This window comes from Enterobacter sp. MALB-1, assembly GCF_041021625.1.
GTDB classification, from domain to species: Bacteria; Pseudomonadota; Gammaproteobacteria; order Enterobacterales; family Enterobacteriaceae; genus Enterobacter; species Enterobacter oligotrophicus.
In genome coordinates, this window is sequence record NZ_JBDPJL010000001.1 from 2,691,206 (window position 1) to 2,745,712 (window position 54,507).

Consider the following 54,507-nt stretch of genomic DNA (forward strand, 5'->3'; position numbering starts at 1 on the left):
CGTTTGCCCGCGCTGTTCCGGTACGGGTACAGTGCGTGACAACGAATCGCTGTCCCTCTCTATTCTGCGTCTGATTGAAGAAGAAGCGCTGAAAGAGAACACCAAAGAAGTTCACGCCATTGTTCCGGTGCCGATTGCCTCCTACCTGCTGAACGAAAAACGTGCCGCGGTAAGCGCCATTGAAGCACGTCAGGGTGGCGTTCGCTGCATCATCGTGCCAAACGATCAGATGGAAACCCCGCACTATCACGTTCTGCGTGTTCGTAAGGGTGAAGAGACCTCGACGCTCAGCTACCTGCTGCCGAAGCTGCATGAAGAAGAGATGGCGCTGCCATCGGATGAAGAACCTGCCGAGCGCAAACTGCCTGAGCAGCCTGCCTTAGCCACCTTCATTATGCCGGAAGCACCGCCGGAAGCCGCGCTGGAAAAACCAGCCGCGAAACCTGCTGTGCAAAAACCTGCGCCAGCGGTGGCGAAAGCACAGCCGGAGCAACCAGGCCTTCTGAGCCGCCTCTTCGGTGCGCTGAAGAAAATGTTTGCAGGCGAAGAAGTTCAGCCGGAACAACCGAAAGAAGCACCGAAAGAAGCGAAGCCTGAACGCCAGCAGGATCGTCGTAAACGTCAGAACAACCGCCGCGATCGTAACGAGCGCCGCGATAACCGTTCAGACAACAACGAAGGCCGCGAGCAGCGTGAAGAGAACCGTCGCAACCGTCGCGAGAAACAACAGCAGAACGTTGAAGACCGCGAAATTCGCCAGCAGGCGGCGGGTGACGAGCCTGAGAAAACCAAACAGCGTGACGAGCAGCAGCCTCGCCGTGAGCGCAATCGTCGCCGTAACGACGATAAACGCCAGGCGCAGCAGGAAGTTAAAAACCTGAACCGCGAAGAGCCTGTGGAACAGCAAGAGGCTGAACAGGAAGAACGTACTCAGGTGATGCCGCGCCGTAAACAGCGCCAGCTGTCGCAGAAAGTGCGTATTGGTGCACAGCAAACGGAAGAGACGGCCGTTGTCGCGACTGAAACGACCGAAAGCGCACCGGGCACACAAGTGGCGAAAGTTGACCTGCCAGCCGTAGTTGAAAGCAACGTCGAACAGGATGATAACGCTGAAAACCGTGATAATGCTGGTATGCCGCGTCGCTCCCGTCGTTCTCCGCGTCACCTGCGCGTCAGCGGCCAGCGCCGTCGTCGTTACCGTGACGAGCGTTACCCGACTCAGTCTCCAATGCCGTTAGCCGTGGCATGCGCGTCACCAGAAATGGCCTCCGGTAAAGTGTGGCTCCGCTACCCGGTTGCTCGCCCGGAACAGATTGTTGAAGAACAACCTGTAACCGAAGAGGTGATTGCACCAGTGGCTGCGGTTGAAGAGGTCGTGCCTGAAGCAGCTACTGTGGTTGAACCGCTGGCTGTAGAATCTGAAGCCCCGCACGCGGTTGAAGTGGAAACCACCCACCCGGAAGTGATTGCTGCGCCAGTTGATGCTGCACCACAGTTTATCGCCGAAGAAGACACCGTGGTGGCTGAAGAGGTTGCAGAAGAAGTTGAACCTGCAACTGCTGAAGAACCTGCTGAAGTCGTTATTGAAACTGTCGCTGAAGACGTGGTTCAGGAAGTAGAAATTGACGTTGAACCTGTTCGCGAAACCGTGGAAGTGGAAGCACAAGCACCAGAAGTGAAACCGGAGCCGGTTGCCACTGCTGCAGCCCCACACGTTGCCACTGCGCCGATGACGCGCGCACCTGCACCTGACTATGTGCCGGAAGCGCCACGCCATAGCGACTGGGTTCGTCCTGCATTCCATTTTGACGGTAAAGGTGCCGCCGGTGGTCACAGTGCAACGCACCAGGCTACTGCGCCAGCTACCCGTCCACAGTCTGTTGAGTAAATCTCATTAAGACGAAAAGCCGACCTTCGGGTCGGCTTTTTTATGGCGTCTGTTCAGGGGAAATCAGCTAAAAAAAATGCCCAATCCAGACGGATTGGGCAGTCAAAACATGCCCAGTTTCAAGACATGTTCTAAGAGGTCAAGACATTATTTGTTCAGCTGGAACAGAGACATACCCTGCATATCGCTGAACGCTTTATAAGAGGCCTGCAACGCTGCCTGCTGCATGGAATAAGAGGAAATCACAGAGTTCCAGTCCACATCCACGAGGTTGCTCATCTGCTGAGTTTGCCCCAGCGCACGATCATCGCCCAGAGAGTCAAGTTTGCTCAGCTCATCCAGCTTAGTCCCCAGATCCGCACGAACGGTAAGCACGTTATTGAGTGAGTTACTCAGCCCACGGTTCGCTTTATCCATGCTGGCGGTAAACTCATCCGCTTTTGTCTGATCGCCTTCTATCGGCGTATTCAGCGCGGCAATTGCCGTATCAAGGATCTTAAACAGGTTTGTTTCCGGCGTACTGCCATCCGGCTCAGGTTTCGCGTTGCTGGTAAAGCTGTCGAAAACTTCACTGCCTGTATGGCTGATTTGCATCGAACGTGCAGAATCCACCTGCTGGGTAATCGGCGTCGTACCGCCCTGATAATCACCCGAAGTCTGATCAAAAGACGCGGCTTCCGTTTTATAACCGGCAAAAATATAGCGTCCATTTCCGTCGGTGCTGTTCGCCAGGTTCATCAGCTGATCGCGGATACCCTGCAGGTTGGTTGCCAGCGATGCACGGTCGTCATCACTCATCGTGCCATTACCCGCGTTGACGATCTTTTCCTGAGCACTGATGATCGCTGTGGTGACCTGTTTAAGGACATCCTCTTCCAGCGAGACTTTCTGCGTGGCAAAGGTACGGGCAAGTGCATACTGGCTGTTCTGCGTTTGCGCCTGAGACAAAACTACGGCCTGAGAGGCAGCAATCGGGTCATCAGACGGGCGATTGACTCGCTTGCCGGTAGACATCTGTTCGCCATAGCTGAGCCACAGACTCTGGGAGTTTGTCACCCCACGCATGCTCTGCTCATACATCATTTGTGTACTAATACGCATTTTTAACCTCAGCCTTAGCGAATGTTGATTAACGCATCAAAGAGCGTGCTGGCAGTCTGAAGAACCTGCGCATTCGCCAGGTAATACTGCTGATAACGTTGCAGGTTGCCATACTCTTCATCCAGGTTAACCCCGGAGATAGATTGCTGCTGCTTAGTGAGCTGAGTTACCACATTGCCCTGGGTTTCACTGCTGGTTTTCAGCGATGCCGTGGTGCTGCCCACGGTACTGACCAGTGCGGCGTAAGCATCGTTAAAGGTTTTGCTGTTACCCACCACTTTGGCATTCTGCAGATCCAGCAGTTTTTGCCCGTTGGTGTTGTCACTCTCACCGCTGTCAGCGGCGGAAGCCATCGCCAGCTTTGATTCATCGGAAATAGTCAGTTCCATATTAACGATGACGTCATTGACTGGTTTTACGAGGAAACTGTCTTTCTGATTGGCTGTACCGCTGACATTCACATTCAGGCCATCAAACGCCAGATTGCCGCTGGCATCCGGTGTCACCGTAAAGCTGGTTTTGTCTGACAGGCGCGTCACCGTCCAGTCGGTGCCGTTATATTCGACTTTATAGTTAGTTGCCTGCACGGCAGAGCTATCAGAAACCGTTGCCGTCAACGACGCGCCACCGGTGTTTTTGCTGTTGCTCAGTACTGCCGGTGAACCGAAGTCGAACAGTTTTCCGCCCGCCTGACCGTTCGCATCGAAACCGGCTTCATGCTGGGTATTCATGGCATCAGCAAAAGCCAGTGCCATCTGATTCAGGGTATTGCGCGCCTGGTCAAGATCCTGAGAGCGGAACGTCAGCAGCCCGCCCAGCGAGCCGGTGGTGATCTGCTTTTCAGGAATTTCAGTGTTGCCTGACGCGGCATCAACATAGGCAATTGTGGTACGTGACGGGTCAGCGCTGGACTGCACTGCAGCCAACTGGCTTGCCGTACTGCCCTGCACCAGAGAGTAACCATTCGCGAAGGAGATGTTATAGGTGCCGCTGTCCTGCACGGTCACTTCCACACCGACAATCTGGTTAAGCTGGCTGACCAGCTGATCGCGCTGGTCGAGCAGTTCGTTTGGTGATGCCCCCGCCCCCACACCGGTAAGACGAGAAATCTGATCGTTCAGGTTCGCAATTTGCTTCGCATACCCGTTGATCTGATCAACGCTGCTGGTGATAGAAATATTCACCTGCTTATCCTGGTCACGAAGATACTGATCGTTCGTTTTGAACTGATTGACCAGCCCATCGGCTTTGCCCAGCACCGTCTGACGTGCAGCCGGATCTTCCGCGTTGCTGACCAGCGTTTGCAGGCTTTTAAAGAAATCCTGCAGGGTGGTGGAGAGCGAGTTGGTAGTATCAGAGAGGACGTCATCAATTTTTGACATCTGCTGATAACGCGTCGTCAGGCCGCTGCTTTGCGTCTCTGCAGCACGAAGCTGATTGGTAATGAAAGCATCATACTCACGCTGTACACCGGAAACATAAACCCCGTTGCCAACCCAGCCACCGCCTGTCAGCGTACTGTTAGCCGCCCCAAGGATGGTGTTCTGGCGGGTATAACCTGCCACGTTATAGCTTGAAATATTATTACTGACGGTATTGAGTGCCGCCTGTGCAGCACTGAGGCCACTCATGGCGCTGTTAATCAAACTGGACATGGGGGTTCCTTTTATACTTTCAGACACGAGTCCTGATGAAGGTTATCGGCAGCCGCTACCGGGACTTGAGAACTTTCAGAACAGATTTTCAATATCTGTGCTATAGGCTTTGCTGACTTTCTCACTCATCGATTTCAGTTGCTGAATCATGCTGGTGAGCTTACGCGCATAGTTCGGATCGGTGGCGTAACCTGCGTTCTGCAATGCCTGAGCGCCCTGCTCTGGTGTCGCCGCCTGCGTGACGGCGGTATAACGCGGATTGCGGCTCAACAGGCCCACATAATCCGACAGCGCTTCAAGATAAGAGCTGTAGACGCGGAATTTCGCTTTGACCTTCACCGCTGCACCGTTTTCGTACTCGGTGGTGGTGATCTCCGTCGTTGGCCCTTTCCAGCTGGAGGTGGCTTTTACGCCAAAGATATTAAAGCTCGGCTCACCGTTCTCTTTACGGATTTGCCGTTGTCCCCAGCCAGATTCCAGCGCGGCTTGCGCCAGAATAAGGTGATGCGGTACGCCGCTCTGCTCACTGGCAAGACGGGCAGGCAGAGAGAGCTGTGCCAGGAAGTCTTTGCTGTCGCCGGAGAGCGGCTCATCGTTGGTCGCGGCCGGCTTCGGTATCGCTTTGCGTACCATCTGCGTCAGCGCCTGATTCTGATAACTGGTCACCGTTTCCAGGTCGAACTTCATCGGCACCTGTTGTGGCTGATCCTCTGGCTGAATACCCTGCGCGGCTGCGGTCTGTTTCACAATCATGTCAGCCAGACCTAAGCCTTTACCGGCTGTCATCTGCTGCGCAATCTGCTGGTCGTACATGCTGGTGTAGAGGCGCGTCGAGTCGCTGCTGAACATCCCGTCTTTCGGCAGGGTTTCACGCATGCTTTTCAGCATCATCTGCACGAACATCCCCTCCACCTGGCGGGCGACCGGGCGGATATTCGCCGCCGGGTCTTTGCCTGCTTTGGTTTTCAGCTCGTTAAGCGACTGGGCATCCCAGGCGGCACTGGTCAGCAGTTTGCTATCGGTCAGCATCAGATGATTTCCAGTTTGGCACGCAGGCAACCTGCACTTTGCATTGACTGCAGAATGGACATTAGATCCATCGGCGTTGCCCCCAGAGCGTTCAGGGCACGCACCACGCTGTTCAGGTTGGCGCTGGAACGCACGCTCTGCAGCGAACCGCCGCTCTGGCGCAAATCAATCTGCGTTTGCGGCGTCACTACCGTCTGGCCGCCACCAAACGGCGTGTCTGGCTGGCTGACGTTAGCAGAACGGTTCACCGTCACCGAGAGGTTGCCCTGCGCCACGGCACAGCTGTCCAGCGACACTTCGCGGTTCATCACCACCGACCCGGTGCGCGAGTTGATAATGACTTTGGCATCCTGAAGCGGCACGTTCACTTCCATATTCTGGATATCCGCCAGCATACGCACCTGGTTACTGCTGCCCGTGGAGGTACGGATCTGCACGGTACGCGCATCCAGCGCCGTGGCGCTACCGTAGCCACGGCTGCGGTTGATGGTGTCGGCAATTTGCTGCGCCATGGTGAAGTCTTCATTATTCAGCTGCAGGTTGATGGTATTCCCGGAGCCGAACTGCGTCGGCAATTCACGTTCGATGATCGCACCGTTTGTGATACGCCCGCCGTTCAGCTGGTTCACCTGAACACTGCTGCCACCCGCCGATGCACCCGCACCGCCCACCAGAATGTTACCCTGCGCCAGCGCATAGACCTGGCTGTCGACGCCCTTCAGAGGCGTCATCAGCAGCGTACCGCCGCGCAGGCTTTTGGCATTACCCATAGACGAAACTACAACATCAATGGTTTGCCCCTGACGAGCGAACGCCGGGAAGGAGGCAGTGACCATCACCGCAGCTACGTTTTTCAGCTGCATGTTTGTCCCGGCCGGCACGGTGATGCCAAGCTGGGAGAGCATGTTGTTTAAACTTTGCGTGGTAAAGGGCGTCTGGGTGGTCTGGTCACCCGTACCGTCCAGCCCCACCACCAGACCGTAGCCGATCAGGGAGTTTTCGCGTACACCCTGAACGCTGGTCAGGTCACGAATACGGTCAGCCTGGGCGAAGGTTGCCACCAGCGCCAGCGCCACGGCGAAGATCGATTTAAACATGGGTCACCTCGCTTACATCGGCGATAAGTTAAGGAAGAAGCGTTGCAGCCAGCCCATATTTTGCGCTTCATTGATGTAGCCGTTGCCGACATACTCGATGCGCGCATCCGCCACCTGGGTAGACGGAACGGTGTTGGTGCCGCTGATGGTGCGAGGGTTAACCACACCGGAGAAGCGAATGAACTCAGTGCCCTGGTTAATGGCAATCTGTTTTTCACCCACAACGTGTAAGTTGCCGTTAACCAGAACCTGGTCAACCGTTACCGTCAGCGTACCGCTGAAGGTATTGCTGGCATTCGCGCCACCTTTACCGTTAAAGGTATTGCCGCCAGAGGCATCCACATCCGCACGCGCATTGCCGAACAGGCCCTGCAGATAACGTGGCACGGTGTCGAAGCCAAAATTCGTTTTGCCATCGCGGCTGGCATTCGCCGACGAGCTTTTGCTCGCACTGACGTTTTCCTGCAGCACAATGGTCAACGTGTCGCCGACGTTACGCGGGCGACGGTCTTCAAACAGCGGCTGATAACCGTAGTTAATCGGCTGGGCTGTCTGGAAAATAGAGCCATTCACCACCGGCGCGGGGCCGGGAACGGGTTGGGCGGTCGTCGCACCCTCGACCAATGGTTTAGACGGTATCCAGGCACACCCGCTAAGGGTCACAGCCAGAACAGTCAGTATCGGATAACGAAACGCCGCGTTTTTTTGCATTGCCTTCATCTTCGAAAACAGGGAGCCGGTGCGGCGTTGACCGCACCGGGCTACACCTTAGAGTTGCGTCAGTTTCTGCAGCATCTGGTCGGTCGTCGACACTGCTTTACTGTTAATTTCATACGCGCGCTGAACCTGGATCATATTCACCAGCTCTTCCGCCACGTTAACGTTCGAGGTTTCGACATAACCCTGGTACAGCAGACCCGCGCCATTCAGCCCAGGCGTACTTTCATTTGGCGTACCGGAGGACTGAGTTTCGGTGTAGAGGTTCTCACCAATGCTTTCCAGACCGGTATCGTTCATGAAGGTAGTCAGGTTGAGCTGCCCAACCTGAACAGGCGCAGCCTGTCCTTGCTGGGTCACACTCACGATGCCGTCACGCCCGATGGTAATGCTCAGGGCATTCGCCGGAATGGTGATCGCAGGCTGAACCTGGAAGCCGCCCGCCGTCACCAGTTGGCCGTTCTGATCCACCTGGAAAGAGCCGTCGCGGGTATAGGCAGAGGTGCCGTCAGGCAGTTGCACCTGGAAGAACCCCTGCCCTTTAATGGCAACATCTTTACTGTTGTTGGTCTGAGACAGGTTGCCCTGACTGTGCAGACGCTCGGTTGCGACCGGGCGAACACCCGTACCGATCTGTAAACCGGACGGCAGCGTGGTTTGCTCAGAAGATTGCGCACCCGGCTGACGAATCGTTTGATAAAGCAAATCTTCGAAAACAGCACGCTGACGCTTAAAACCATTGGTGCTTACGTTCGCCAGGTTGTTGGCAATCACATCCATGTTGGTTTGCTGTGCGTCCAGGCCGGTTTTCGCGATCCATAAAGAACTGATCATAAGGAGTCCTGTTAACTCATAGCCAGTAGTTGGTTAGCTTTGCTCGCGTTCTCATCCACGCTGCTGATAACCTTCATCTGCATTTCAAAACGGCGGGCACTGGCGATCATGTCGGTCATGGCTTCCACCGGTTTGACGTTACTGCCTTCCAGCACGCCAGACATCACACGAATGCTCGGATCGGCCTGTAACGTGGCACCACGTGTCGCCTGTGCGGCCTGGGTCAGGCGGAACATGCCATCATCACCACGCTGCACTTCCCTGCCTTCCGCTTTGACCAGTTTCAGACGCCCGACAGGTGCCACGGTATTGACCGGATCGCCCGGATTCAACGCCGAAATGGTCCCGTCCGCAGCGATAGTCAGCTCTGATCCTTCAGGTACGGTGATCGGCCCTGCTTCGCCGATCACCGGATGCCCCTGAATCGTCAACTGACCGTTCGCATCCACCTGGATATTACCGTTACGGGTATACCCTTCGCGGCCGTCTGCGGTTTGCACCGCCAGCCAACCGTCCTGCTGGAGGGCAACGTCCAGCGGACGCGAGGTATAATCCATCTGGCCGGGCGTCATGTCGGCACCCGGCGTGGAGGCGGTGACCAGCGTGCGCGTTGGCAGCGAAAGTCCTTCCACCGGCACCGCACGCAGCGCGTTGAGCTGCGCACGAAAACCTGGCGTTGAGGCGTTCGCCAGGTTGCTGGCGGTAACAGCCTGCTGATTGAGCGTTTGGCTTGCCGCGCCCATCGCCGTATATATTGCGTGATCCATTGCGCTTTCCCGTCAGCCGCTTAACGCAGGTTAACCAGCGTGTTGAGGATCTGATCCTGAGTTTTGATGGTCTGCGCGTTCGACTGATAGTTACGTTGCGCCACGATCATGTTCACCAGTTCTTTACTCAGATCAACGTTAGAGGCTTCAAGCGCACCGTTGGTCAGCGTACCGAAGTTACCGGTCCCCGCCGTACCCAGCAGCGCAACGCCGGAAGACTGCGTGGCAGACCAGACGTTATCGCCTTCAGATTTCAGGCCTTCGTTGTTGGCGAAGTTTGCCAGCACGATTTGGCCCAGAACCTGTGTCTGTTCGTTGGAGTAGTTACCCACAACAGTACCGTCGTCGTTGATCTGGTAGCTCACCAGATCGCCCGGCTTGTAGCCGTTCTGGGTGGTGTTCACCACGCTGTTCGTGCCGGTGTTCTGCTGCATGGAGTTCTGGAAGCTCAGGGAGAATGTCGCAGGGGTTGCACCGCTGACGGATTCCGTGGTGATGTTGATAGCCGGCGTAGCGTTCGGGGTTCCGCTCAGTACAACACCCGCCGCATCGTAGTTATACACACCATCAAGGTTACCGTTTTCATCAAAGCTCATCTGTGCCGCTTTGGTCACCGGGCCGTTCGCAACGCTACCGTCCTGGGTGTAGAGATCCCATTTGTTGTCTGCTGTTTTGACATAGTAGACATACATGTTATGGGCGTTACCCTGGCTGTCGAATACCGTTACGGTACCTTTTTTATTGTAGGTATCCTGGTTCGTCGCATCGAAAGCCGCAGTCTGGATATCATCCGTGGAGTTCAGGTTAATCTGCTGCGTTGCGGTGGTGGTCGACTTCGCCGCCATCAGGGTGTTAGGGATGGTGATCGCCTGAGGGTTCGCACCGGTCTGTACGGTAGGTGGTGTCCCCGCCACCGGATAACCGGTTAACTGCATCCCCTGCATGTTGACCAGCGTACGGTTCTCGTCCAGCTTGAACTGACCGTTACGGCTGTAGAACACGGAACCGTTGGAATCAACCATACGGAAGAACCCGTTCTGGCTAATGGCAACGTCCAGGCCACGACCGGTGTTGGTTGTGGTGCCGTCGGTGAAATCCTGAGTGATACCTGCGACTTTAACGCCCAGGCCTACTTTGGAACCGGCAAACATGTCTGCAAAAGACGCCGTACCGGATTTAAAACCATAGGTCGCGGAGTTGGCGATGTTGTTGCCAATGACATCCAGGTTGGTGGCTGCAGCATTCAGGCCGCTGACCGCTTGAGAAAAGGCCATGACTTACTCCTGATAAGTGTTAAGGCTTAGATAATCTGCCGAACTTCGTCGAGTGTGGTGGTACCAGAAGTACCCAAATCCAGTTTGTTGCCGTCGCTACCTTTAATCACGCCCTGAACCAGCGCGAACTGGAGCGGCTGAGCCACCAGTTGCGTGGTGCCACTGCTGGCGCTGATAGCCACTTTGTAGGAACCGTTTGGTGCCGTGGTGCCGTCCGTCATGCTGCCATCCCAGGTAAAGGTATGAACGCCCGCGTCCAGCTTGCCGATATCAATGGTTCGGACCACCGCACCGGAGGCATCGGTGATCGTCGCGGTTACCTTATCCGCCGCCTGCTGCAACTCAACGCCAAATGGTGTAGTGGACGTCGTGGTTGTGCCATCGGTCGTGCTGCTGCCCGCAAGGATCGTGGTCCCTGGGATCATCACCCCGTGACCAATCAGGTTGGCAGCCTGCAGAGACTGGCTATTGTCGATTTGGCCAGAGACAGAGCCGAGGGTGGTATTGAGCTTCTCAATGCCGCTAACGGTGCTGATCTGCGCAAGCTGCGTGGTCAGTTCGTTGTTTTGCATTGGGTTGGTCGGGTCCTGGTTCTTCAACTGAGCCACCAGCAGCGTCAGAAAGCTGCTTTGCAGATCAGAGGCACTGCTTCCCGTCAGAGAGCTGGAACTCCCTGAACTGGTACTGGTTACGCCCGAATTGGTCGTATCATTCACGTTTACGGCGATGGACATGCGTGTCTCCTTTACTGGCCGAGAGTGAGTGTTTTGAGCATCATGCTCTTCACGGTGTTAAGCACTTCGACGTTTGCCTGGTAACTGCGTGAGGCAGACATGGAGTTCACCATTTCACCCACCACATCCACGTTAGGCATTTTCACGTAACCACTGGCATCCGCGAGCGGGTTGCCGGGCTCATACACCAGTTTGTCCGGTGCCTGGCTCTCTACCACGTCGGAGACTTTCACGCCGCCCGTTGCCGCACCCGGCGCAGCATTTACCTGAAAGACGACCTGTTTCGCACGATAAGGCTGTCCGTCTGGACCGGTCACGCTGTCGGCGTTGGCGAGGTTACTGGCCGCCACGTTCAGACGCTGTGACTGCGCGGTTAACGCTGAACCGGCAATATCAAAAATATTCAGCAAAGCCATGGATTAGTTGCCCCCCTGAAGGACGGTCATCATGCCTTTAATCTGTCCACCGAGTAGCGTCAGGCCCGTCTGGTACTGCAGGCTGTTATCGGCAAACTGTGTACGTTCCCGATCCATATCGACGGTGTTACCATCAAGAGAGGGCTGGTCAGGGATGCGATAAAGCAAATCGGTCGTCGGCGCGGTCATCGCCTGAGCGGGAATGTGGCGTGAGGATGTCAGTGCAAGTGCGACACCTGTTCCTTCGGCACGTCCACGCTCCATCACTTTTTTAAGTTCACTGGAAAAATCAATATCGCGAGCCTGATACCCAGGGGTATCCGCGTTAGCGATATTGGCGGCTAAAATCTCCTGCCGCTGGGCGCGTAAATTGAGCGCTTCCTGCTGAAAACGTAACGCGGCATCGAGTTTATCGAGCATGTCTCCTCCGCTAATGGGAAAATTTCAGTTCACAGCTTAAATCTCAACCCGTCTGCCTTATCGACGGAATAAGCGCAAAATGCGTCGCTATTTATTGCGTTGATGCAAAACCACTGCGGGTAGAATCGTCCCAATTCTGAAAACGGTGGAACTTGCGATGCGGACGTTAAAAAGTGCCCTTGCGGCAACCTTATTGCTTTTAAGCCCTCTGGTGCAGGCTGAAGGGTTACAGGGGCAGTTAACCGCCTTTTTTGCTCAGCAGCTGGCAGGCTTTAGCGATGAGGTCAGCGTTACCGTGCGAACGCCCCCCAATCTTTTTCCATCCTGTGAACAGCCCTCATTCAGCGTGACCGGCAGTGCTAAACTGTGGGGTAATGTGAATGTGCTGGCGCGTTGTCCTGGCGAAAAACGCTATTTGCAGGTTGCCGTTCAGGCGACAGGCAATTATGTTGTCGCCGCCCAGCCGATCGTCAGAGGAAGCCAACTGCAGGCGAACAGCGTTACGTTAAAACGTGGCCGCCTGGACCAGTTGCCGCCTCGCACCATGCTCGACATTAACCAGGCCCAGGACGCCATTAGCCTGCGGGATGTGGCACCAGGCCAGCCGATACAGCTCTCTATGCTGCGTCAGGCATGGCGGGTAAAAGCGGGGCAACAGGTGATGGTCGTCGCCAGCGGAGACGGCTTTAGCATCAACAGCGAAGGGAAGGCATTAAACAATGCCGCCGTGGCACAAAATGCCCGAGTCAGGATGTCTTCAGGCCAGGTGGTTAGCGGAACCGTCGATACTGATGGGAATATTCTGATTAACCTATAATCTTTTTAAAGATTTCGCGGCGACTGCCGATAAATATTCAACTAATGATGATGTCAGGCGCAAACGCCGCGAACCCTCGATGAGGACAACACTATGAGCATTGATCGTACATCAGCCCTGAAGCCGGTTAGCACTGTACAACCTCGCGAAACGAATGACACTACGCCGCAGAAAACGCGTCTGGAAAAACCGTCGACGGCCAATAGCACCAGCGTCACCCTGAGCGATGCTCAGTCAAAACTGATGCAGCCAGGCAGCAGCGATATCAACATGGAACGTGTTGAAGCACTGAAAACGGCGATTCGTAACGGCGAGCTGAAAATGGATACCAGCAAAATCGCTGACGCGCTGATTAATGAAGCGCAGAGTTTCTTGCAGAGTAACTAACCGTATGAGTCGACTGTCAGAAATACTGGATCAGATGACGGTTGTCCTGAATGACCTGAAAACGGTAATGGATGCAGAGCAGCAGCACCTGTCTTCCGGTCAAATCAACGGCAGCGCGTTGCAGCGCATTACGGAAGACAAAAGCTCGCTTCTGGCGACACTGGATTATCTCGAACAGCAACGGCGCGCTGAGCAAGAGCCTAAGCGCAGTGCCAATGATGAGATTGTTGAACGCTGGCAGACGATTACAGAAAAAACCCAGCACCTGCGCGATCTCAACCAGCACAACGGCTGGCTGTTAGAGGGGCAAATTATGCGTAATCAGCAGGCTCTGGAGGTATTAAAGCCCCATAAGGAGCCTGGGCTCTACGGCGCGGATGGTCAAACAGCCAGTTCGCGTATTTCAGGCGGGAAAAAGATTTCGATTTGACGCAGTCGCGGCATGTCATGACGTGGGGAGCACACCGCTGGTGAACTCCCCTTTTGTCGTTTATACCGTGCGACGGGTAAACTCTTTGACTTTGAAACCGAGCACCGCAAGCGTGGCGAAGTACGCAACAACCCCCACCAACACTACCGCCATCAGGCGCATCAGGCGGTAAGGCATCGTCCCCAGCGACCAGTCAGGCATCACATACATCATGCCCGTTAACGCCGCAGACATTACCAGCACGGCAATCACCAGACGCACCAGGAAACTGAACCAGCCAGGCTGAGGGGTAAAGATTTTCTGCTTACGTAACTGCCAGTACAGTAGCCCGGCGTTCAGACAAGCCGCCAGACCAATCGACAGCGACAGACCCGCATGTTTCAGTGGGCCGATAAACGCCAGGTTCATCAACTGGGTCATAATCAGCGTGACAATGGCAATTTTAACCGGTGTTTTGATGTCCTGACGGGAGTAGAACCCCGGAGCCAGTACCTTAACAACAATCAGCCCCATCAACCCAACCGAGTAGGCAATCAGCGCACGCTGAGTCATCGCGGCGTCAAAGGCGGTAAATTTGCCATACTGGAAGAGTGAAACGGTTAACGGTTTCGCCAGAATACCCAGCGCCACTGCGCTCGGCAGCGCCAGCAGGAAGCAGAGGCGAAGCCCCCAGTCCATCAGGCGGCAGTATTCGTCATGATTACCACTGGCAAAACTTTTCGACAGTGACGGCAACAGGATCGTCCCCAGCGCAACGCCCAGCACCCCGGACGGAAACTCCATCAGGCGGTCAGCATAGTACATCCAGGAGACCGAGCCAGAGACCAGGAAAGAGGCAAAAATGGTGTTGATGATAAGCGAAATCTGGCTGACGGAAACGCCGAGGATCGCCGGGCCCATCTGTTTAATCACACGCATTGCACCGGCATCTTTGAAATTGATGCGCGGTAACACCAGCATGCCAATTTTTTTCAGATGCGGCAGTTGATAGGCAAGCTGCAGCACGCCACCCACGGTGACCGCCCAGGCCAGCGCAAGGATCGGCGGGTTAAAATGCGGCGCGGCAAACAGCGCAAAGCCAATCATACTGACGTTCAAAAACGTTGGCGCAAACGCCGGAACAGAGAAACGGTTCCAGGTGTTGAGGATCGCCCCCACCAGCGAAGCCAGCGAGATCAGCAAAATATAGGGGAAGGTTATGCGCAGCAGTTGCGAGGTCAGCGCAAATTTATCCGCCGTATCAGCAAAGCCAGGTGCCGTGACCATAATCACCCACGGTGCGGCCAGCATCCCCAACACGGTGACTACCGCCAGGGCCAGCGTCAGCAGGCCGGAAACATAAGCCACAAACACGCGCGTGGCGTCTTCGCCCTGCTTGCTTTTATACTCCGCGAGAATGGGCACAAACGCCTGCGAAAATGCCCCTTCGGCAAAAATACGTCGCAGCAGGTTTGGTAATTTGAAGGCCACAAAAAAGGCGTCCGTCGCCATTCCTGCGCCAAAGATCCTTGCCACAATCGCATCGCGCGCAAAGCCAAGCACGCGGGAAAACATGGTCATCGAGCTGACGGCTGCCAGCGATTTTAATAAGTTCATTAATGTGAATGTCCACAACCATACGGCAAAACGCCTGCAATGCAGGCGTTGAAGAAGCGCTTAGTCTACCCGGATTTAACGGAATTACTATTGGCAGATGTTACAGCGAGTTATTCACTCATGGCTTCGCGCCAGAGCCGCTCCACGATGCGCTGCGCCATAATGGCCTGCTCACCGGATGTTTCAGGAACCGTCTGATTTTGCACGCAAGTCATGAAGTGACGCGCGCAGCCGACGAATCCACGCTGTTCCAAAGTGCTTTGCCAGCCTGCAACCGGTAATGTCACCACGCCATTGCCCTTCTCTTCCCGCCACTCACGCATATCGGTGATGTCGTACAGCGCACCGTCGGTTATCGCCTGAACGCACTCGCGCTGGCTACCGGCACGGCGATGCATACTGGTCGTGACCTGCAGATGTTCGACAGCAAAATGGTGCTCGGCATAAACCATCTCACCCTGCTCGTTGGTCACCAGCGTTCCGCTTTGCAACTGAGCGTGACCGTTCGTCAACCACAGCGCGGTGTCCACCACATGCAGATAGTCATCGAGCAGCGTAAAGCGTAAATCGTTTGGCCCGATGCTGTCGGTACGGTGTTTATCCATCCGCAAGGAGGCAAGCGTACCAGACTGCGCTTTTAACTGCTGATAGAGCGGCGCAAAACGGCGGTTAAAGCCAACCATCAACGTCAGGTTTTTGCGCGCGGCCAGTTCAATCAGGCGTTCGGCATCCTGAACATTTTCCGCCAGCGGTTTATCCACACAGACATGAACGCCCGCATTGAGTAACTCGCTCACCACCTGGTAATGGGTCGCCGTTGAGGTATGAACAAACACCGCGTCGCAGTCGCGCGCCAGATCCAGCAGCGAATTTGCATACGGCATTCGCCAGGTTTCACAGATGCGCTCCGCTTTCTCACGCGTTGGCGACCACGCCCCCTGTAGCGTCCAGTCCGACGCCGCCCCTAAAACGGGTAACCAGGCTTTTTGCGCAATTCCGCCCAGCCCCACAACACCCACACGTAACTTTGTCACCGTTAATCCCCCAAATGTGCCAGCAGTGCGTCAAGTCGCTGTTTCAGCCCGGCGACTTCTTCTTCCAGCGCCTCCACGCGCGCCGTCAGGCTGGCATTGGCTACCGGAGAATCGGTTTCAACAGCCAGTTCGGAAGCATCGACCTCACCACTGAACAGGTGCATAAAGCGGCTTTCACGCTTACCTGGCTCACGCGCCAGACGGACCACATAGGGCCCGTCTTCGCGGGTGGTCAGGCCCTCCAGCGTCTGCTCAACGTCCTGCATATCGCGGAACTCATGCATGCGGGACGCGCGAGTCCGCAGTTCCCCCGGCGTTTGTGCACCGCGCAACAGCAGCGTGGCGATCACGGCCACTTCTGCGCTACTCAGTTTCAAATCACCAAATTCGGAATTACAAAAGCGCTGCTCGTATTTCGTGACGCGATTACCGAACCCACTAACGGTGCGCAGATAGTGACGTTTAACCAGCTCATCCAGGATGTCCTGCACCTCGTGTTCGCTGAGGTTCATGACCGGCTCGCGGTTCGTTTTCTGGTTACAGGCCATCATCACAGCATTAACCGAAAGCGGATATTGCTCCGGTGTGGTGACCTGCTTTTCAAGCAAGCAACCAACCACGCGCGCTTCGGTGTCGTTTAACTGATATTTCATCTTTTCTCCTTAACGACCTGCGGTCCAGTCCTGGGTGGTTAACGCGGTAAGCACATGGTCACGCCACTCACCGTCGATCAACAGATAATCTTTGGCATACCCCTCTTTTTCGAACCCTAAACGTGCCAGCAGATCGCCACTGCGTTTATTGTGGGGCATGTAGTTTGCCATTATGCGATGGATATGCTGGGTGCGTTGCATATAGCGAATCGCCGCAGTTAACGCCTCATACATTAGCCCTTGTCCCTGCCACTTCTGGCCAATGGAGTACCCAAGGTAGCAGGCGTGAAACGAGCCGCGCACCACGTTAGAAAAGTTGGCAATGCCGATAATTTCTTTTTCTTCAGGGTCCAGTAGTGCGAAATAGAACGCACTGCCCTGCTTATGAAATTCTGCGATCATACTGAGGCGCGCCTGCCAGCCGGAAGGGTAGCAATGGCTCTCATCCCGAACGGGTTCCCAGGGCTTTAAAAACTGGCGATTCTCGGCGTAATAATCCGCCAGACGCCAGGCATCACGCTCATGCACCAGACGAACGACCAGCCTGTCCGTTGTCAGACGCACTTTTGGCACATTACTGCGATAGCCAAACATCGATACCACTCCTTCCCGTCGCTTCTGCCTTACCTTTTAGCTTTACTATACCTGCGCCTGTGCCGTCTGTGAAAACAGTGACATACCATTTTCACATTTTTCGATGAGAACTCTCTATCAAAGCACCCTTTTGATAAAAAAATATTGTCACCGACAGGGATGGGAAAACGTCCGGCGACACCGCAGAATATTAGCGTGCTTACCTTCTGATTTTCCCTGGAGGGAAAATGTCCCGCGTATCACAGGCCAGGAGCCTGGGTAAATATTTCCTGCTCGTCGATAACATGCTGGTCGTGCTCGGCTTTTTTGTCGTTTTTCCGCTTATTTCGATTCGCTTTGTCGATCAAATGGGCTGGGCGGCGTTAATGGTCGGTATCGCATTGGGTTTACGTCAGTTTGTCCAGCAGGGGCTGGGCGTGTTTGGCGGAGCCATCGCCGACCGCTTTGGCGCTAAGCCGATGATCGTCACGGGCATGCTGCTGCGTGCAGCAGGGTTTGCCACGATGGCGATAGCCCATGAACCCTGGCTGCTGTGGTTTTCCTGCTTCCTCTCCGGGATCGGCGGCACCCTCTTCGATCCCCCGCGCACCGCGCTGGTGGTAAAGCTGATCCGCCCGCAGCACCGGGGACGCTTCTTCTCGATTCTGATGATGCAGGACAGCGCTGGTGCCGTTGTTGGCGCTCTGCTGGGAAGCTGGTTGTTGCAGTACGATTTCCGTCTGGTCTGCGCCACCGGTGCCGTTCTCTTTATTCTGTGCGCGCTCTTTAACGCCCTGTTTCTGCCCGCATGGAAACTGTCGACGGTCAAAGCGCCGGTACGTGAAGGGCTCGATCGCGTGTTAAGTGACAAACGCTTTGTCACCTATGTATTGACCCTGACGGGTTATTACATGCTGGCCGTGCAGGTCATGCTGATGCTGCCGATCATGGTTAACGACATTGCAGGTACGCCAGCCGCCGTTAAATGGATGTATGCCATTGAAGCCTGCCTGTCGCTGACCCTGCTGTATCCGATTGCCCGCTGGAGCGAGCGTCGTTTCCGTCTTGAGCACCGCCTGATGGCCGGGCTTCTGTTGATGACGCTGAGCATGATGCCCATCGGTTTAGTGGGCTCGCTGCAGCAGTTGTTTATGCTGATTTGTACCTTCTACATCGGCTCAATCATTGCCGAACCGGCTCGTGAAACGCTGAGTGCTTCACTTGCCAACGCGCGTGCCCGTGGCAGCTACATGGGCTTCAGCCGTCTTGGTCTGGCGCTTGGCGGAGCACTCGGCTATACCGGTGGCGGCTGGCTGTTCGACGCCGGAAAAGCGCTGAAACAACCGGAACTCCCCTGGATGATGCTCGGCATGGTAGGCTTAATGACTTTTATCGCGCTGTGGTGGCAGTTTAGCCAGAAGCGCAGCACGCGCGGTATGCTTGAGCCCGGCGCGTAACCCTTCTCTCTGTCTGGCGGGGCTTTCCCGCCTTTATTCTCAGTTTTTTCTGCTGGTTTCTGCCATATCACACTGACATACTGACGCTCAGGACAGATGCGCCAATTTTTTGTTGAGGAATATCATGAAGAAGATTGTCATTGCCGCTGCGTTAATTTTCAGTGGCCTGCTGGTGGGTTGTAACCAGCTTACGCAATACACCGTCAGTGAACAGGAAATTAATCAGGCGCTGGAGAAACATAACAACTTTTCAAAAGACATTGGCGTTCCGGGCCTTGCCGATGCGCATATTGTCCTCAGCCATCTCGTCAGCCAGATTGGGCGTGAAGAACCAAATAAAGTCACCCTCTCCGGTGATGCGAATCTGGATATGACGTCGTTATTCGGTAACCAGAAGGCAAACATTAAGCTGAAACTTAAAGCGCTGCCTGTTTTCAACAAAGAAAAAGGCGCGATCTTCCTGCAGGAGATGGAAGTGGTTGATGCAGTGGTTTCCCCGGACAAAATGAAACCGGTGCTGCAAACGCTGATGCCTTATCTGAACCAGTCGCTGCGCAACTATTTTAACCAGCAGCCGGCCTATGTTCTCAGTGAAGACAAGAGCAAGGGTGAAGCACTTGCGAAAAAATATGCAAAAGGGATAGAGGTGAAGCCGGGAGAAATCATCATTCCTTTCACCGATTAACCTGAAGGGCGCTGAAGCGCCCTTTTTTTTACGGAAAAGTGTGCAAACGAAAACGTTTCCGCTTATGATTTGTGTCCGGCAAAAACAGCCCTCTTATGACTGATCTCTTTCAAGCCGGAGCTTCCATGACTGTACAATCCCAGGTTCTTAAAATCCGCCGCCCTGACGACTGGCATATCCATCTGCGTGATGGCGAGATGCTGAAAACTGTCGTGCCCTATACCAGCGAAATTTATGGCCGCGCGATTGTTATGCCTAACCTGGTGCCGCCAGTCACCACCGTTGATGCCGCGATAGCTTACCGTCAGCGTATTCTGGATGCCGTACCGGCAGGACACGACTTCACCCCGCTGATGACCTGCTACCTGACGGACTCGCTCGATCCGAACGAGGTGGAGCGCGGGTTTAACGAAGGCGTGTTTACCGCCGCCAAACTCTACCCGGCGAATGCCACCACCAACTCCAGCCACGGTGTCACCAGCATCGACGCCATCATGCCGGTGCTGGAAAGAATGCAGAAACTGGGAATGCCACTGCTGGTACATGGGGAAGTGACGCACGCGGAAATTGATATCTTCGACCGCGAAGCCCGGTTTATCGAAACGGTAATGGAGCCGCTGCGCCAGCGTCTTCCAGCGCTGAAAGTGGTATTTGAACATATCACCACCAAAGATGCCGCCGAGTATGTCCGCGACGGTAACGAGCTGATCGCCGCCACCATCACGCCACAGCACCTGATGTTTAACCGCAATCATATGCTGGTTGGCGGTGTCCGCCCTCACCTCTATTGCCTGCCGATCCTTAAGCGCAATATCCACCAGCAGGCACTGCGTGAGCTGGTCGCAAGCGGCTTCTCCCGCGCGTTCCTGGGCACTGACTCTGCACCTCATGCTCGTCATCGTAAAGAAGCCAGCTGCGGCTGCGCGGGCTGCTTTAACGCACCAACCGCCCTCGCGAGCTATGCGAGCGTATTTGATGAGATGAATGCGCTTGAGCATTTCGAGGCGTTCTGCTCCCTCAATGGCCCGCGTTTCTATGGCCTGCCGGTGAATGACACCTTCATTGAACTGGAGCGTAAAGAGAGCCAGGTTGATGAATCTATTCCGCTGACGGATGACACGCTGATCCCGTTCCTGGCGGGCGAAACCGTGCACTGGACGGTAAAACGCTAAAAATTTCCTGCCTCCTTGTTGTCAAATCGATAATATAACTGTATAAATAAACAGTATATTACACAGGGGGGCATTTATGCGTATTGAAGTCACCATAGCCAAAACAACCGTTCTGCCTGCTGGCGCGCTCGATGCGCTGGCGGGTGAGTTATCCCGCCGTATTAACAGCACTTTTCCTGAAAACACCGGCAACGTCACGGTACGCTATGCGGCAGCGAACAACCTGTCGGTTATCGGCGGCGCGAAAGAAGATAAAGATCGTATCAGCGAAATTTTGCAGGAAACGTGGGAAAGCGCCGACGACTGGTTCATCACCGGGTAAATTTTGCTCCCTCATTGTGTTTTTTTGCCGGGTCGCCCCGGCTTTTTTTTGATTCGTCACGCCGAAAGTTCAAATTATTTCAGCATCTTCTTAGAAAATCGTGAACAAGATGGTGTTTTATTGCTCGAACAATCCTAAAAAGCAGAAAAATGTGTTGCCAGCTGTTTATTTTTCCCTTCGGAACCCTTATTTATTGATATACTGAAATTGCTTCAGAAAAACATGCATTGAACCTCAAAGTCGTTGTCTTCTAGCACGTATTAAGGGGGTTATAATGGAAAAGAATAGTGAAGTCATCCAGACCCACCCGCTTGTTGGTTGGGATATCAGTACCGTAGACAGCTACGATGCGCTGATGCTGCGTTTGCACTACCAGACCCCGAATCAGCTAAACCGTGAAGAAGCGGAAGTTGGACAGACGTTGTGGCTTACGACAGACGTCGCCCGTCAGTTTATTTCTATTTTAGAAGCTGGCATTGCAAAAATAGAATCTGGCGATTATCAGGAAAATGAGTATAAACGGCATTAACCTCATGCCCACTCGTCACTCAACAGGCACCCTTGCGGTGCCTTATTTATTTCTCCCTTGTATCTGCCCACATAGTTAATTACTCTGCTAACAAAGCGTGCGTTAAGAGATACCTATGAAATACGACTTAATCATTATCGGGAGCGGCTCCGTGGGTTCTGCCGCAGGTTATTATGCGACTCAGGCAGGTCTTAAGGTCCTGATGATCGACGCTCACCACCCTCCGCATTCAGACGCCAGCCACCACGGTGATACCCGCCTCATTCGTCACGCCTATGGTGAAGGTGAACGGTATGTCCCGCTGGTTCTGCGTGCCCAGACGCTGTGGGACGAACTGGCGACCCTCACCGAAGAACGCATCTTTGACCGCACGGGCATTCTCAATCTTGGCCCGGCCAGCTCCGCATTTCTCGCCACTGTCGAACACAGCGCGAAACAATTTAACCTTGATGTTGAGCGTCTGGATGCTGAAGGCATCATGACGCGCTGGCCGGAGATCGCCGTCCCGGACGATTATATTGGGCTGTTCGAAGCGAACTCCGGTGTATTGCACTGTGAAACGGCGATCAAAACCTGGGTCGATCTTTCTGCTAAAGCGGGATGCGCTCAGCTGTTCAACTGCCCGGTCACAGCCATAACCCACCATGCTGACGGCGCTACCGTTACTACGCCGGAGGGGGAATACGCCGCGTCACGCCTGCTGATTAGCGCAGGAACATGGGTCACAAAACTGTTGCCAGCGCTGCCCATTCAACCGGTGCGGAAGGTCTTTTCCTGGTTCCAGTCTGACGGGCGTTACAGCAGCCAGAATAAATTCCCCGCCTTCACGGGTGAACTGCCTGACGGTGACCAGTTCTACGGCTTCCCGTCGGAAAAAGACGCCCTCAAAATCGGTAAACATAACGGCGGGCAACGTATCTCCTCTCCAGAAGAGCGCAAGCCCTTTGGGGCATACCCACAAGATGGCTCAGAAGCCTTTATGTTCCTGCGCAACATATTGCCGGGCGTGGGTGGATTGCTCTATGGTGCCGCGTGTACTTATGACAACACGCCGGATGAAGATTTTATTATCGATACGCTGCCGGGCCATGCCAACACGCTGCTCATTACCGGGCTCAGCGGTCACGGTTTCAAATTTGCCTCCGTACTGGGTGAAATCGCCGCCGGGTTTGCTCAGGGCATTGCGCCACAGTTTGATCTAACGCCCTTCTCACTCTCGCGTTTTGACCGATAATATACTGCTGGCTCCGGAGGGTCCGGAGCCAGCGTGGTAACATGGGGAATTATGCGCAGACTGTTTGGTTTTCTCATCAATAATATACGTGAGCATTTTATGCTCTATATTCTGTTGTGGTCACTACTGGCGATCATTGATGTTATTTATATTGTATTTTTCTGAAAAGATATTTTGACATTTATTGACACTACTTTATATAAACTGAACTCTTCGTATTTTTCAGTACATCATTACTTTTTTATTGTACGAAGCAATTGAAATACTTTCCCGAAACACTTTCAAATCTGCTGAAATAAATTAAATAAAAATCGTTATTCAGTTATTTCAGTTGCAATATCTTTTCTTCCCGTTCATTTTTATTGTTCTGATTATTGAGAATGGTACTCTCTATGCAACTGCGTAACTCTTCCCGTCGTTACGGAATAATATCCATATTATTACACTGGATATTTGCTCTCGCGGTTTACGCCATGTTCGGGCTTGGGCTCTGGATGGTGACGTTGAGTTATTATGATGGCTGGTATCACCAGGCCCCGGAGTTGCATAAAAGCATTGGCGTTCTGCTGATGATGGGGCTGGTTATTCGCGTGATCTGGCGACATATTTCCCCGCCGCCACCCGCGCTAAAAAGCTACAGCAAACTCACCCGCCTCAGCGCTGCCGGGGCGCATATCGCTCTCTATGTCTTGCTGTTCGCCATTCTGATCAGCGGCTACCTCATATCCACGGCAGACGGAAAACCGATCGGCGTCTTTGGGCTTTTCGAGGTCCCCGCCACGCTCTCCGATGCCGGTTCACAGGCTGACACCGCCGGTGTTATCCATCTGTGGCTTGCGTGGAGCGTTGTCATCCTCTCCGTCCTGCATGGGCTTGCAGCCCTTAAACATCACTTTATCGATAAAGACGATACGCTGAAGCGCATGCTTGGCCGTTCGTCAGTTGACTCTGGAGCATAAAATGAAAAAACGCCTGCTGGGTATCGCCTTAGGTTCGTTGTTATTTACCACCGGCTCTGCTGTCGCCGCTGATTATAAAATTGACAAAGAGGGTCAGCATGCCTTCGTCAATTTCCGTATTCAGCATCTTGGCTATAGCTGGCTGTATGGCACGTTTAAAGATTTCGACGGAACATTTAGCTTTGACGAGAAAAACCCGGCGTCAGATAAAGTGAGTGTCACCATTAATACCAACAGTGTGGATACCAACCACGCCGAGCGTGATAAACATTTACGCAGCGCGGAGTTTCTGAATGTCGCAAAATTCCCGCAAGCCACCTTTACCTCAACAGAGGTAAAAAAGGACGGTGAGAACCTGGATATTACCGGGAACCTGACGCTTAATGGTGTGACGAAACCGGTAACCCTTGATGCAAAATTAATGGGTCAGGGAGACGATCCGTGGGGTGGTAAACGCGCAGGCTTTGAAGCCACAGGTAAAATCACACTGAAAGATTTTAATATCACGACAGATTTAGGTCCGGCATCGCAGGATGTAGACCTGATCATTTCTGTGGAAGGTGTTCAGCAGAAGTGATGAAAAACGCCCGGCAGATTTTACTCTGTCGGGCGTGTAGCGTTATTCAGGATCAGGAATACCCAGTTTGGTATTCAGTCGGCCACGGGACTTATTAAAAATCTTATTCCCGTTCTCGCGCCCTGCGCGACGGCGACGCTGTTCTTCCTCCGGCAGCACGCTCTCTTCACTGCACAGCTCGCTACAGCAGCCGTTAAACTTCTCTGCACACGCCGGGCACTGAATGAACAGTAAATGGCAGCCATCGTTTTTACAGTTCGTGTGCGTATCACACGGCGTACCGCACTGGTGGCAATGTGCGATCACATCGTCTGAAATACGCTCGCCCATTCGCTCGTCAAAGACGAAGTTTTTACCGATAAAGCGAACCGGCAAGCCCTGTTCACGCGCACGTCGGGCATACTCAATAATACCGCCTTCAATGTGCCAGACCTTAGTAAAGCCGTTGTGTTTCATCCACGCGCTGGCTTTTTCGCAGCGAATACCGCCCGTGCAGTACATAACGATTTTTTTATCTTTATGTTCCTGCATCATTTCAACGGCTTTCGGCAGCTGTTCACGGAAGGTATCTGCCGGAATTTCCATCGCGTTCTCGAAATGCCCCACTTCATATTCGTAGTGGTTGCGCATATCAATAAACACTGCATCCGGATCGTCCAGCATCGCATTCACTTCGGCAGCTTTGAGGTATTCCCCCACATCACCGGCATTGAAATCAGGATCGTCGATCCCATCGGCCACGATACGTTCCCGCACTTTCATGCGCAGCACCCAGAACGATTTCCCGTCATCATCCAGAGCAATATTCAGCCGCAGACCATTGAGAGCCGGATCGAACCCGTAAAGGTAATCGCGGAAGGCGCTGACTTTGCTTTCCGGCACGCTGATTTGCGCATTGATACCTTCACGCGCCAGATAGACGCGCCCAAATACATTTAGCGTCGTGAATGCCTGATAAAGCACATCGCGGGTCGCCTGCGGATCGTTAATGGTAAAGTATTTATAGAATGAGATGGTCGTGCGTGGTTCGGTTTCCGCCAACATACGCGCTTTCAACATCTCATTCGACACGCGGTTGTGTAACACTGGCATGGTGTACAAGTCCTGCAATCGTCAGAGAGAAATAAAATCGGTCGGCATGATATAGCAAACAATGACAATTTACATCCACACAATTTACGCTACATTTCACTCAGCCTGATTAATCAGGATTAACATTTGCTGCATTCGTGCACGTTTCGACGACAGACATTTTGGCTATGACTCAAAAAATGAGACAATAGCCATTCAGGACGTTAGAACACAGGACAGACATGACCCAGTTACCAAAATTTACTGCCGCTCTTTTGCATCCTCGCTATTGGTTAACCTGGACAGGCATTGGTTTTTTGTGGCTTCTCGTACAGCTCCCTTATCCCGTTATTTTCCGCCTGGGCAAAGGGATGGGTCGTATTGCTCAGCAGTTCATGAAACGCCGCGCCAGGATCGCGTATCGCAACCTTGAACTCTGCTTTCCGCAGATGAGCGAATCGGAACGCCACGAGATGGTGGTAAAAAATTTCGAATCCGTCGGCATGGGGCTGATGGAGACCGGTATGGCGTGGTTCTGGTCCAACAAACGTATGGCCCGCTGGACGGAAGTTGCCGGAACGGGCATGGAACCGGTGCACACCCTTCAGGCTAATCAGACGGGCGTGCTGCTGATTGGCGTCCATTTCCTGACGCTCGAAATTGGCGCACGTATGTTTGGTATGCAGGCACCGGGTATTGGCGTTTACCGGCCTAACGACAACCCGGTGATTGATTTGCTGCAGACCTGGGGCCGCATGCGCTCCAATAAAAGCATGATTGACCGTAAAGATCTGAAGGGCATGATTCGGGCACTGAAATCCGGTGAAGTGATCTGGTATGCTCCGGACCACGATTACGGCCCGCAGGCGAGTGTGTTTGTCCCCTTCTTTGCCGTTGAAGAGGCTGCCACCACCACCGGCACCTGGATGCTGGCGCGCATGTCCAAAGCCGCTATCGTTCCGTTTGTGCCACGTCGCAAGCCGGATGGCTCAGGCTATCAGCTGATCATGCTGGAGCCGGAAATGAGCCCGCCGCTGGACGATGCAGAGACTACAGCCCGCTGGATGAACGGCATTGTTGAGAAATGCATCATGCTCGCCCCGGAGCAGTATATGTGGTTACATCGCCGCTTCAAAACCCGTCCGAAGGGTGTGCCTTCGCGCTATTGATCCTCATGCGGCCACTCCGGCCGCATCTGTTTTAGCTTTAAAAGCTCTCTGACATTGCAGCAATCATAACCCAGGCGCATAATTAGCAGGCTTAGTACCTCACACGCCCCGGTGCCCTGCACCTCGTTATGCGGATTGTTATGTCACCCTCAGATGCCCCCATAAACTGGAAACGTAATCTTACTATTGCCTGGCTCGGCTGTTTTCTTACCGGTGCCGCCTTTAGCCTGGTGATGCCCTTCCTTCCCCTCTACGTTGAACAACTGGGCGTTACCGGCCACAGCGAACTCAATATGTGGTCCGGGCTGGTTTTCAGTATTACCTTTCTGTTCTCTGCCATTGCTTCGCCGTTCTGGGGAGGCCTTGCTGACCGCAAAGGACGAAAGATCATGTTGCTGCGCTCAGCGCTTGGAATGTCCATCATTATGGTGTTGATGGGGCTGGCACAGAATGTCTGGCAGTTCCTGATCCTGCGCGCGTTGCTCGGCCTGCTGGGCGGCTTTGTTCCTAACGCTAACGCGCTCATTGCCACACAAATTCCCCGACAAAAAAGCGGCTGGGCTCTGGGAACACTCTCAACAGGCGCAGTCAGCGGCGCGCTTCTCGGCCCCCTGGCAGGCGGTTTGCTGGCGGATAATTACGGCCTGCGTCCGGTTTTCTTCATTACCGCCAGCGTGCTGTTCCTTTGTTTTATCGTGACGCTCATCTGCATTCGTGAGAACTTCACACCCGTCGCCAAAAAAGAGATGCTTCACGCGCGGGATGTGCTGGCTTCGTTAAAGAATCCTAAGCTGGTGCTCAGCCTGTTCGTCACCACGATGATTATCCAGGTGGCGACCGGTTCGATTGCCCCCATTCTTACGCTGTATGTTCGTGACCTGGCGGGGAACGTCAGCAATATCGCGTTTATCAGCGGGCTTATTGCTTCTGTTCCTGGCGTCGCAGCGCTGATCAGCGCCCCGCGACTGGGTAAACTGGGCGATCGTGTCGGGCCTGAAAAGATCCTGATCTGCGCGCTGGTGATCTCCGTTCTGCTGCTGATCCCCATGTCGATAGTGCAATCGCCGTGGCAGTTAGGTGTGTTGCGCTTTTTACTGGGCGCTGCAGATGGCGCTTTGCTCCCCGCAGTGCAAACCCTACTGGTGTACAACTCCACCAATCAAATTGCCGGACGTATTTTCAGCTACAACCAGTCGTTTCGCGATATTGGTAACGTCACCGGGCCGCTGGTTGGCGCGGGCATTTCGGCCACTTTTGGTTTCCGGGCCGTCTTTATCGTCACGGCGGGTGTCGTTCTGTTTAACGCCATCTATTCCTGGTTCAGTTTATCCAGGGCATTACGCCCGGTGGCTGAATAACACAGATGCGTGACGGCTTATTTTCGCATTCATACTTGCAAAATCAGATAATCAGCTATCCTTTCCCTGAATACCTTCTCAAAAAACAGGGAGACACCGATGACCATGTACGCCACGCTGGAAGAAGCGATTGATGCCGCACGCGAAGAATTCCTCGCCGATAATCCCGGCATTGAGGAAGAAAATGCTGACGTGCAACAACTCAATATCCAAAAATATGTTCTGCAGGACGGCGATATTATGTGGCAGGCCGAATTCTTCGCTGACGAAGGTGCAGACGGAGAGTGTTTGCCGATACTGAGCGGTGAAGGTGCGCAGGCCGTCTTTGACGGCGACTACGATGAAATCGAATTACGTCAGGAGTGGCTTGAAGAGAATACGCTACATGAATGGGATGAAGGCGAGTTTCAGCTCGAACCTCCGCTGGATACAGAAGAGGGCCAGACCGCAGCAGATGAGTGGGACGAGCGTTAAGGTCGTTTACTCATAAGGGCCATGGCTGGCATCCACAGGCAACAGTAGTGTGTCGAAAATAAGTGAGAAGGGTAAATCGAGCACGGTCAGGTAACGCCATGCTGAATCCCGAACGTCCCATTTCACGCCGGGGTAATACTGATTACCGTGACCTTGCCCCGGAATGGTGCGGCTGATGATACTGCCACAACCGCTGAGCAGCATCGCCATTATGACGACAAAGACTATTTTCATTTATGACCTCATAAAAAAATACCGGCAACTAAGCCGGTATTTTTATATTGCGCAGCTTACTTCGCTTTCAACGCCAGTGGATTGAGCTTCAGTGTCTTATAGTAGTTTACCCAGGAAGAATATCTCTCCGGGGCAGACCAGACACGGTAGTGAAGTCGCGCCATTGTAACCGGATCGCTTAACAGGACCAGACGACGGTCGCGGTTCAGTTTTTCCGGTGTCTCGTTCAGCGCCTGCTCAACGTGGCGATCGCGGGCAATCTCCAGCACTTGACTGGCGCGGTGACGGGCGGTTGCCATCGCGGTTGCCAGCGCATTGAATGACGGGTTAAACACAGCGTGCATAAAGCCATCAGCCAGCGAACGATTACGGTTCAGCTCCAGATACTTATCGGTGTCCACCAGCACCTGCGGCGGGGAATACTCTTCCGGGATCAGGAACAGCTTCCAACGTTTGGTACGCAGGCCCACCGTTGAACGGCTGGAGATCACAGACACAAACGGCGACAGGATCAGCGAGAAGACAATCGGTGCCAGCCAGAACAGGAAGCGCAGATCCAGCCATGCCATCCCGGCCGCCCATACCAGCCCCAGCAGCAACTGAGAGCCGTGACGCATAAAGGCTTCGCTCCACGGCGTGGAGTCATCATCACGCTGCGGGGAGTTCCAGACCACTTCCCAGCCTAGGAACGCACTGACCACAAACACGGTGTGGAACAGCATACGTACCGGTGCCAGCAGCACGGAGAACAGCACTTCCAGCAGCAACGAAAGGGTGACACGGCAGAAACCGCCGTACTCTTTCGAACCTTTGCACCAGATCAGGATGATACTGAGCAGCTTCGGCAGGAACAGCAGCACCATAGTAGAAGCAAACAGCGCAATCGCCAGCTCCGGACGCCACTGCGGCCACACCGGGAACAGCTGGCGCGGCTGCAGGAAGTATTGCGGTTCCGTCAGAGCATGCACGACCTGCAGAGCCGTCGAAAGCGCAAGGAACATAAACCACAGCGGTGCGGAGAGATAAGACATCACGCCCGTCAGGAACACCGCACGGTGAACCGGGTGCATCCCTTTGACCAGGAACAGACGGAAGTTCATCAGGTTACCGTGACACCAGCGGCGGTCACGCTTAAGTTCGTCCAGCAAGTTCGGCGGCAATTCTTCGTATGAGCCAGGCAGATCGTAGGCAATCCAGACGCCCCACCCCGCACGACGCATCAGCGCTGCTTCCACGAAGTCATGCGACAAAATCGACCCGGCGAACGACCCTTCACCCGGCAGTGGCGCAAGCGCACAGTGCTCGATGAACGGCTTCACGCGGATAATGGCGTTGTGTCCCCAGTAGTGAGACTCACCCAACTGCCAGAAGTGCAGACCTGCGGTAAACAGCGGGCCGTAAACACGGGTTGCGAACTGCTGGCAACGCGCGTACAGCGTGTCCATACCGGAGGCTTTTGGTGAAGACTGAATAATACCGGCGTTCGGGTTGGCTTCCATCAGGCGCACCAGACCGCTCAGACAGTCACCGCTCATCACGGAGTCCGCATCCAGTACCACCATATAGCTGTACTGATTTCCCCAGCGACGGCAGAAGTCATCAATGTTACCGCTTTTACGCTTCACACGACGACGGCGACGGCGATAGAAAATCTGGCCTTCGCCCTGCACTTCCGCAATCAGCTCCATCCAGGCTTTTTGTTCTGCCACGCAGATATCCGGGTTGTAGCTGTCGCTCAGGATGTAGACGTCGAAATGCTCAGCGTTACCGGTCGCCTTTACGGACTCCCAGGTCGCACGCAGCCCCGCAAATACGCGGTCAACGTCTTCGTTACAGATAGGCATAATCAGCGCCGTACGGTGCTCAGGATTCAGGGGTTCATCCCCGACCGTTGACGCAGAAATGCTGTATTTGTCACGCCCCATCAGCAACTGCAGGAAGCCCATCAGCGCCGTCCAGAAACCGGCCGATACCCAGCAGAAAAGGACGGCGAACAACAGGAGGATACCGCTCTGCAGAATATACGGCAGCAGCTGCATGAAGGAGACCCAGATATCCTGGCCCATCATGTCTGCCGGGTTGATCAGCGCCCAGCCCTGGTACGGCAGAATGGTTTTCATGTACCAGGTGGCGACCACCGTTTGTGCCAGCGTCAGCAGCAACAGGATGTAGCGACGAATGGTGCCGACGGTACGCCATTTCTGTTCAGACGCCTGCTCTTCTTTGGTCAGACGAGACAGGTAGCGTGGTGTAACGTCACGTCCGCGCAGGCGATCCCAGAAGCGACCCACCGGGTTAGTGCGCCACGGATCGGGGAACATAGACGAACGCGTAGCTTTCGGCATCGCCTGAAGCTGGTCACGCCCTTCGTCGTCTTTGATCAGTTGCCCTTCTGCCAGAGAATCTGGCCACGCCTGCTCCAGACGCGCCTTCACTGACCCCAGAGGCGTGTCATCATCACGGGTAAACGGATGATGTTCACCATCCAGCGCGGTTTGCACCGCGCGGATGTCGCTCTTAGGCAGTGCCGCTTTTTCAATGTCCGTCAGCGGCAGGGCATCAATATATTCAGTTGTATTATTCATTGGCAGGTAGCTGATAGCTCCAGGTTTCACTCAGTGGCTGATCGTTGCTGACCAGCGCAGCGCGCATTTCGGTGGTCTGTTTCGGATCTTTCACTTTCACGCGCAGGGTTAAACGCCACCCTTTGGTAACCGGGTTATAACGCACGGTGTTTTCAACGATTTCACCGTTATCACCAATGCTGGCCTGCGCGGTAACAGCCGTGTCCGGAGCCAGTTTTTTCATATCCTGACCCGCGAAGTCCACCACAAAGGCAAGCGTGCCATCTGGCTGACGGATCAGGTTAGACTGCTTCACATCACCCGTAGAACGACGCGTCTGCATGACATAGGCATTATCCGGCGCGTGCAGCTTGTCTTCGTCACGGCTGAAAGTAATGGCGTATTTGAAGTTCATCTCTTTACCGGCTTCCGGAAGCTGATCCGGTGTCCAGTACGCCACGATGTTGTCGTTGGTTTCATCGTTAGTTGGGATCTCAACCAGCTCAACTTTTCCTTTACCCCAGTCACCCTTCGGCGTTACCCAGGCGCTTGGACGCAGGTCGTAGCGATCGTCCAGGTCTTCAAAGCGAGAGAACTGGCGGCCACGCTGCAGCAGGCCAAAGCCCTGTGGGTTTTCCATCGCGAAGCTGCTGACAGCGAGATGTTTCGGGTTATTCAGCGGACGCCAGATCCACTCACCGTTACCGGCATGAATAGAGAGGCCATTGGAATCATGCAGTTCCGGGCGGAAGTTAGTGGCCGGAGACGGCTGGTTCGGCCCGAACAGGAACATACTGGTCAGCGGCGCGACGCCCAGTTTGCCCACTTTATCGCGCAGGTAAACTTTAGACTGTACGTCAACAACCGTGTCACGACCTGGCATAATAACGAAGCGGTATGCACCTGTCGCACGAGGGGAGTCCAGCAGAGCATAGATCGTCAGACGTTTGTCGGTTGGTTTTGGACGCTCGATCCAGAACTCGCGAAAGCGAGGGAATTCTTCACCTGATGGCAGCGCGGTATCAATGGCCAGGCCACGCGCGGAAAGCCCGTACACCTGCCCCGCACCAATCACGCGGAAGTAGCTGGCACCGAGCATGCTGACGATTTCGTCGTTTTTGTCTTTGCTGTTGATCGGATAAAGCACCTTAAAGCCTGCGAAGCCGAGGTCCTTTACCGTATCTTTATCGTGTTGCACATCGCCAAAATTGAAATAATCCGGGCTGTACTTGATTTTACGTACCGCGGTCGCCGTCACTTCATTGATGGCAACAGGCGTGTCGAAGTACATACCCTGGTGATAAAACTCAAGTTTGAACGGGGTTTTAATGTTGTTCCAGTACGCTTTGTCGTGATTGAACTGGATCTGCTGATAGTCCGCGTACTTCATGTCGCGAAAAACGGAGGGCAGGTTACTTTTCGGCGCTTCGTAGCTCTTGCCCGCCATCGATTTTGCCTGTTTTGCGACATCATCGATGTTAAAGGCCAGGGCTGATGAGGTATACAGGGACAACACCACTGCCGCACCCAACCAACGCATTTTCATCATTTGTGATTTATGTTTCATAATAAGTAAGCACTTCCCCCTTTGTGTGCTTATATCGATCCGATCCATTTTAATGGAAACTCAGGCAATCCGACAACATTATCACCGCTTTGTTCAGCTCGCTGGCTCAGGGATTAAGCAAATGAAAGAACCCGCTTTTCACTTTGCGTGCTTATCCTGGAGACAGGGTGTCGGTCTTGGTGTAGGGTTGGCGTCGAATGTAACCATTATGAGTCTTAGGGATAAGGCGAAAAGTCTGAGAATGCGCAAAGTTATATGAGCACTACACCCGTACAACGTGAATATTTCCTCGATTCTATCCGGGCATGGCTAATGCTGTTGGGGATACCCTTTCACATCTCACTGATTTACTCCAGCCACACCTGGCACGTTAACAGCCAGATGCCTTCCTGGTGGCTCACGCTGTTTAATGACTTTATCCACGCCTTTCGGATGCAGGTGTTCTTTGTCATTTCCGGCTATTTTTCTTATATGTTGTTTTTGCGCTATCCGATGAAACGCTGGTGGAAAGTTCGCGTGGAGCGCGTCGGCATTCCGATGCTGACGGCGATTCCTCTGCTGACGTTACCGCAATTCATTATGTTGCAGTACGTGAAAGGTAAAGCAGCAGACTGGCCGAATCTGTCGCTGTATGAAAAATACAACACGCTGGTCTGGGAGTTGATCTCTCACCTCTGGTTCCTGCTGGTGCTGGTGGTGCTGACCACGGTCAGTCTGGTGATATTCAGCCGTCTGCGCCGACATTTAAGCACTTCATCGGACACCTTTTTCGCCAACATGACGCTCGGTAAACTGTCCCTGCTCTTTTTGGTGCTGGGGATTGTCTACGCGGCCATCAGACGCACGCTGTTCATTATCTATCCCCCGATTCTGAGCGACGGGCTGTTTAATTTTGTGGTGATGCAATCCCTGTTCTACATCCCCTTCTTCCTGGCTGGCGCGCTGGCGTTTGTCTATCCACAGTTGAAATCGCTGTTTACCACGCCTTCCCCCTGGTGTACTGGCGGTGCCGCACTGGCGTTCGCGGCCTACCTGCTCAATCAGCGCTACGGCAGCGGTGACGCGTGGATGTACGAAACGGAAAGCGTGATCACCATGCTGCTGGGCTTATGGATGGTTAACGTGGTGTTTGCCCTGGGCCACCGCCTGCTGAACTTTAAATCCAGCCGAGTGACCTATTTCGTCAATGCGTCACTGTTTATTTACCTGGTCCATCACCCGTTGACGCTGTTCTTCGGGGCTTACATTACCCCGCATATCGCCTCCAATACGCTGGGCTTCTTCACCGGGTTGATCTTCGTGGTGGGGATTGCCATCGCGTTATACGAAATTCATTTACGTATCCCGTTGCTGCGTTTCCTCTTCTCGGGAAAACCACTCGTTAAAGCATGATAAACAGAGCGGCACCTTCAGGTGCCGCTTTTGCGGAATCAGGTATCCAGCTCTTGCCCGCGTTGGGTCAGGAGCCGCTTATAAAGGTGAGTGGTTTCTTCATCAAAACAGACAAAGATCACCTTTTCCGGCATCGGTTTAAGGGAAAGATAGTGGTATACCGTATTCACCGCTATCGTAGCGGCCGCGGCCTTCGGATAACCGTAAACACCGGTACTGATGGCCGGAAACGCCAGGGTTTTGTAACCATTATCAGCTGCAAGACGCAGGCAGTTTCGGTAAGCATCTTCCAGAAGTCTCGCTTCGTGCCGATCTCCGCCATGCCATACCGGCCCGACGGCGTGAATAACCGCTTTCGCAGGGAGATCGCCTGCCAGCGTAATCACGGCATGCCCCGGAGGACACTCCCCCTGCTGCTGACGTACAGCCTTGCATGCTTCCAGAAGCTGCGGCCCGGCAGCGCGATGGATCGCGCCATCCACACCACCGCCTCCCATTAATGATGGATTCGCTGCATTGACGATCACGTCAACGTGCAATGTCGTGATGTCACCGTGAATAACGTCGATTTGCGGTTTCATAAACACCCTCTGCTACCCGCCTTTTTTATAAGTGTATCGCAGAGGGAGGGGGAGAAAAAACGTGTCGTGTAAAAGAGCGTTAACGGCTACCGATAGTCAACCTGGACGACAGCCAGTGTTTTATCCGGATTAAGGTATTTCATACTGACCGTGGTCAGCCCCGGATACGCAGTCCGACCATTAAGGGCCTCCTCATAACTTACCATGCGCGTCCGCATACGATTATTTTCCGGACAGGACATCGCGAACTGGCGATGTTGAGGTGTAATCTCGCAAGGGTCGGCAACAATGGCACCACGAAAATGAATGACACCACCATTCACGATGGTCGCTGAAAATGCAGGCGTGATAAAAGCAGAGGCGATCAGGCCAAAACCTGAAATGAGCAGAGCGGTAGATTTAGTCACAAGATGTACTCCTCAATGTAATTCATCCATGAGGGGTAAAAAGCGCTCCATTATGACAAGGCGGTATCAGGCAGTTGAATATCACTATTTATTCAGCTCCTGATAACATCATAGTTACACCTTTCCACTCCCGCCACATCTGCAAATCATTGATTTACTGAATGATTAAAGCGTGCGGTCTGGAGGCGACCACTGTTGTGATAAATGAAGCGATTTTCCGTCAGAGACAGTGACAATAATGGTCACTGAATCCCCTGATTCGATATTTAAACTCAACCGTGTCAAATCAATCGTCTGATTAGCGGGTATAGAACGGTTATTTTGCTGCCGGGATGTACTTTGCCCCCCTGCTCCCTGACGCATTGACAGAATCTGAACCTGGCATTCACACGATTCGGTCAGAGTGACCTGCGGAATAATGGTTGTCATATGCCCTTGCTGAGAGGTTTGAAAAGTAATTTGGCTGGATAATGCGGCAAGGAGTAATAACGTATTCATGATGCACTCCCGAAAAAAAACAGGGCAAATGCCCTGTTTTTTTGTAGCACAGATTTGAAATTAGTATTGATGCGCAGTGGCGTTGTTGCCGAAGCCGACCTGGTGCACAGTTACAGTTGACCCGGAAGCGGTCTGGTCCACTGCCGCGCCGTTGCCGCCGCCGAACTGTTTAACATTGATGATGGAATCTTTGCTATTCCACTGGTCAATGGTTGCACTGTTACCAAAGCCTTTCTGCAGCAGATCAATGGAGCTCTCATCAGAGCCTTGTCCTACATCAGCGCCGTTACCGCCGCCATGCTGAGTAATGGTCAGATCAGAGTCTTTAGCATCAGTTTGCAAGGCAACAGCGGAGTTGCCGCCACCGTACTGGTAAATGCTCAGGGTTGAGTCAGGGCCGCTATTACCGCCACCCCAGCCGCCACCACCGCCACCGAATTGTGGAACCGCACCTGCGAAAGCACTGCCAGAAACTACGATTGCTGCAATTGCTGCCACTTTGAAAAGTTTCATGGTAAACCCCCATCGGATTGATTAATTTGTCACAACGCACTAGCGCTGAATAACGCGAATAGCCATTTGTGACTGTCTCTGTACTACGACTGCTGTTTTCTGAGTACCATACTGCGTAATATTCGCCCTGTTACCCGACCCTTTTTGGATAATCATTGCGGTATTACCAAAGGCTTCCTGCTTAATACTCGCATCATTCCCGTTGCCGGCCTGATCAATATAAGCAAGATTGTAAGTCCCTGATTGATCAACTTTCGCTCTATTGTTTCCACCTTCCTGAGAAACAACGGACAGTAATTTAGAACCGCCCTGGCGAACATTGGCATTATTACCTGAGCCTTGTTGACCAATAATGGCTGCCTGATTATATGAAGACTTGCTTAATTCATTAACCGCAAAGTTATATTCAGAACCTGCCAAATCTGAATCCCCTGCGATTACAAATCCAGGCGCACCCAGTAATGTAAACATCATAAATAACGTTCTGTTTTTCATGTTGTCACCCTGGACCTGGCTATACACAAATTAACGTTCATTCAGTGTTAACGCGTTTCGTATTTTGTTAACGCCGCGTTACGGTGAAGAGTATGTCTGCCGAAACAATTTAAATATCTCACCCGCGCGGCTTATTTTTATTATTGGTTTCACCTCAAAGTATTAATTCTCGCCAAAATACGCAGGAATCAGCGTAACTTAGTGCAAATAAAAAAAGAGTCAGTTACAGGTTGTACACTGTAAGGAGTGCCTGTCCAGCCTTACCTGTCGCGACTTCACGTTAGCCAGAGATGATTTTTTACAAGCCTCGTGACACACAGCATGTTTTCTTAAGATGCCTTACACAGTTGAACCAGGGCTTAGTTTTTTCTCTGTTCTCATACCAGAAAACCACCCACACCAAAATAAATATATCGTTATACTTCATATAGATATAATAATTTGTATGATTTTTAAAATCTGTGCACTGATATTAATGTGTACAACTTTTCTATTAAATTAAAACTAATTACCCACCAGAAATACACAATTTAATATTGATTTTTACATTTAGTTACATGATTAACACTTGCTTTAAAGTTCGTAATAGCTAGATTGAAATCAGCAGTAAGTCATTTTGTTTTTATTTATCTCCCCCTCTGGGGGGATGGTTTGATTCTACACACAGCAGTGCCACATCTGTCAGTACCTCTGGTGTCTCTTTCTCTATTAGCGAGGGACAGCTGTCAGGTGTCATAAATAAAGTGGGGTTTCATCATGTTTAATGAAGTCCATAGTTTACATGGTCATACATTATTGTTGATCACAAAGCCTTCTTTACAAGCGACAGCACTATTGCAGCACTTAAAGCAATCTCTGTCACTGAACGGGAAATTGCATAATATTCAACGTTCTTTTGATGATATTGCATCTGGCAGCATCATTCTTCTCGATATGATGGAAGCGGATAAAAAACTTATTCATTACTGGCAAGATAACTTAAGCAGGAAAAACAATAATATCCGCGTGTTATTATTGAATACCCCTGACGAATATCCTTTCAGAGATATTGAAAGCTGGCCGCATATCAATGGCGTATTCTACGTCACTGAAGAAGAAGATCGTGTCGTGGAAGGGCTGCAAGGTATATTACGGGGAGAATGTTATTTCTCGCAAAAACTTGCCAGCTATCTCATTACACACTCCGGTAATTATCGCTATAACAGTTCAGAATCCGCACTGCTGACGCATCGTGAGAAAGAGATCCTGAACAAGCTGCGCATTGGTGCTTCAAATATTGAAATCGCCCGTTCGTTATTTATCAGCGAAAATACGGTTAAGACGCACCTTTATAATCTTTTCAAGAAGATAGCTGTTAAAAACCGAACTCAGGCAGTTTCATGGGCAAACGATAACCTCAGGCGTTAATAGCATGAAACGCACGTTGAGTTGGATTGCCGCAGCAGGCTTTCTGCTTGCTGCCGGGAACCTCCAGGCTGTGGAAGTTGAAGTTCCCGGATTGTTGACCGACCACACTGTCTCTTCTGTCGGGCACGATTTTTACCGTGCCTTCAGTGATAAATGGGAAAGTGATTACCCCGGTAACTTAACAATCAACGAACGGCCCAGCGCACGTTGGGGAAGCTGGATAACAATAACAGCGAATCAGGATGTTATTTACCAGACCTTCTTATTCCCGACGAAAAGAGACTTCGATAAGAACGTCGCTTTCGCACTGGCACAAACAGAAGAGGCTATTAATCGTCTGCAGCTAGATAAAGCGCTGTTGAGCACTGGTGATTTAGCAAAAGATGAGTTCTAGCAACGATACCTATTTTGGAGGCTGTAATGCGTCTCGCACACACAGTGATCTCGTTAATGCTCATTGCGCCGCTAAGCTGGGCCGGAAATATGACCTTCCAGTTCCGCAACCCTAACTTTGGCGGTAACCCGAACAACGGGGCATTCATGCTTAACGAAGCCCAGGCTCAAAACTCGTATAAGGACCCCAGCTATGATGACGATTTCGGTATCGAAACCCCATCAGCGCTGGATAACTTTACTCAGGCCATCCAGTCGCAAATATTAGGTGGCTTATTAACCAATATTAACACCGGTAAACCCGGCCGCATGGTGACAAACGACTTTATTGTCGATATCGCCAATAAAGACGGGCAGCTTCAGTTGAATGTGACTGACCGTAAAACCGGAAAAACATCGACAATCCAGGTTTCGGGTTTGCAGTCTAATTCAACTGATTTCTAAACAACGTCGAAATAAGGACAATCATCATGCAGCGCTTTTTAATAATTGTTGCAGTGTGCTTATTGAGCGGTTGTTTAACTGCTCCACCGAAAGAAGCCGCTAAGCCAACATTAATGCCTCGGGCACAAAGCTATCGCGATTTGACGCATTTGCCGACACCAACCGGTAAGATATTTGTCTCGGTTTATAATATTCAGGACGAAACCGGACAGTTCAAACCGTACCCGGCAAGTAACTTCTCAACGGCGGTGCCACAGAGCGCTACCGCGATGCTGGTCACCGCGCTGAAGGATTCACGCTGGTTTATTCCTCTGGAACGTCAGGGGCTACAAAACCTGCTGAACGAGCGTAAAATTATCCGCGCCGCTCAGGAAAATGGCACCGTCGGCGTCAATAACCGAATGCCGCTTCAGTCTCTCACCGCAGCCAATATCATGGTGGAAGGCTCCATTATCGGCTACGAAAGTAATGTGAAATCCGGTGGTGTGGGTGCCCGTTACTTCGGTATTGGCGCAGATACGCAATACCAGCTCGACCAGATTGCCGTCAACCTGCGTGTGGTCAATGTCAGCACGGGTGAGATTTTATCCTCCGTGAATACCAGCAAAACCATTCTCTCCTATGAAGTACAGGCCGGGGTGTTCCGCTTCATTGATTACCAGCGTTTGCTGGAGGGTGAAATCGGATATACCTCCAATGAACCGGTGATGCTGTGCCTGATGTCAGCCATCGAAACGGGCGTCATCTTCCTGATTAATGATGGTATCGATCGCGGGCTGTGGGATCTGCAGAATAAAAACGATGCAAAAAATGAGGTTCTGGTGAAATACCGCGAAATGTCGGTGCCCCCGGAATCCTGATCGGAAACAGACAAAAAAGGCGAGATCATGATCTCGCCTTTTTTTATTCACTCACCGGTGTGGTGTTCTGAGCCCTTTCTCGTCGGGATGCCAGCCACAGGCCGCTGTTTTTCATGGCATAGCCAAACAGCAGCCCCAGCGCCAGCGATGGCACAACCAGCTTCCAGTCGCCCTGCCCCGCAAAGGTTGCACAAGCACCAATGAAGGTTCCCGGCACAAAAGAGAGCAGCAGATGCTTCGCCTGGACGCACATCAGAAACGCGACCACGCCCGTCATGGCATAACCCAGGATCTCAAGATGCGGAGCCAGCGCGCTGCCTTTCATAATGACCAGCGCCCAGATAACACCGCTCATCATGGTGCAGCCAGAGATAAACAAACCTTTTACGCCACCCTGCGGGCAAGCAAAGTAGGCCGTGCAACCGAGGAAACCGGCCCAGCTCAGCAAACCAAGAGAGACAGCCACCCATCCCCAAAGCCCGGAGAGAATGCCCGTTGTAAGTGCAATGCAAAGTAATATGTTCATGGTGCGCATCTTAGCAGAAGCGCACCAGAGAAATGAGATCAGAAGCACATTACGTGCAAGTTGAAATGTATCGTTGCAGAAATTTTGTGATTTAAATCACTCTTCATTCTCTTCTTCCAGTTCATCCCACATGGCGGCAATCGCGTCTCGGGTCAGGGGTGCCAGCGTTCGCCAGAAGGGGGACGTGGCATGCGCCTCAACCTTGCCGAGGAAAGCCCCGCACCACGGCAGCAGGTACTCTTCAAACAGGGTTTCGATGGCTTCGTTTTCATCCTCACCCGCATGATCTTCAATCCAGGAGGCTGCCAGCAACAATGTACCAATGTGATCGGCTGGCGTATCGGTCAGCGGCATGCCGCGCTCAGAGAGAAACGCACGCACTTCGGCCTCCGTCGCACCGTCCTGCCAGGCAGAGCGATACGGCGAAACGCGACACTCTTCACCCACGAAGAGCGCGTTGTAATCCGTGGAAATCTGCTGCATGTCACAGGATTTTTGCAGGCGCGCCAGTAAATCATCCTGTTCCAGCGGCCAGTTCTGCGCCAGCTTTCCTTCACGGATCAGCGTAAAGAGTGGAACCAGCAGTGGGTCTTGTGGCTGACGGTAGTAAAGCGTACCCAGCACGCGACAGAGGATGGAAAATTCATTCATGTTTTTATTCCAGTACACAATTAAAGATCGGCAAATTCGTCAATCGGGGTCATTCCACGCGACTCAAGGAAATCAAGCATCCGCCGCGGCGTGACGTTCAGGATACGCTCTTCCGGGAAACCGACATCCTTAAGCACTTTCAGACATTCATTAAAATCACCGAGCGTAAATGCCGTATGCGAATCAGAGCCCAGCGCCACCATGCCTCCGGCATCCCGAACGGCCGCCGCCACGTCGCGACAATTTGCTTCACTGCCCTTACGCGAGTGGACAAAAGAGGAGTTATTAATCTCCAGCGCGACGCGGTGTTTAGCCGCCGCCTGCGCGACAGCCTGGATATCAATCGGGAACTTAGGGTTGCCTGGATGGCTGATAATATGCACGTTGCCGCTGGCAATCGTGGCGATCATCGCCGTGGTGTTTGTCTCTTTATCCTGCGGTGCAAAAACCGGCTCATGGAAGCCAGCAATAATCAGATCCAGCGAGGTGAGCATCGGCCCGGTGCAGTCGATTTCACCGTCGGTATTTTTGATGTTCGCTTCGATGCCGCGCAGTATCCCAACGCCATCGACCAGACGTGGCCAGATGCGCATATTCACAAAATGCCAGTAGTGCGGCGCATCAGCCATATCAGGACCGTGATCGGTAATGGCAAACAGCTTGATGCCTTTTAGCTTCGCTTGCGCGATGTAATCATGCAGGGTGCTATACGCGTGGGTACTGGCGACGGTGTGCATATGCAGGTCAACGGGATACATCTTTCTCTCCTCTGCGTTTTTTCCAAAGGATAGCAGTTATCAGCGGCGAATATTAGCAAAAACCCGGCCAACGCCGGGTTTCTCTTAGTAACCGCGCTGTCTGTCGACTTGCCCGGTGACGGCGTGTCCCTGCTCCATCTGGCTGATGGTGTGGGAAATATAAGCCACGGCTTCTGCCGGGCGCGTGACCGCTGCCACATGCGGTGTCATCGCCACGCGCGGGTGCGCCCACAGCGGGCTGTCCGCTGGCAGTGGTTCACGGCTGTAGACATCCAGCATTGCCCCTTTGAGTTTGCCACTTTCCAGAGCATTGAGGAGATCGGCTTCCACCAGGTGAACGCCACGCGCCAGGTTCATCAAATAGCTCTGGTCAGCCAGTTGGTTCAGTAGCGTACTGTTAATGATGCCGACCGTCTCTGCTGTATTGGGTAGCAGGTTAATGAGCACACGCGTGCCTTTCAGGAAGGCACCGAGTTCGTCGGTTCCGGCAAAACTCTGTACACCCGGATAGTCTTTGCGGCTGCGGCTCCAGCAGCGCAGCGGGAATCCCCACGGGGCCAGCGCCTCAGCGACTTTCGAGCCCAGTACGCCAGCACCAAGAATACCGATAGTAAAATCTTCGCGCTGATAATCCGGCAGCGGCTTCCAGTGTGATTGCTGCTTAAATGCCTGATAATCATCAAAACGGCGGAACCAGTGGAGTACCTGGCTCACCGCATATTCCTGCATTTGCTGGCCCATGCCAGTATCTTCCAGACGGAACAGTGGAATATGCTCGGGTAGCATTTCCGGGTGCGCCTTCAGTTTGCTGAGAATGGAATCGACGCCCGCGCCCAGGGCAAACACGGCCTTCAGTTCGCGCCCCTGGAGCATTTCAACCGGCGGATGCCAGACCAGCGCGTAGTCGGCATGTTCATTATCGCCCCGCTTCCACTCGCGAACGCGTGCGCCCGGCAGCGCTGCCGAAAGTGCCTTAATCCAGTAAGCGGTATCAAACGTAGGGTGATAAAAGATTATATCCATGGTCATTCCTGCCTTTTATTGCGCTGTTTTGTTTTCATTTTCAACTGGATTGCCAGCATAACAAATTTATCGGCAAACCGCGTTGCTGATAAAAGAGGCACTTTTAGCACATTTCGGAATCAGGTTGCCTGAAGTTTGTCTAAACGCGCTAATTTACTGAAAAAGTGAGTTGACGGCCGTTCGGCTTTTCCTTACATTAGCGCCCGTCCCGACAACGCCGGGATGACAATATGGTGAGGTGTCCGAGTGGCTGAAGGAGCACGCCTGGAAAGTGTGTATACGGCAACGTATCGGGGGTTCGAATCCCCCCCTCACCGCCATATTCAAGATGAGAGCCCGTATGAAAGTACGGGCTTTTTTCTTTTATATTCTCCGGGCTGGGGGGGATGAGAACCTCCGACCGGGGTTCGACAACTGGCGACAGCCAGTTGGACAGACTGTGAGCACAGCGAACAGGCTGCCCGCAGGGCGAGCGTAGCGAGTCAATCCCCCCCTCACCGCCATATTCAGGATGAGAGCTCGTACGAAAGTACGGGCTTTTTTTTTTTATATTCTCCGTACTGGGGGGGATGAGAACCTCCGACCAGGGTTCGACAACTGGCGACAGCCAGTTGGACAGACTGCGAGCGCAGCGAACAGGCTGCCCGCAGGGCGAGCGTAGCGAGTCAATCCCCCCCTCACCGCCATATTCAAGATGAGAGCCCGTACGAAAGTACGGGCTTTTTTCTTTTATATTCTCCGTACTGGGGGGATGAGAACCTCCGACCGGGGTTCGACAACTGGCGACAGCCAGTTGGACAGACTGTGAGCGCAGCGAACAGGCTGCCCGCAGGGCGAGCGTAGCGAGTCAATCCCCCCCTCACCGCCATATTTGAGATGAGAGCTCGTACGAAAGTACGGGCTTTTTTCTTTTATATTCTCCGGGCTGGGGGGATGCACTGTGCAAGATTCATGTCGGGTGGCGCTGCGCTTACCCGACCTACAAAAGACGCTATTCTTCCACCATCCGCGCATACTCTTCGGTAAGAAAATCCACCAGCGTCCTTACCGACGGCAACAACCCACGCCGTGAAGGATACACCGCATGGATCACCTCCCGCCGTGGTTCCCACGCGTCCAGCACCCGAACCAGTTCTCCGGACGCTAACTGATCTTTCACCATCAAAATCGGCAACTGCACCACACCCACACCCGCCATTGCCGCTTCCCGCAGTGCCAGCATGTCGGTGGTAATAAAGCGTGGCGAGTAATGGATCTCCGCTTTCGCCCCTTCAGGCCCACTGAGTTCCCACTTATGCAGTTGCTTACCTGCGCCCATGCTCAGACCTGGCCACTCACTGAGCTCCGAAGGCATAACCGGTTTTCCCATGCGTTCAATCAGCAGCGGGCTCGCCACAAGACAATGCCCCCTGTCCGCCAGCACTCTGAGCACCAGATCGCTGTCATCAAACGGACGCGGACGAACGCGGATTGCGACATCGATCCCTTCGCCCACCAGATCCACCCGCCGGTTGGTCGCCTCAAGCTGGAGATTAATGCCGGGATAGAGCGCCATAAACCTCGCCAGCATTGGCCCCACGTGGACATGCAACAACGTAACAGGACAGGTGATCCTGACAATACCACGCGGTTCAGCCTGCAGTGCAGCGACAGCCTCCTCCGCCGCTTCCGCTTCTACCAGCATCGCTTTGCAGTGCTGATAGAATGTCTGCCCCACTTCCGTGACCGTAAACTGACGCGTCGTGCGCTGTATTAGCCGCACGCCAAGCCGTGCTTCTAGCTGGGCAATCCTGCGGCTCAGTTTCGACTTGGGCTGATCGAGCACTCTGCCCGCCGCAGCAAACCCACCGCAGTCGACCACTTTCACAAACCACATGAAGTCGTTGAGATCCTGCATAAATCCTCATTGTTCTGTTTATGGAACAGTGAATGTCATTTTAACTATCTACCGGGATATTAACTCCGAATATAAGCTAATTACATCAACAAAACATCAGGAGTTAATCATGAAAAACGTAACAGGCGTTTATACCGCACCACGTCAGCACTGGGTCGGCGACGGTTTTCCGGTTCGCTCGATGTTTTCTTACCAGACGCATGGTGAACCACTCAGCCCGTTCTTGCTGCTTGACTACGCGGGACCGCATACCTTCCCGGCAGACGGCGTAAAACGCGGCGTGGGCGAGCACCCTCACCGTGGTTTTGAAACCGTCACCATCGTCTATTCCGGTGAGGTCGAACACCGTGATTCCACCGGCAGAGGTGGTGTCATTGGCCCCGGCGACGTGCAGTGGATGACAGCGGGTGCGGGCATTCTGCATGAAGAGTTCCACTCCAGCGCGTTCTCGCAGAAAGGAGGCGAACTGAAAATGATGCAGTTGTGGGTCAATTTGCCTGCGAAAGACAAAATGGCCACACCCGGTTACCAGAGCATCACGAAAGGCGATATCCCGGTGGTGGCGTTGCCTGAAAACAGCGGAGAGGTGCGGGTTATCGCAGGCCGTTACCAGGACGTGGCGGGCCCGGCACACACGTTCTCCCCGCTGAACGTATGGGATATCACGCTGCATCAGGGAAAATTTCTTACGCTTAATCAGCCCGAGGGCTGGAGCACGGCGCTGGTTGTGCTTGAAGGGAACGTAGTAGTGAACGGTACGAGCCAGGCCGGTGAAGCACAGCTAATCGTCCTGAGTCAGGACGGCGACAAACTACATCTGGAAGCCAGCCGCGATGCCAAAGTGTTGCTGATGGCCGGTGAACCGCTGAACGAACCTGTCGTCGGTTATGGCCCGTTTGTCATGAACAGTAAAACCGAAATCGCCGAAGCCATTCGCGATTTCAATTCCGGCCGCTTCGGCCAGATCTGAGAGCAATAAAGGAGAGGATTATGTCTACCCCTGCTAACTTCAACGGCGCACGTCCCGCAATTGATGTAAATGATGCGGTCATGCTGCTTATCGATCACCAGAGCGGTCTGTTTCAAACCGTGGGTGATATGCCAATGCCGGAGCTGCGTGCCCGCGCTGCGGCACTGGCGAAAATCGCTTCGCTGGCAAATATCCCGGTGATCACCACCGCGTCGGTCCCGCAAGGACCGAATGGTCCGCTCATTCCGGAGATCCACGCCAACGCACCTCATGCACAATATGTGGCGCGTAAAGGTGAGATTAACGCCTGGGATAACCCGGAATTTGTTGCAGCAGTGAAAGCGACCGGACGCAAAACGCTGATTATTGCGGGAACGATTACCAGCGTCTGCATGGCGTTTCCGTCTATCAGCGCCGTGGCTGATGGCTATAAAGTGTTTGCGGTGATCGACGCTTCAGGCACCTACAGCAAAATGGCGCAGGAGATCACCCTGGCGCGCGTGGTACAGGCGGGCGTCGTCCCGATGGATACCGCCGCTGTTGCCTCTGAGATCCAGCGCACCTGGAACCGTGCAGATGCCGCCGAATGGGCAGAAGTCTATACGCACATTTTCCCGGCTTACCAGTTGCTGATCGAAAGTTACAGTAAAGCGCAGGACGTCGTAAAAAATAGTGAAGCACTCGATTCACAGCGTTAATCACAGGCTCCGCGGTGTAAAAACCGTGGAGCTGATTATTGCTTAACCGAACAAGCACTAAAGCAGAAAATCTGCTTGACCGTTTTAGCGCAACTCCCTATAGTAGCGCCCCGTTGCCCCCAAGCGGTCAGGCAGCAAAACAATATGGTGAGGTGTCCGAGTGGCTGAAGGAGCACGCCTGGAAAGTGTGTATACGGCAACGTATCGGGGGTTCGAATCCCCCCCTCACCGCCATATTCAAGATGAGAGCTCGTACGAAAGTACGGGCTTTTTTCTTTTATATTCTCCGGGCTGGGGGGGATGAGAACCTCCGACCGGGGTTCGACAACTGGCGACAGCCAGTTGGACAGACTGTGAGCGCAGCGAACAGGCTGCCCGCAGGGCGAGCGTAGCGAGTCAATCCCCCCCTCACCGCCATATTTGAGATGAGAGCTCGTACGAAAGTACGGGCTTTTTTCTTTTATATTCTCCGGGCTGGGGGGATGAGAACCTCCGACCGGGGTTCGACAACTGGCGACAGCCAGTTGGACAGACTGAGCGCGCAACTACAGCGCTCCCGATGCCTACACCGTCGGAACCGTTCCACCGTCAATCACAAATTCTGTTCCGGTGATCGTTGCCGCACGTGGCGAGGCCAGAAAAGCGATCAGGTTTGCCACTTCAATCGGCTTCGACGGACGCCCCAGCGGAATACCGCCCAGGGCATCCATGATAATTTTCTTTCCACCTTCATAATCTGTCCCCGCCTGCAACGCCAGCCGTTCGGCCATAGCCACAGACGCTTCCGTTTCAATCCATCCTGGTGCCACACGTACCACACGTACCCCCTTTGGAGAAACCTCTTTTGACAGGCTTTTACTGTAGGTCGATAACGCGGCCTTCGCCGCCGCATAGCCGGTCGTCGATTGTGGCAAGGGGAGTTCACGCTGAATGGATGTAACGTGAATAATCACGCCTTCCCCCTGCTCCAGCATACCGGGTAACAACGCACGATCCAGCCGGACGGCAGGCAGCAGGTTAAGGTTTAACTCCTGCTGCCATTCCTCTTCACCTAATGCAGCGAAGCCACCGCCCGGTGCAGTTGAGCCACCGGCAACATGAACAATAATATCAACGCCGCCAAAGTGAACCTGTACCGCCCTGGCCACGCTCTCACATCCCTCAATCGTGGTGAGATCCGCCGCGATAAAAACATCGGCTATCGCTTCCGCAGGCTGTGTTCTTGCTGTGGTTAATACTTTCGCGCCGAGTTCACGAAAAAGCCCCACCACCGCTTTTCCAACGCCCTTCGTCCCTGCGGTTACCAGAATTCGTTTCCCTTGTAGCTCAAGATTCATAGACATTACACCATCTCCAGCGTTGAGATCTTGCCATCCACCAGTCCGCAAGCATGACTGAGTTCATCGATAACCCGTGCATCTGCCGTGAAGCAGTGAATAACATTCGCGATATCCGCCTCAAAGCAGGCAGAAAGAACGGCAGGAAAAAAGAGTGACATCGTGCTGGCTCCTGTTAGTTGCAGTACAGGCATTTTCACCATAGACTGTAAAAACATCAAGAACGCACAAAAAAGTAAGTTACTGAATTATGAGTAAGGTTTACACGCCTGCCACAGCGGCATTCGGTGTTGAAGAGGTCATTCGACTGCTGGAAGGTCGCTGGAAATTAATCATTCTTTTCCATCTTTTCGACGGAAAAGTTCAGCGTTACTCAGACTTTGAAAAATTGATCCCTGGGATCTCGCAAAAGATGTTAGCTCAACAGCTGCGACAGCTTGAGTCCGACGGAATCGTTTCGAGAAAACTCTACCCGCAGGTGCCGCCAAAGGTTGAATACCGCCTTACGGAATGGGGGCAAGCCCTGTGCCCGGCGCTGGATGCCATGCTGAAATGGGCCGAAAAGCGCGAAACCTGTCAGGCCATCCCTGCTGACGACACGCACAAGTCTTTATAATTGCGCCTCAGGTAACGCCCATAAAAATAAGGCCTGGTTTCCCAGGCCTTCAACACAATCTCACACTCAGTAGTACGCTTGCAGCGTGCGCTGGCACAGCGCCGAACGGACGCAGTCATCTTTTGTAAAACGCACCACGCCGATCATCTCATCTTCCTCAAAACGTGACATCGCGTCGCTCAGTCCGGATTTCACGCCGGATGGCAGGTCACACTGGGTAATATCGCCGTTGACGATAACCGTCACGTTCTCCCCGAGGCGCGTTAAAAACATCTTCATTTGCGCAGCAGTCACGTTCTGAGCCTCGTCAAGAATGACGACCGCATTTTCAAATGTACGTCCGCGCATATAGGCGAACGGCGCGATTTCCACCTTGCCAATCTCTGGTCGCAGGCAGTACTGCATAAAGGATGCGCCCAGCCGCTTCACCAGCACGTCATAGACGGGCCTGAAGTACGGGGCAAACTTCTCCGAAATATCTCCGGGCAAGAAGCCGAGATCTTCATCAGCTTGCAGTACCGGACGAGTGACGATAATCCTGTCCACGTCCTTATGGATCAGAGCTTCCGCCGCTTTGGCTGCACTAATCCACGTTTTCCCGCATCCGGCTTCACCGGTTGCAAAGATGAGCTGTTTACTCTCGATAGCATTCAGGTAGTGCGCCTGAGCTTCATTACGCGCCACAATTGGTGAAGTATCACGGCTGTCACGCGCCATGCCAATTGCTTCTACGCCACTCATCTGCACAAGCGAGGTGACCGATTCTTCTTCACGTTGTTTATGGCTACGTGAATCCCGTCTCAGCACACGTTTTGCTTCGCGACGAGCTTTGATCACTGCTTTTTGTCTTCCCATGGATAGCACCTTGAGTTGTTGGTATTCATCACACGCGCCAGCGTCGGCACGATTATGCGCACGAACATCAGAGGGTTGGCTTCCTTGTAAGCCATTGCTTGCTTTACCGGATGACGATACAGAATAGCTACGCGCACCGTTCTGCACGTCGGTGGAATCAGATTCTTGAGGTGAAGGGGGGAATTTCGTGGTGAAGAAATCGCTGCCGGAGTCTGAGCCTCCGCGCCGGGTGCTGCGGTTGTTTTGTTTACCTTGTCCAGTACAGGACGCAACCATTCGCGATCTCCATAGTGAATCAGTATCACTGCCGGGAACTACCGCTGTCTTATCTTAAGTACATCAGGATTTATCATAAATGCAACATTTATTTTACCTGGATGCAACTTTTCAGACTGCTCCTGCAATGGATTCAGTCTCATATACGAATATTACAGAAATATAACAGAAGGTTAGTCATATGAAAAAATAATGTCCCCGCGAACTATCGCAGGGACAATTATCAGGCTTCGATTAATCCCTGGCCAAGATAAGCCTGGCGATCGCGTGCGCCTGGCAGGGCAAAGAAGTAACCACCACCGATGGGCTTTATGTACTCTTCCAGCGCTTCGCCGTTTAAGCGCTTCTGTACGGTTAAAAAGCCCTTCTCCAGATCGTGCTGGTAGCAGACAAACAGCAGTCCCATATCCAGTTGACCGGAGTTCGTGACGCCCAATGAGTAGCTGTAGCCCCGGCGCATCATCAGGCTGGACTGCGTTTCTTGCGTTCGCGGATTCGCGAGGCGAATATGGCTGTCCAGCGCGATGGTGTCGCCATCCGGGTCGCTTGCGTAGTCCGGCACATCATGCTCGTTCTTCATGCCCAGCGGCGCGCCGCTTTGCTTGTCGCGACCAAAGATCGTCTGCTGCTCTTTCAGCGGGGTACGGTCCCAGAACTCTACGTGGAACTGGATAATCCGCACCGCCTGATAGCTGCCGCCCACGGTCCAGGCGGGTTCATCCTGGTTGTCCGTCACCCAGACGATATCTTTCATTAACGCAGCATTGCTGCTGTCCGGGTTAGCCGTGCCGTCTTTGAAGCCCAGCAGGTTAACCGGCGTCTCTTTCCCTTTGCTGCGGGCGGCGTGGTCAGAGATAAACCCTTCCCGCTTCCAGCGCACGCTCAGCAGATCCGGGGTGTGCTTAATAATATCGCGCAACACGTGGATCACCGTGTCCTGAGTGTTGGCGCAAATCTGCAGCAGCAGATCGCCATGACACAGCGCCGCATCAAGGGAATCGTTCGGGAAGCGCGTCATTTTTTGCAGCGCTTTCGGCTTCTGCTTCGCCAGGCCGTAACGGTCATCAAACAGCGACTCCCCCACCGACACAGTAATCGTCAGGTTATCTGGAGCGATAAACGGCCCCAGAATGCCGGAGTCCATTGGCGGCAGGCGCGGGTTTGGCGTGTCCGGTGCCGGGCCGCCTGCGGTGAGAAACGCGATCCGCGTCGTCAGCAGGCGAAACAGACGTTCCAGGTCGGCCTTATCACTCGCCAGCGAATCAAACGCCACCAGCATCATCGCGGCCTGCTGCGGCGTCAGAATGCCCGACTGGTGCTCGCCATAAAACGGCTGCGTCTCCATGCGGGCATCCGGCGACAGCGTGCCGGGGGCACTTTGCGGTTTTGCCGCATGTGCCACCGGACAGCCCCCAGCCAGAGCAAGCGCGCCGCCAAGCGCCCCTACTCCTTTCAGCAATCGACGTCGTGAAGGTTCAGCGACATCATACTCGTCTTGCTTGTTCATGGTGCTTAGTCCAGGCCCAGAACGCCACGTAACTGAGCCAGATCTTCTGCCAGCGTGGTAATAGGCCCTTTCAGCGCATTACGGTCAGCATCGGTCAGTTTGTCGTAGGTTTCGAAGCCGTCTTTAGTGCGATACTTCGCCAGAATGGTGTCGACTTTCTTAAAGTTGGCATCCACTTTCGCCAGCAGTTCGCTGTTCGCTTTCTGCAACTGAGGACGCAACAGATCGACAATTTTCTTCGCACCGTCTACGTTCGCCTGGAAATCCCACAGGTCGGTGTGGCTGTAACGATCCTCTTCACCACTGATTTTGCTGGCGGCCACTTCTTCAATCAGACCGGCCGCACCGCCCACCACTTTTGACGGCGGGAACGCCAGCTCGCTGATACGCTTTTGCAGATCCAGCACATCGCTGTTAAGTTGCTCAGCGTATTTCTCCATCCCTTTGGTGGAGTTATCGCCAAACAGCGCTTTTTCCAGGCGGTGGAAACCGGTGAATTTCGGATCGGCGGCTTTCTGCTCGTAATCGTCTTCACGGGCATCAATGCTGCCATCGAGATCAGAGAACAGCTCGGCAATTGGTTCGATGCGCTCATAGTGCTGACGGGTTGGGGCATAAAGCGATTTCGCTTTTTCGATATCGCCCGCTTTCACCGCGTCGGTAAAGGCTTTTGTGCCTGTGACCAGGTCTGCCGTCTCTTTGGTGACATAGGCTTTGTACGCCGTGATAGCATCGCCCAGGCTTAGCAACGCTTCGCCTTTAGCGGCATCTGCCGTCGCTTCACCTTTCACGATCAGCTTGCCTTTCGGGTTAGTCAGCAGGCCGCAGGTCATGTCGTACTCGCCCGGCTGCAGGTTAGCCGTCATTTTCTGGCTGAAACCAGGGGCGATGTTTTCACGCTCTTCCACCACCATCACGCCTTTGAGGATCTCCCACTCCAGCGCCTTCTGGCTGTGGTTTTGAATAATAAACTGCGTCTTACCGCTGTTGACCGTAATGGTCATCGGCTCACACTGCTTATCATTAACGGTGACTTTAACCTGCGGAATATCCGCAGCCTGCGCAGCGAATGCAGACGCAATCAGCGCCGCCACACCAGCCTGTAACGCACTACGACGAAATTGAATTGCCATGACCCTTCCCTTTTTAAAGTATGTTGTAACTACAATGAGCACTTCAGGGCGCAGTACGCGACGGCTGCGTGCTGGGGCGCGAGGGCATGAAGAACAGCACCAGCGCCGGAATGAGATAAATGAAATAGATCGCCACTTCGCTGACGCTCGGCGTTTCCTGATAACCGAAGATACCTTCGAGCAGGGTGCCGGTCAGAGAATGGGTGGTGATGACGTTGCTGAGGTCAAACGCCACGTCCTGGAAGTGATTCCACAGTCCCGCTTCGTGGAAGGCGCGGATTGCCCCTGCCGCCAGCCCCGCCGCCACCAGCAGAATAAACAGACTGGTCCATTTAAAGAATGCGCCCAGGTTAAGGCGAATGCCGCCCCAGTAGAGCAGGAAGCCCAGCACCACGGCGGTTGCCAGCCCCAGCATTGCACCAACAGGTGGCCAGATACCGACATCCTGTTGAAACGCTGCCAGCAGGAAAAACACCGACTCCAGCCCCTCGCGCGCCACAGCGAAAAAGACCATCATGATCAGCGCCCAGCCGTGGTTATTGCCCTTTTGCAGAGCGTTATCCACCGCCTGCTCCAGTTGCACTTTTACATTGCGGGAGACTTTTCGCATCCAGAACACCATCCAGGTGAGGATCACCACCGCAATCACCGCGACAATACCTTCAAATAGTTCTTGTTCTTTCTGCGGGAATTCACCGGTCGTTTCGTTGATCAAAATCCCCAGGCCCAGACAGAGCCCCGCGGCGAGAAACACGCCCACCCACATCACGCCAATCCAGCGTCCGCGCTGGGTTCGCTTCAGGTAACTGGCGATAAGGCTGACAATCAAGGCCGCTTCGAGGCCTTCACGTAACATAATGAGAAATGGAACAAACATGCCGACACCTTAAATGTTTATCGCGGTCAACTGATGCAAAGAAAAGTAAATTCTTTTGATAGTGATTATCATTACGGCAACAAGAAAAACAAGCGAAATGTGTGGTGTTTTGATGACGAGATGTAAACGCATCGCGGGATAATAATCGCATGAGTTATCGTTAAGTTTATAAGTTATAACGAAAATGCCCATTTACGGTTAACCTTCGCTATGGCTAAATATGCGCCTCATTAATCTGCAGATCATCAATCATGTATAACATTGTCCATTTCCTGCTGGCGCTGGCGATTATCCTTGCGCTCGCCTGGCTGGTGAGTTTCGACCGCCGAAAAATCCGCATTCGTTTTGTTTTACAACTCATTGCCATTGAAATAGCGCTGGCATTCTTTTTCCTGCACGCAGAAAGCGGCCTGTTCATTATTAAGTATGTGTCCGGCTTCTTTGAGTCTCTGCTTAAATTCGCCGCCGAAGGGACCAATTTTGTCTTTGGCGGAATGGGTGAAAAAGGTCTGGCGTTCATTTTCCTTGGCGTGCTCTGCCCGATTATTTTTATTTCCGCGCTGATTGGTATTCTTCAGCACTGGCGAATTCTGCCGGTCTTTATTCGGGTTATCGGTACGCTGCTGTCGAAGCTGAACGGCATGGGTAAGCTGGAGTCTTTTAATGCGGTGAGTTCGCTGATCCTCGGTCAGTCGGAAAACTTCATTGCTTACAAAGGCGTACTGGGCGATCTCTCGTCTCGCCGCCTGTTCACAATGGCCGCTACGGCGATGTCGACCGTTTCTCTGTCGATTGTCGGTGCTTATATGACCATGCTCGACGCTAAATTTGTCGTCGCGGCACTTATTCTGAACATGTTCAGCACCTTTATTATTCTCTCCGTTATCAACCCGGCGCGCCCGGAAGCGGAGCCGGATATCAAACTGGAAAAACTGCATGAATCCCGGAGCTTCTTTGAAATGCTGGGCGAATATATTCTGGCCGGTTTTAAAGTGGCGATGATTATTCTGGCAATGCTGATTGGCTTTATTGCCCTTATCAGCGCCGTTAATGCCCTGTTCTCCAGCGTATTTGGCATGAGCTTCCAGCAGATCCTGGGCTATGTGTTTTATCCGCTGGCATGGCTGGTGGGTATTCCGCTGAGTGATGCCTTAAACGCAGGCAGTATTATGGCGACGAAGCTGGTCGCGAATGAATTTGTCGCAATGATTGAGCTGCAGAAAATTGCCCATCAGATGACGCCGCGCGGGCTGGGCATTTTGTCCGTTTTCCTGGTGTCGTTTGCTAACTTCGCGTCCATCGGCATTGTGGCAGGGGCGATTAAGGGCCTGAACGAGCAGCAGGGCAATGTGGTGTCGCGGTTTGGTCTGCGTCTGGTGTACGGCGCGACGCTGGTGAGTTTGCTGTCGGCGAGCTTTGCTGGATTAGTGCTGTGATGTTATGCCGGGTGGCGCTTCGCTTACCCGGCATACAACATAACAACGGCGGGTTATCCCGCCGTTTTTTATTAAAACTGCACGCACACCGGCTGATCGACCCGCATCACCGACTCCTGCGCGAAGCGTGACTTATAGATCCCACGTAACGCTTCGATATTTG

Annotated in this window: 61 protein-coding genes, 2 tRNA genes and 4 other RNA genes (2 of these 67 only partly in view); 31 read left to right on the forward strand and 36 right to left on the reverse strand. The window is 53.3% G+C overall.

The features are described 5' to 3' along the window. Positions 1 to 1,888, forward strand: partial view of a ribonuclease E gene (gene rne / locus ABGB15_RS12890; protein ID WP_215722970.1) — the 3' portion only. It extends 1,205 nt beyond the left edge of the window; only the last 1,888 of its 3,093 coding nucleotides appear in the window; its start codon lies beyond the left edge, outside the window; the stop codon is at positions 1,886 to 1,888. Between the two features lie 147 nt (positions 1,889 to 2,035). On the opposite strand, the gene flgL is transcribed toward rne, so the two are convergent. The 11 genes from flgL to flgB all read right to left on the reverse strand — a co-directional run bounded on the left by flgL (position 2,036) and on the right by flgB (position 11,932). Then, entirely contained in the window at positions 2,036 to 2,989 is a 954-nt protein-coding gene (gene flgL, locus ABGB15_RS12895; RefSeq protein ID WP_215722971.1) for a flagellar hook-associated protein FlgL, read from the reverse strand. A 14-nt stretch (positions 2,990 to 3,003) separates the two neighbouring features. Next, a complete protein-coding gene (flgK, locus tag ABGB15_RS12900) occupies positions 3,004 to 4,644 on the reverse strand; it encodes a flagellar hook-associated protein FlgK (RefSeq protein ID WP_152084202.1) in 1,641 nt (546 codons plus the stop codon). 75 nt (positions 4,645 to 4,719) lie between these two features. Continuing rightward, a complete protein-coding gene (gene flgJ / locus ABGB15_RS12905) occupies positions 4,720 to 5,673 on the reverse strand; it encodes a flagellar assembly peptidoglycan hydrolase FlgJ (RefSeq protein ID WP_215722972.1) in 954 nt (317 codons plus the stop codon). Beyond that, positions 5,673 to 6,770 (reverse strand): flagellar basal body P-ring protein FlgI, encoded by a 1,098-nt coding sequence (locus tag ABGB15_RS12910; protein ID WP_152084200.1) that lies wholly within the window; start codon positions 6,768 to 6,770, stop codon positions 5,673 to 5,675. The genes flgJ and ABGB15_RS12910 overlap by 1 nt, the downstream gene beginning before the upstream one ends. Before the next feature lie 12 nt (positions 6,771 to 6,782). Continuing rightward, a complete protein-coding gene (gene flgH / locus ABGB15_RS12915) occupies positions 6,783 to 7,481 on the reverse strand; it encodes a flagellar basal body L-ring protein FlgH (protein WP_119934684.1) in 699 nt (232 codons plus the stop codon). Positions 7,482 to 7,538: 57 nt separating this feature from the next. Continuing rightward, entirely contained in the window at positions 7,539 to 8,321 is a 783-nt protein-coding gene (gene flgG / locus ABGB15_RS12920) for a flagellar basal-body rod protein FlgG (protein WP_000625853.1), read from the reverse strand. A gap of 11 nt (positions 8,322 to 8,332) precedes the next feature. Then, on the reverse strand, positions 8,333 to 9,088 hold the full coding sequence (locus tag ABGB15_RS12925) for a flagellar basal body rod protein FlgF (RefSeq protein WP_215722973.1): 756 nt from the start codon (positions 9,086 to 9,088) through the stop codon (positions 8,333 to 8,335). Positions 9,089 to 9,108: 20 nt separating this feature from the next. After that, positions 9,109 to 10,362, reverse strand: coding sequence for a flagellar hook protein FlgE (gene flgE, locus ABGB15_RS12930; protein ID WP_152084198.1), 1,254 nt, complete (start codon positions 10,360 to 10,362; stop codon positions 9,109 to 9,111). A gap of 26 nt (positions 10,363 to 10,388) precedes the next feature. Beyond that, complete coding sequence (gene flgD, locus ABGB15_RS12935; RefSeq protein ID WP_152084197.1) at positions 10,389 to 11,096, reverse strand: flagellar hook assembly protein FlgD; 708 nt, start codon at positions 11,094 to 11,096, stop codon at positions 10,389 to 10,391. Between the two features lie 11 nt (positions 11,097 to 11,107). Beyond that, positions 11,108 to 11,512, reverse strand: coding sequence for a flagellar basal body rod protein FlgC (gene flgC, locus ABGB15_RS12940; RefSeq protein WP_152084196.1), 405 nt, complete (start codon positions 11,510 to 11,512; stop codon positions 11,108 to 11,110). A gap of 3 nt (positions 11,513 to 11,515) precedes the next feature. Further along, a complete protein-coding gene (gene flgB / locus ABGB15_RS12945) occupies positions 11,516 to 11,932 on the reverse strand; it encodes a flagellar basal body rod protein FlgB (RefSeq protein ID WP_010429643.1) in 417 nt (138 codons plus the stop codon). Positions 11,933 to 12,089: 157 nt separating this feature from the next. On the opposite strand from flgB, the gene flgA reads away from it, so the two are divergent. From flgA to flgN, 3 genes are all read left to right on the forward strand, one after another. After that, positions 12,090 to 12,749: a flagellar basal body P-ring formation chaperone FlgA gene (gene flgA, locus ABGB15_RS12950; RefSeq protein ID WP_152084195.1), complete on the forward strand. Its 660-nt coding sequence runs from the start codon at positions 12,090 to 12,092 to the stop codon at positions 12,747 to 12,749. Between the two features lie 93 nt (positions 12,750 to 12,842). Continuing rightward, entirely contained in the window at positions 12,843 to 13,136 is a 294-nt protein-coding gene (flgM, locus tag ABGB15_RS12955; protein ID WP_152084194.1) for a flagellar biosynthesis anti-sigma factor FlgM, read from the forward strand. A gap of 4 nt (positions 13,137 to 13,140) precedes the next feature. After that, positions 13,141 to 13,566, forward strand: coding sequence for a flagella biosynthesis chaperone FlgN (flgN, locus tag ABGB15_RS12960; RefSeq protein WP_215722974.1), 426 nt, complete (start codon positions 13,141 to 13,143; stop codon positions 13,564 to 13,566). 60 nt (positions 13,567 to 13,626) lie between these two features. Here the strand turns inward: flgN and murJ are convergent, their stop codons facing one another. The 4 genes from murJ to rimJ all read right to left on the reverse strand — a co-directional run bounded on the left by murJ (position 13,627) and on the right by rimJ (position 17,443). Next, positions 13,627 to 15,162 carry a murein biosynthesis integral membrane protein MurJ gene (gene murJ, locus ABGB15_RS12965; protein WP_152084192.1) on the reverse strand — a complete coding sequence of 512 codons (1,536 nt, stop codon included), beginning with the start codon at positions 15,160 to 15,162 and terminating at the stop codon, positions 13,627 to 13,629. A gap of 110 nt (positions 15,163 to 15,272) precedes the next feature. After that, positions 15,273 to 16,196, reverse strand: coding sequence for a Gfo/Idh/MocA family protein (locus ABGB15_RS12970; protein WP_215722975.1), 924 nt, complete (start codon positions 16,194 to 16,196; stop codon positions 15,273 to 15,275). A gap of 2 nt (positions 16,197 to 16,198) precedes the next feature. Then, complete coding sequence (locus ABGB15_RS12975) at positions 16,199 to 16,849, reverse strand: YceH family protein (RefSeq protein WP_215722976.1); 651 nt, start codon at positions 16,847 to 16,849, stop codon at positions 16,199 to 16,201. Between the two features lie 9 nt (positions 16,850 to 16,858). Next, positions 16,859 to 17,443 (reverse strand): ribosomal protein S5-alanine N-acetyltransferase, encoded by a 585-nt coding sequence (gene rimJ, locus ABGB15_RS12980; protein ID WP_152084189.1) that lies wholly within the window; start codon positions 17,441 to 17,443, stop codon positions 16,859 to 16,861. A gap of 227 nt (positions 17,444 to 17,670) precedes the next feature. Between rimJ and mdtH the strand changes: the two genes are divergently transcribed. From mdtH to ABGB15_RS13025, 9 genes are all read left to right on the forward strand, one after another. Next, the gene (mdtH, locus tag ABGB15_RS12985; protein ID WP_152084188.1) at positions 17,671 to 18,879 is read left to right on the forward strand and encodes a multidrug efflux MFS transporter MdtH; all 1,209 of its coding nucleotides are present in this window, start codon (positions 17,671 to 17,673) and stop codon (positions 18,877 to 18,879) included. 124 nt (positions 18,880 to 19,003) lie between these two features. Then, entirely contained in the window at positions 19,004 to 19,564 is a 561-nt protein-coding gene (locus tag ABGB15_RS12990; RefSeq protein ID WP_152084187.1) for a lipoprotein, read from the forward strand. A 125-nt stretch (positions 19,565 to 19,689) separates the two neighbouring features. Then, a complete protein-coding gene (gene pyrC, locus ABGB15_RS12995) occupies positions 19,690 to 20,736 on the forward strand; it encodes a dihydroorotase (RefSeq protein WP_152084186.1) in 1,047 nt (348 codons plus the stop codon). 76 nt (positions 20,737 to 20,812) lie between these two features. After that, positions 20,813 to 21,058: a DNA damage-inducible protein I gene (gene dinI / locus ABGB15_RS13000; protein WP_152084185.1), complete on the forward strand. Its 246-nt coding sequence runs from the start codon at positions 20,813 to 20,815 to the stop codon at positions 21,056 to 21,058. A 274-nt stretch (positions 21,059 to 21,332) separates the two neighbouring features. Further along, positions 21,333 to 21,587 (forward strand): biofilm formation regulator BssS, encoded by a 255-nt coding sequence (gene bssS, locus ABGB15_RS13005; RefSeq protein ID WP_008500827.1) that lies wholly within the window; start codon positions 21,333 to 21,335, stop codon positions 21,585 to 21,587. Positions 21,588 to 21,702: 115 nt separating this feature from the next. Further along, complete coding sequence (gene solA, locus ABGB15_RS13010) at positions 21,703 to 22,821, forward strand: N-methyl-L-tryptophan oxidase (RefSeq protein WP_215722977.1); 1,119 nt, start codon at positions 21,703 to 21,705, stop codon at positions 22,819 to 22,821. Between the two features lie 51 nt (positions 22,822 to 22,872). Further along, entirely contained in the window at positions 22,873 to 22,986 is a 114-nt protein-coding gene (locus ABGB15_RS13015) for a YceO family protein (RefSeq protein ID WP_215723022.1), read from the forward strand. 227 nt (positions 22,987 to 23,213) lie between these two features. Further along, positions 23,214 to 23,780, forward strand: a complete 567-nt coding sequence (locus tag ABGB15_RS13020) for a cytochrome b (protein WP_152084183.1) — start codon at positions 23,214 to 23,216, stop codon at positions 23,778 to 23,780. Position 23,781: 1 nt separating this feature from the next. Then, a complete protein-coding gene (locus tag ABGB15_RS13025) occupies positions 23,782 to 24,357 on the forward strand; it encodes a YceI family protein (RefSeq protein WP_215722978.1) in 576 nt (191 codons plus the stop codon). 42 nt (positions 24,358 to 24,399) lie between these two features. Here ABGB15_RS13025 and ABGB15_RS13030 read toward each other — a convergent pair whose 3' ends face one another. Beyond that, entirely contained in the window at positions 24,400 to 25,449 is a 1,050-nt protein-coding gene (locus ABGB15_RS13030) for a rhodanese-related sulfurtransferase (protein WP_152084181.1), read from the reverse strand. Between the two features lie 221 nt (positions 25,450 to 25,670). Here ABGB15_RS13030 and ABGB15_RS13035 point away from each other — a divergent pair, with 221 nt between their 5' ends. The 3 genes from ABGB15_RS13035 to ABGB15_RS13045 all read left to right on the forward strand — a co-directional run bounded on the left by ABGB15_RS13035 (position 25,671) and on the right by ABGB15_RS13045 (position 28,429). Beyond that, positions 25,671 to 26,597: a Kdo(2)-lipid IV(A) acyltransferase gene (locus ABGB15_RS13035; protein WP_152084180.1), complete on the forward strand. Its 927-nt coding sequence runs from the start codon at positions 25,671 to 25,673 to the stop codon at positions 26,595 to 26,597. A 140-nt stretch (positions 26,598 to 26,737) separates the two neighbouring features. After that, entirely contained in the window at positions 26,738 to 27,955 is a 1,218-nt protein-coding gene (gene mdtG / locus ABGB15_RS13040) for a multidrug efflux MFS transporter MdtG (RefSeq protein WP_152084179.1), read from the forward strand. 99 nt (positions 27,956 to 28,054) lie between these two features. Continuing rightward, complete coding sequence (locus ABGB15_RS13045) at positions 28,055 to 28,429, forward strand: MysB family protein (RefSeq protein ID WP_152084178.1); 375 nt, start codon at positions 28,055 to 28,057, stop codon at positions 28,427 to 28,429. 6 nt (positions 28,430 to 28,435) lie between these two features. Here ABGB15_RS13045 and ABGB15_RS13050 read toward each other — a convergent pair whose 3' ends face one another. Genes ABGB15_RS13050 through mdoG form a run of 3 tightly spaced genes read right to left on the reverse strand, consistent with a single transcriptional unit; the run spans position 28,436 to position 32,776 of the window. Then, complete coding sequence (locus ABGB15_RS13050) at positions 28,436 to 28,663, reverse strand: YceK/YidQ family lipoprotein (RefSeq protein WP_152084177.1); 228 nt, start codon at positions 28,661 to 28,663, stop codon at positions 28,436 to 28,438. A gap of 56 nt (positions 28,664 to 28,719) precedes the next feature. Continuing rightward, entirely contained in the window at positions 28,720 to 31,248 is a 2,529-nt protein-coding gene (gene mdoH, locus ABGB15_RS13055) for a glucans biosynthesis glucosyltransferase MdoH (RefSeq protein WP_152084176.1), read from the reverse strand. Beyond that, the gene (gene mdoG, locus ABGB15_RS13060) at positions 31,241 to 32,776 is read right to left on the reverse strand and encodes a glucans biosynthesis protein MdoG (protein WP_215722979.1); all 1,536 of its coding nucleotides are present in this window, start codon (positions 32,774 to 32,776) and stop codon (positions 31,241 to 31,243) included. The genes mdoH and mdoG overlap by 8 nt, the downstream gene beginning before the upstream one ends. Before the next feature lie 273 nt (positions 32,777 to 33,049). On the opposite strand from mdoG, the gene mdoC reads away from it, so the two are divergent. Next, the gene (mdoC, locus tag ABGB15_RS13065) at positions 33,050 to 34,186 is read left to right on the forward strand and encodes a glucans biosynthesis protein MdoC (RefSeq protein WP_152084174.1); all 1,137 of its coding nucleotides are present in this window, start codon (positions 33,050 to 33,052) and stop codon (positions 34,184 to 34,186) included. Between the two features lie 38 nt (positions 34,187 to 34,224). Here mdoC and ymdB read toward each other — a convergent pair whose 3' ends face one another. The 5 genes from ymdB to csgB form a co-directional block, all read right to left on the reverse strand. After that, entirely contained in the window at positions 34,225 to 34,767 is a 543-nt protein-coding gene (ymdB, locus tag ABGB15_RS13070) for an O-acetyl-ADP-ribose deacetylase (RefSeq protein ID WP_152084173.1), read from the reverse strand. A gap of 86 nt (positions 34,768 to 34,853) precedes the next feature. Continuing rightward, positions 34,854 to 35,174, reverse strand: a complete 321-nt coding sequence (locus tag ABGB15_RS13075) for a type 1 fimbrial protein (RefSeq protein WP_152084172.1) — start codon at positions 35,172 to 35,174, stop codon at positions 34,854 to 34,856. A gap of 165 nt (positions 35,175 to 35,339) precedes the next feature. Continuing rightward, entirely contained in the window at positions 35,340 to 35,672 is a 333-nt protein-coding gene (gene csgC / locus ABGB15_RS13080; protein ID WP_152084171.1) for a curli assembly chaperone CsgC, read from the reverse strand. Positions 35,673 to 35,732: 60 nt separating this feature from the next. After that, complete coding sequence (gene csgA, locus ABGB15_RS13085; protein ID WP_152084170.1) at positions 35,733 to 36,185, reverse strand: curli major subunit CsgA; 453 nt, start codon at positions 36,183 to 36,185, stop codon at positions 35,733 to 35,735. Between the two features lie 39 nt (positions 36,186 to 36,224). After that, positions 36,225 to 36,680 carry a curli minor subunit CsgB gene (csgB, locus tag ABGB15_RS13090; RefSeq protein WP_152084169.1) on the reverse strand — a complete coding sequence of 152 codons (456 nt, stop codon included), beginning with the start codon at positions 36,678 to 36,680 and terminating at the stop codon, positions 36,225 to 36,227. Positions 36,681 to 37,436: 756 nt separating this feature from the next. Here csgB and csgD point away from each other — a divergent pair. Genes csgD through csgG form a run of 4 tightly spaced genes read left to right on the forward strand, consistent with a single transcriptional unit; the run spans position 37,437 to position 39,784 of the window. Beyond that, on the forward strand, positions 37,437 to 38,087 hold the full coding sequence (gene csgD / locus ABGB15_RS13095) for a biofilm master transcriptional regulator CsgD (RefSeq protein ID WP_152084168.1): 651 nt from the start codon (positions 37,437 to 37,439) through the stop codon (positions 38,085 to 38,087). 4 nt (positions 38,088 to 38,091) lie between these two features. Continuing rightward, a complete protein-coding gene (gene csgE / locus ABGB15_RS13100; protein ID WP_152084167.1) occupies positions 38,092 to 38,481 on the forward strand; it encodes a curli production assembly/transport protein CsgE in 390 nt (129 codons plus the stop codon). 26 nt (positions 38,482 to 38,507) lie between these two features. Next, positions 38,508 to 38,924 (forward strand): curli production assembly/transport protein CsgF, encoded by a 417-nt coding sequence (csgF, locus tag ABGB15_RS13105; protein WP_152084166.1) that lies wholly within the window; start codon positions 38,508 to 38,510, stop codon positions 38,922 to 38,924. Between the two features lie 26 nt (positions 38,925 to 38,950). Next, complete coding sequence (gene csgG / locus ABGB15_RS13110; RefSeq protein ID WP_152084165.1) at positions 38,951 to 39,784, forward strand: curli production assembly/transport protein CsgG; 834 nt, start codon at positions 38,951 to 38,953, stop codon at positions 39,782 to 39,784. A 43-nt stretch (positions 39,785 to 39,827) separates the two neighbouring features. Here the strand turns inward: csgG and ABGB15_RS13115 are convergent, their stop codons facing one another. From ABGB15_RS13115 to ghrA, 4 genes are all read right to left on the reverse strand, one after another. Further along, positions 39,828 to 40,310, reverse strand: a complete 483-nt coding sequence (locus tag ABGB15_RS13115) for a DUF1097 domain-containing protein (protein ID WP_152084164.1) — start codon at positions 40,308 to 40,310, stop codon at positions 39,828 to 39,830. 96 nt (positions 40,311 to 40,406) lie between these two features. Beyond that, positions 40,407 to 40,961 (reverse strand): molecular chaperone, encoded by a 555-nt coding sequence (locus ABGB15_RS13120; RefSeq protein ID WP_152084163.1) that lies wholly within the window; start codon positions 40,959 to 40,961, stop codon positions 40,407 to 40,409. A 20-nt stretch (positions 40,962 to 40,981) separates the two neighbouring features. Continuing rightward, positions 40,982 to 41,719 (reverse strand): phosphatase, encoded by a 738-nt coding sequence (locus tag ABGB15_RS13125; protein ID WP_152084162.1) that lies wholly within the window; start codon positions 41,717 to 41,719, stop codon positions 40,982 to 40,984. 84 nt (positions 41,720 to 41,803) lie between these two features. Continuing rightward, positions 41,804 to 42,742 carry a glyoxylate/hydroxypyruvate reductase GhrA gene (gene ghrA, locus ABGB15_RS13130; protein ID WP_215722980.1) on the reverse strand — a complete coding sequence of 313 codons (939 nt, stop codon included), beginning with the start codon at positions 42,740 to 42,742 and terminating at the stop codon, positions 41,804 to 41,806. A 232-nt stretch (positions 42,743 to 42,974) separates the two neighbouring features. Here ghrA and ABGB15_RS13135 point away from each other — a divergent pair. The 4 genes from ABGB15_RS13135 (at position 42,975) to ABGB15_RS13150 (ending at position 43,610) form a co-directional block, all read left to right on the forward strand. Next, positions 42,975 to 43,062: transfer RNA gene (locus ABGB15_RS13135), tRNA-Ser, on the forward strand. A gap of 45 nt (positions 43,063 to 43,107) precedes the next feature. Beyond that, a non-coding RNA gene (locus tag ABGB15_RS13140) (RtT sRNA) lies at positions 43,108 to 43,245 on the forward strand. A 45-nt stretch (positions 43,246 to 43,290) separates the two neighbouring features. Continuing rightward, positions 43,291 to 43,428, forward strand: a non-coding RNA gene (locus ABGB15_RS13145) — RtT sRNA. A 45-nt stretch (positions 43,429 to 43,473) separates the two neighbouring features. Further along, positions 43,474 to 43,610: non-coding RNA, RtT sRNA (locus ABGB15_RS13150), on the forward strand. A gap of 123 nt (positions 43,611 to 43,733) precedes the next feature. On the opposite strand, the gene ABGB15_RS13155 is transcribed toward ABGB15_RS13150, so the two are convergent. Further along, entirely contained in the window at positions 43,734 to 44,639 is a 906-nt protein-coding gene (locus ABGB15_RS13155; RefSeq protein WP_152084160.1) for a LysR family transcriptional regulator, read from the reverse strand. A gap of 109 nt (positions 44,640 to 44,748) precedes the next feature. On the opposite strand from ABGB15_RS13155, the gene ABGB15_RS13160 reads away from it, so the two are divergent. The 4 genes from ABGB15_RS13160 to ABGB15_RS13175 all read left to right on the forward strand — a co-directional run bounded on the left by ABGB15_RS13160 (position 44,749) and on the right by ABGB15_RS13175 (position 46,724). Further along, complete coding sequence (locus tag ABGB15_RS13160; RefSeq protein ID WP_215722981.1) at positions 44,749 to 45,609, forward strand: pirin family protein; 861 nt, start codon at positions 44,749 to 44,751, stop codon at positions 45,607 to 45,609. 20 nt (positions 45,610 to 45,629) lie between these two features. Next, positions 45,630 to 46,307 carry an isochorismatase family protein gene (locus ABGB15_RS13165; RefSeq protein WP_215722982.1) on the forward strand — a complete coding sequence of 226 codons (678 nt, stop codon included), beginning with the start codon at positions 45,630 to 45,632 and terminating at the stop codon, positions 46,305 to 46,307. Between the two features lie 146 nt (positions 46,308 to 46,453). After that, positions 46,454 to 46,541 (forward strand) — tRNA-Ser (locus tag ABGB15_RS13170). Positions 46,542 to 46,586: 45 nt separating this feature from the next. Continuing rightward, a non-coding RNA gene (locus tag ABGB15_RS13175) (RtT sRNA) lies at positions 46,587 to 46,724 on the forward strand. A gap of 146 nt (positions 46,725 to 46,870) precedes the next feature. Here the strand turns inward: ABGB15_RS13175 and ABGB15_RS13180 are convergent. Both ABGB15_RS13180 and ABGB15_RS13185 read right to left on the reverse strand, forming a co-directional pair. Next, positions 46,871 to 47,650 carry an SDR family oxidoreductase gene (locus tag ABGB15_RS13180; RefSeq protein WP_152084157.1) on the reverse strand — a complete coding sequence of 260 codons (780 nt, stop codon included), beginning with the start codon at positions 47,648 to 47,650 and terminating at the stop codon, positions 46,871 to 46,873. Then, positions 47,650 to 47,805 carry a hypothetical protein gene (locus ABGB15_RS13185; RefSeq protein WP_215722983.1) on the reverse strand — a complete coding sequence of 52 codons (156 nt, stop codon included), beginning with the start codon at positions 47,803 to 47,805 and terminating at the stop codon, positions 47,650 to 47,652. Before ABGB15_RS13185 ends, ABGB15_RS13180 begins: the two co-directional genes overlap by 1 nt. A gap of 89 nt (positions 47,806 to 47,894) precedes the next feature. Between ABGB15_RS13185 and ABGB15_RS13190 the strand changes: the two genes are divergently transcribed. Further along, positions 47,895 to 48,260: a helix-turn-helix domain-containing protein gene (locus ABGB15_RS13190; RefSeq protein WP_215722984.1), complete on the forward strand. Its 366-nt coding sequence runs from the start codon at positions 47,895 to 47,897 to the stop codon at positions 48,258 to 48,260. A gap of 66 nt (positions 48,261 to 48,326) precedes the next feature. Here the strand turns inward: ABGB15_RS13190 and phoH are convergent, their stop codons facing one another. The 4 genes from phoH to efeU form a co-directional block, all read right to left on the reverse strand. Further along, complete coding sequence (gene phoH, locus ABGB15_RS13195; protein ID WP_168714504.1) at positions 48,327 to 49,115, reverse strand: phosphate starvation-inducible protein PhoH; 789 nt, start codon at positions 49,113 to 49,115, stop codon at positions 48,327 to 48,329. 499 nt (positions 49,116 to 49,614) lie between these two features. Continuing rightward, a complete protein-coding gene (efeB, locus tag ABGB15_RS13200; RefSeq protein WP_369064192.1) occupies positions 49,615 to 50,898 on the reverse strand; it encodes an iron uptake transporter deferrochelatase/peroxidase subunit in 1,284 nt (427 codons plus the stop codon). 5 nt (positions 50,899 to 50,903) lie between these two features. Continuing rightward, complete coding sequence (gene efeO / locus ABGB15_RS13205; RefSeq protein ID WP_152084153.1) at positions 50,904 to 52,031, reverse strand: iron uptake system protein EfeO; 1,128 nt, start codon at positions 52,029 to 52,031, stop codon at positions 50,904 to 50,906. A 43-nt stretch (positions 52,032 to 52,074) separates the two neighbouring features. Beyond that, entirely contained in the window at positions 52,075 to 52,908 is an 834-nt protein-coding gene (gene efeU, locus ABGB15_RS13210; protein ID WP_152084152.1) for an iron uptake transporter permease EfeU, read from the reverse strand. 251 nt (positions 52,909 to 53,159) lie between these two features. On the opposite strand from efeU, the gene ABGB15_RS13215 reads away from it, so the two are divergent. Then, on the forward strand, positions 53,160 to 54,344 hold the full coding sequence (locus ABGB15_RS13215) for a NupC/NupG family nucleoside CNT transporter (RefSeq protein WP_215722986.1): 1,185 nt from the start codon (positions 53,160 to 53,162) through the stop codon (positions 54,342 to 54,344). Positions 54,345 to 54,415: 71 nt separating this feature from the next. On the opposite strand, the gene ABGB15_RS13220 is transcribed toward ABGB15_RS13215, so the two are convergent. Continuing rightward, a protein-coding gene (locus tag ABGB15_RS13220) for a DUF3574 domain-containing protein (RefSeq protein ID WP_215722987.1) crosses the window boundary here: on the reverse strand, positions 54,416 to 54,507 show its end. The gene runs 328 nt beyond the window's last position; only the last 92 of its 420 coding nucleotides appear in the window; the start codon falls outside the window, past its right edge — the gene reads right to left on this strand; it ends in the stop codon at positions 54,416 to 54,418.

Excerpts from the sequence above, each read along its gene's own strand:
- flgL (WP_215722971.1), bottom strand. The coding sequence starts at position 2,989 with ATGCGTATTAGTACACAAATGATGTATGAGCAGAGCATGCGTGGGGTG.
- flgK (WP_152084202.1), bottom strand. The coding sequence starts at position 4,644 with ATGTCCAGTTTGATTAACAGCGCCATGAGTGGCCTCAGTGCTGCACAG.
- flgJ (WP_215722972.1), bottom strand. The coding sequence starts at position 5,673 with ATGCTGACCGATAGCAAACTGCTGACCAGTGCCGCCTGGGATGCCCAG.
- ABGB15_RS12910 (WP_152084200.1), bottom strand. The coding sequence starts at position 6,770 with ATGTTTAAATCGATCTTCGCCGTGGCGCTGGCGCTGGTGGCAACCTTC.
- flgH (WP_119934684.1), bottom strand. The coding sequence starts at position 7,481 with ATGCAAAAAAACGCGGCGTTTCGTTATCCGATACTGACTGTTCTGGCT.
- flgG (WP_000625853.1), bottom strand. The coding sequence starts at position 8,321 with ATGATCAGTTCTTTATGGATCGCGAAAACCGGCCTGGACGCACAGCAA.
- ABGB15_RS12925 (WP_215722973.1), bottom strand. The coding sequence starts at position 9,088 with ATGGATCACGCAATATATACGGCGATGGGCGCGGCAAGCCAAACGCTC.
- flgE (WP_152084198.1), bottom strand. The coding sequence starts at position 10,362 with ATGGCCTTTTCTCAAGCGGTCAGCGGCCTGAATGCTGCAGCCACCAAC.
- flgD (WP_152084197.1), bottom strand. The coding sequence starts at position 11,096 with ATGTCCATCGCCGTAAACGTGAATGATACGACCAATTCGGGCGTAACC.
- flgC (WP_152084196.1), bottom strand. The coding sequence starts at position 11,512 with ATGGCTTTGCTGAATATTTTTGATATTGCCGGTTCAGCGTTAACCGCG.
- flgB (WP_010429643.1), bottom strand. The coding sequence starts at position 11,932 with ATGCTCGATAAACTCGATGCCGCGTTACGTTTTCAGCAGGAAGCGCTC.
- flgA (WP_152084195.1), top strand. The coding sequence starts at position 12,090 with ATGCGGACGTTAAAAAGTGCCCTTGCGGCAACCTTATTGCTTTTAAGC.
- flgM (WP_152084194.1), top strand. The coding sequence starts at position 12,843 with ATGAGCATTGATCGTACATCAGCCCTGAAGCCGGTTAGCACTGTACAA.
- flgN (WP_215722974.1), top strand. The coding sequence starts at position 13,141 with ATGAGTCGACTGTCAGAAATACTGGATCAGATGACGGTTGTCCTGAAT.
- murJ (WP_152084192.1), bottom strand. The coding sequence starts at position 15,162 with ATGAACTTATTAAAATCGCTGGCAGCCGTCAGCTCGATGACCATGTTT.
- ABGB15_RS12975 (WP_215722976.1), bottom strand. The coding sequence starts at position 16,849 with ATGAAATATCAGTTAAACGACACCGAAGCGCGCGTGGTTGGTTGCTTG.
- rimJ (WP_152084189.1), bottom strand. The coding sequence starts at position 17,443 with ATGTTTGGCTATCGCAGTAATGTGCCAAAAGTGCGTCTGACAACGGAC.
- mdtH (WP_152084188.1), top strand. The coding sequence starts at position 17,671 with ATGTCCCGCGTATCACAGGCCAGGAGCCTGGGTAAATATTTCCTGCTC.
- ABGB15_RS12990 (WP_152084187.1), top strand. The coding sequence starts at position 19,004 with ATGAAGAAGATTGTCATTGCCGCTGCGTTAATTTTCAGTGGCCTGCTG.
- pyrC (WP_152084186.1), top strand. The coding sequence starts at position 19,690 with ATGACTGTACAATCCCAGGTTCTTAAAATCCGCCGCCCTGACGACTGG.
- dinI (WP_152084185.1), top strand. The coding sequence starts at position 20,813 with ATGCGTATTGAAGTCACCATAGCCAAAACAACCGTTCTGCCTGCTGGC.
- bssS (WP_008500827.1), top strand. The coding sequence starts at position 21,333 with ATGGAAAAGAATAGTGAAGTCATCCAGACCCACCCGCTTGTTGGTTGG.
- solA (WP_215722977.1), top strand. The coding sequence starts at position 21,703 with ATGAAATACGACTTAATCATTATCGGGAGCGGCTCCGTGGGTTCTGCC.
- ABGB15_RS13015 (WP_215723022.1), top strand. The coding sequence starts at position 22,873 with ATGCGCAGACTGTTTGGTTTTCTCATCAATAATATACGTGAGCATTTT.
- ABGB15_RS13020 (WP_152084183.1), top strand. The coding sequence starts at position 23,214 with ATGCAACTGCGTAACTCTTCCCGTCGTTACGGAATAATATCCATATTA.
- ABGB15_RS13025 (WP_215722978.1), top strand. The coding sequence starts at position 23,782 with ATGAAAAAACGCCTGCTGGGTATCGCCTTAGGTTCGTTGTTATTTACC.
- ABGB15_RS13030 (WP_152084181.1), bottom strand. The coding sequence starts at position 25,449 with ATGCCAGTGTTACACAACCGCGTGTCGAATGAGATGTTGAAAGCGCGT.
- ABGB15_RS13035 (WP_152084180.1), top strand. The coding sequence starts at position 25,671 with ATGACCCAGTTACCAAAATTTACTGCCGCTCTTTTGCATCCTCGCTAT.
- mdtG (WP_152084179.1), top strand. The coding sequence starts at position 26,738 with ATGTCACCCTCAGATGCCCCCATAAACTGGAAACGTAATCTTACTATT.
- ABGB15_RS13045 (WP_152084178.1), top strand. The coding sequence starts at position 28,055 with ATGACCATGTACGCCACGCTGGAAGAAGCGATTGATGCCGCACGCGAA.
- ABGB15_RS13050 (WP_152084177.1), bottom strand. The coding sequence starts at position 28,663 with ATGAAAATAGTCTTTGTCGTCATAATGGCGATGCTGCTCAGCGGTTGT.
- mdoH (WP_152084176.1), bottom strand. The coding sequence starts at position 31,248 with ATGAATAATACAACTGAATATATTGATGCCCTGCCGCTGACGGACATT.
- mdoG (WP_215722979.1), bottom strand. The coding sequence starts at position 32,776 with ATGATGAAAATGCGTTGGTTGGGTGCGGCAGTGGTGTTGTCCCTGTAT.
- mdoC (WP_152084174.1), top strand. The coding sequence starts at position 33,050 with ATGAGCACTACACCCGTACAACGTGAATATTTCCTCGATTCTATCCGG.
- ymdB (WP_152084173.1), bottom strand. The coding sequence starts at position 34,767 with ATGAAACCGCAAATCGACGTTATTCACGGTGACATCACGACATTGCAC.
- csgC (WP_152084171.1), bottom strand. The coding sequence starts at position 35,672 with ATGAATACGTTATTACTCCTTGCCGCATTATCCAGCCAAATTACTTTT.
- csgA (WP_152084170.1), bottom strand. The coding sequence starts at position 36,185 with ATGAAACTTTTCAAAGTGGCAGCAATTGCAGCAATCGTAGTTTCTGGC.
- csgB (WP_152084169.1), bottom strand. The coding sequence starts at position 36,680 with ATGAAAAACAGAACGTTATTTATGATGTTTACATTACTGGGTGCGCCT.
- csgD (WP_152084168.1), top strand. The coding sequence starts at position 37,437 with ATGTTTAATGAAGTCCATAGTTTACATGGTCATACATTATTGTTGATC.
- csgE (WP_152084167.1), top strand. The coding sequence starts at position 38,092 with ATGAAACGCACGTTGAGTTGGATTGCCGCAGCAGGCTTTCTGCTTGCT.
- csgF (WP_152084166.1), top strand. The coding sequence starts at position 38,508 with ATGCGTCTCGCACACACAGTGATCTCGTTAATGCTCATTGCGCCGCTA.
- csgG (WP_152084165.1), top strand. The coding sequence starts at position 38,951 with ATGCAGCGCTTTTTAATAATTGTTGCAGTGTGCTTATTGAGCGGTTGT.
- ABGB15_RS13115 (WP_152084164.1), bottom strand. The coding sequence starts at position 40,310 with ATGAACATATTACTTTGCATTGCACTTACAACGGGCATTCTCTCCGGG.
- ABGB15_RS13120 (WP_152084163.1), bottom strand. The coding sequence starts at position 40,961 with ATGAATGAATTTTCCATCCTCTGTCGCGTGCTGGGTACGCTTTACTAC.
- ABGB15_RS13125 (WP_152084162.1), bottom strand. The coding sequence starts at position 41,719 with ATGTATCCCGTTGACCTGCATATGCACACCGTCGCCAGTACCCACGCG.
- ghrA (WP_215722980.1), bottom strand. The coding sequence starts at position 42,742 with ATGGATATAATCTTTTATCACCCTACGTTTGATACCGCTTACTGGATT.
- ABGB15_RS13155 (WP_152084160.1), bottom strand. The coding sequence starts at position 44,639 with ATGCAGGATCTCAACGACTTCATGTGGTTTGTGAAAGTGGTCGACTGC.
- ABGB15_RS13160 (WP_215722981.1), top strand. The coding sequence starts at position 44,749 with ATGAAAAACGTAACAGGCGTTTATACCGCACCACGTCAGCACTGGGTC.
- ABGB15_RS13165 (WP_215722982.1), top strand. The coding sequence starts at position 45,630 with ATGTCTACCCCTGCTAACTTCAACGGCGCACGTCCCGCAATTGATGTA.
- ABGB15_RS13180 (WP_152084157.1), bottom strand. The coding sequence starts at position 47,650 with ATGTCTATGAATCTTGAGCTACAAGGGAAACGAATTCTGGTAACCGCA.
- ABGB15_RS13185 (WP_215722983.1), bottom strand. The coding sequence starts at position 47,805 with ATGTCACTCTTTTTTCCTGCCGTTCTTTCTGCCTGCTTTGAGGCGGAT.
- ABGB15_RS13190 (WP_215722984.1), top strand. The coding sequence starts at position 47,895 with ATGAGTAAGGTTTACACGCCTGCCACAGCGGCATTCGGTGTTGAAGAG.
- phoH (WP_168714504.1), bottom strand. The coding sequence starts at position 49,115 with ATGGGAAGACAAAAAGCAGTGATCAAAGCTCGTCGCGAAGCAAAACGT.
- efeB (WP_369064192.1), bottom strand. The coding sequence starts at position 50,898 with ATGAACAAGCAAGACGAGTATGATGTCGCTGAACCTTCACGACGTCGA.
- efeO (WP_152084153.1), bottom strand. The coding sequence starts at position 52,031 with ATGGCAATTCAATTTCGTCGTAGTGCGTTACAGGCTGGTGTGGCGGCG.
- efeU (WP_152084152.1), bottom strand. The coding sequence starts at position 52,908 with ATGTTTGTTCCATTTCTCATTATGTTACGTGAAGGCCTCGAAGCGGCC.
- ABGB15_RS13215 (WP_215722986.1), top strand. The coding sequence starts at position 53,160 with ATGTATAACATTGTCCATTTCCTGCTGGCGCTGGCGATTATCCTTGCG.